Genomic DNA, 56,890 nt, shown 5'->3' on the forward strand with positions numbered 1-56,890 from the left:
GCAGGGGGCGCCACCGCCGGGGGCAGCAGGCCGGGCCCGCCCTCGGACGCTGCTCCGGACGGGCCGGCGGGCGCGTTGCCGGACGCGGCGGCGGCCGAAGCGCCGGCCTGCCCGGCGGACGGCCGGTCGACGGCGGCCACGGGCGGCGGAGCCGGGTCGGCGGGAGAGCGGTGGGCCACGAGCCAGCCGACGGTGGCGGCAGTGGCCAGCACGATGGCGGCCGCGATGAGGCGGAGCACATTGCGGGAAAGCGCCGGCGCCGGCGGAAGGCCGGCGGTGGGCGCCCCGCCCCCGTCCCCATCTCCGACCCCGGCACCGACCCCGGCACCGACCCCGTCACCGACCGCAGCCCCGGCAGCGGCCCCGCCTCCGACCGCGGGCCCGGCAGCGACCCCGGCTCCGGCCCCAGCAGCGACCCAGGCCCCGGCACCGGCCCCGGCAACGGGCTCGGTCCCGGCAGGCGGGGCGAGGGGTGCCGCCAGGCCGGGCGCTTCCCGGAGGGCGTCCAGGCCGGCCGCGTGCGCGAGCACCCGGGCGGCCTCGCGGGCAGTGGGGCGGGCGGCCGGGTCCTTGCGCAGGCAGCGAGCGCACAGGTCGAGCACCGCGGCGGGCACGGGAGCGAGCGGCACCAGCGGCGGCGGCTCGGCGTGCACGTGGTTGGCGAGGACGCGCTGCGCCGGGGCGCCGGCCCAGGGGGCGTGGCCGGAGAGCAGCCGGTAGAGCAGGACCCCGAGCGCGTACACGTCGGAGGCGGGCAGCACCTCGTCGCCGGTCAACCGCTCGGGAGCCGTGTAGGTGGGCGTGCCGAAGACGGTGTCGCCCTCGGAGGCGGGGCCGCGGGTGGCGGCGATGCCGAAGTCGACGACCTTGGCGCCGGTCGGGGCGAGCATGATGTTGGCCGGCTTGATGTCGCGGTGGACCAGGCCGGCGGCGTGCGCGGCGGCCAGGGCCGCGGCCACCTCGGCGCCGACGCGCAGGGACTGCGGGGCCGGGAGGTCGCCGTCGCGCAGGCGGTCCAGCAGGGTGCCGCCGATGATCAGCTCCAGCACGACGTAGGGCACGAGCTCGCCGGCGACGACGGTCTCGCCGTAGTCGTGGACCTGGGCGATGTTGGGGTGGGAGAGCTGCGCGGCGATCCGCGCTTCGCGCCGGATCTGCGCGAGACGAGGGTCGCGCACGTGCGTGGCCAGGAGCTTCACCGCCACCGTACGGGTCAGCACGGTGTCCCAGGAACGCCAGACCACCGCCATCCCGCCGGCCCCGATCGGCTCCACCAGGCGGTAGCGGCCGCCCAGGCAGAGGCCGGGACGGGCGAGGCCGGCGAGATCGATGTCCATCTCCGCGAGTCTGCCGTTTCCGGCGCGCGTGCGCATCCGATGAGTGGACGATTGCTTGCCGTATCGAACAGATTCGACGGCGATCGATGCCATGCCCCGGAGTCGGGAATCATGTATCTCGAAACGGGAGGCGAGCCGTGCGTGGCCCGCCTCCCGCAACCCGACGCCGCGGGAATCCGCGATGCCTATTGGACGCCGAGCAGGTCGACGACGAAGATCAGCGTCTCGTTCGGCTTGATGACGCCGGCGGCGCCCCGCGCGCCGTAACCCAGGTGCGGCGGAATCGTGAGCTTGCGGCGGCCGCCGACCCGCATTCCCTGGACGCCCTGGTCCCAGCCGGCGATGACCTGGCCGCCGCCGAGCGCGAAAGCGAATGGCTCGCCCCGGTCCCAGGAGGCGTCGAACTGTGCCCCGTTCGAGTGCGAGACGCCGACATAGTGCACGGTCGCGAACTGTCCGGCACGCGCCTCGTCGCCCTCACCGACGGTGATGTCCTCGATCACCAGGTCGGCGGGCGGGTCGCCCTGGATCGGGCCGATCTCGGGCTTGTCCATTTTTGTCCTCCGGTTCGGGTGGTGACCCCGCCATGCAATCACACCCGCCGGAAAGGTGAACGGCTGACCGTACTTCTCCGTATCTCTTGCCGGCACCCACTGCTCGAGACACCTGGGGAGACTGTCATGATCCGCCGACTGGCCGCCGCTGCCGCTGTCGCGGGGACGTTACCGCTGCTGACGGCCGCGCCGGCGTTCGCGCACGGGGCCACGACCACCCCGATCAGCCGGACCGCCGCCTGCGCCGCGGGCGGCGGGACGGCCACCGGCACGGCGGCGTGCAAGGCGGCCCGCGCCGCCAACGGGGGCCCGTTCGGCACCTTCGACAACTTGCGGGTGCCCAACGTCAACGGCAACGACAAGAAGCTCGTGCCGGACGGAAAGTTGTGCAGCGGCGGGCTGCCCGCGTTCAAGGGCCTCGACCTCGCCCGCGACGACTTCCCGTCGACCTCGGTCACCGGGGGCCGTTCGCTGGCGATCAAGTACCGGTCGACGAAGCCGCACGCGGGCAGTTTCCGGATCTATCTGACCAAGCAGGGCTTCGACCCCGCCGCGAAGCTGACGTGGGGCGACCTGACGAGCAAGCCGCTCGCCGAGGTCAAGGACCCACCGCTGCGCGACGGCGCGTACCGGATGAGCGTGAAGTTGCCGTCGGACCGGACCGGGCGGCACATCCTCTACATCGTGTGGCAGACGTCCAGCACGCCCGACACCTACTACTCGTGCTCGGATCTGGTCTTCCGGAAAGTTTCCGGGCAAGCCTCCGCCGCGCCGGTCGCCACCAAGAAGAAGCCGGCCGCGTCGAAGCCGGCGTCGCCCTCGCCGTCCGCGTCGCCGGCCGCCACGGCGGAGCCCGCCGCTCCCCCGGCCGCCGTGGCGACCACCGAGCCGCCGGCGACCGCCCAGGCCATCACTCCGGTCGGTGACCAAAGCCAGGTGACGCTGGGTCACGGCATCATCGCCGGCGCGCTCGTGGTGGGTGCGAGCTTTCTCGCGTACGCGCTGATCGGCGGCTTTCTCCGGAAGCGGCGCGAAAACCGTTGAACCGCAACGGTTCGGCCTTCGTACTGATGGGCGTCGACATCGGAAAAGCCCCGTCCCAGTCCTTCGGAAAGAATGACGAAAGGCCGAGCATGAGTCGTGTTCGTTACGGCAGCCGAGCGGTCAACCGCCTGTCCCGCCGCCGAGTTCTCGCCATTGCCGCCACCGCGGGTGTCGGGGTTTCCGTCGCCGGTGTCACCGGACTGAGCCTGGCCGGCGAGACCACCGCGAAGGACGACGGCCAGCCGCTGGTCATCTCGCTGCGGGACGCCTCGAAGGGCACGTTCGACATCTTCTCGGGCGGGTCCAAAACCACGCTGACCGACAAGAAGCTCGCCGCCAAGCTGCTCAAGGCGGTGAAGCGCTGATGTCGTCACATCGCGAAGCTCCGGAAATCAGCAAGGACCCGGTGGCCGACTCATCCGACCTGTACGCGTTCGTCAGCCCCGACGATCCGGACACCGTGACAATCATCGCGAACTACGTCCCGTTGCAGCTTCCGGCGAGCGGGCCCAATTTCTTCGAGTTCGGCGACGACGTTCTCTACGAAATTCACATCGACTCGAACGGCGACGCGCGTCCCGACCTCACCTACCAGTTCCGGTTCCGCACGGAACTGCGCAATGACAAGACGTTCCTGTACAACACCGGCCAGATCAAGTCGCTGGACGACGAGAACTGGAACCGCCGGCAGTTCTACTCGGTCACCAAGGTCGACGCGCACGGCAAGCGGACGGTGCTCGCGCAGAAACTGCCGTGCCCGCCGTGCAACGTCGGCAAGCTGTCCATCCCGGACTACGACAAGCTCGCCGCCGACGCGGTCAAGAAGCTCAAGACCGGGGAGAAAGTTTTCGCCGGGCAGCGCGCGGACGCGTTCTTCGTCGACCTCGGCTCGATCTTCGACCTGGGCACGCTGCGGCCGTTCCAGGACAAGCACCTCGTCGGGCAGGCGCTGTTCAACTACGCCGGCAAGGCCGTCAACGCGACCGACAAGCTCAACGTGCACTCGATCGCGATCCAGGTGCCGCTGCACATGGTGCGCCGCGACGGCAAGAAGAAGGTGCGCGGCCGCGACCCGGGCGCGGTGATCGGCGTCTGGACCTCGGCGTCGCGCCGGCAGGTGCAGGTGCGCCAGGGCGACCGGAAGAACGCCGACGTCGAGGTGGGCCCGCAGGTGCAGGTCTCGCGGCTGGGCAACCCGCTGTTCAACGAGGTCATCGTGCCGATGGCGCAGAAGGACACGTGGAACTCGCTGCCCCCGTCGGAGGACAAGCGGTTCGCCCAGTTCGTCGAGAAGCCGGAACTGGCCGGGCTGCTGCCGGTGCTCTACCCGGGCCTGTTCGACAACCTGGACAAGCTGAACAAGGCCGGCACCGCCCGCGCCGACCTGGTGGCGATCCTGCTCACCGGCATCCCGGACGGCCTGATCGACAACTTCCAGAACGCCACCGGCGACACCAAGTCCGACATGCTGCGCCTGAACACCGCGGTGCCGCCGGCCGAGGAGCCGAAGGCGTTCGGCGTGCTGGCCGGCGACCTGGCCGGCTTCCCCAACGGCCGGCGGATCGAGGACGACGTCGTCTCCATCTCGATCCGCGCCATCGCGGGCGTCACCTTCGCCCTGGTCGACGAGACCTTCGAGCCCGACGCGGCGGCCGGCCTGGTCGAGCAGGGGCTGTCGATCAAGAACGTCAGCTCCGGCCTGCTCGAGAAGTTCCCGTTCCTGGGTACTCCGTTCGATGGATTCGACAACCCATGAGCCATGATCATCAGCACAGCCTGGCACCCTCCGGTCAGGGCACGGTCGTCCTCAACATCGGCGCGGGCATCGGGGCCATGGTCATCCACACCCCCGGCCGGCTGCACGGGCACGAGATCGAGGTCAGTCCGGTCACCGATCCGGCGCGGCGCACGCACGCCGCGGTCCGGGCCCGGTACGTGCGCAGCGGCGTCTCCTTCGCCGTCGTCATCGACAGCCTGCCCGCCGGCCGGTACACCGTCTGGCGTGACCCGGTGACGCCGCTCGCCGAGGTCGAGGTCCCCGACGGCGGCGTGGCCGAGTACGACTGGCCCGCCGCCGCGACGGCCGCCGCCTGAGCCGCCCGGTCGTTCACCGTGACGTAACGCCGGACGTATGAGTAGTTTCCGATGAGCGGTGGGTGACGGTTCCGGTCTAGGGTGGACCGCATGGCTGTCCACCCTGGGGACTCCCCGGTCCACGTCGCCCTGCGGACCAGCGACGTGGACGAGGCCAGGGCGTTCTGCCGCAAGATGTTCTACGGTCCGCTGCAGGTGAATCCCGTCGGCGACCCGGCGGGCTTCGCCTTCGCCGGCGACGTGGTCACGCTCGGTTCGATCACGGTCGGTGAGATCAGCTACGGCGCTGACGTGCGGGTGAACATCGCCGACCTGGAAACGGCCTATCACGTGCTGGCGCCGCTGAACGGTTCGCTGTGGTCCCGGCATCGCGGCACGGTGGTGATCGCCGATCCCACCCGGGCCGCGGTCTACCGCCCGGTGGGCGACATCGACCTGGAGTGGCCGGGCGACACCCGCCTGCTGAGCGTCAAGGTCGAGCGGGCCGCGCTCGAGCGCGAGCTGGACGCGGCCCTCGACCAGCAGATCGTGTCGCCGCTGCTGCTCGGCGAGAGCTTCGACCTCGCCGAGGGCCGGGGGCGCACGTGGTCGGCGCTGGTGCGCCTGCTGCACACCGAGCTGTGCGCCGAGGAGGGCCTGGCGTCGTCACCGCGGATGGCGGCCCGCTGGCGCGACATGGTGGTCAGCGGGCTGGCCCTGACGGTCGAGCACCCCTACGGCGACGAGCCGGCCGGACTGCAGGGCCCGCGCCGCCCGCGCACGGTGAAGCGAACCCTGGACGCGATGCACGCGGAGCCGTGGCGCCAGTTCACGGCGGCCGACCTGGCCGCGGTCGCGGGGGTCGGCGTGCGGGTGCTGCAGGAAGCTTTCCGGCAACATGTGGGGGTGTCGCCGCTGGCCTATCTGCGGCGGTTGCGGCTGGACGGGGTGCACGCCGAGCTGTCGAGGTCGGATCCGTGGCAGGTCAACGTGTCCGAAGTGGCCTATCGCTGGGGCTTCACCCATCTGGGCAGGTTTGCCGGCGCTTATCGGGCCCGCTTCGGGGTTTCGCCGTCGCAGACCCTGCGCGAGCGCCGCTGAGGCGCCGGCCGCGGCGCTCGCGGAGGTCAGCGGTTGGTGGCGATGTCGTCCGGTGCGGGCGACGGGACTGGGGTGGGCGACGGGACTGGGGTGGGCGGGAACGGCTCCCCGATCGGCGTCATTTCGCCCCCTTGAGCGCGAGGCAGCCGGTCTCCTCCGGCAGCAGCGGCCGGAACGTCACGGACCACTTGCCGCCGCCGCTGGTCCACGGCGTGATCTGGGTGGCCGACTCGGCGGCCTTCCACACCGCGTCCTTCTCGGCGCCGGAGACGGCGACGCAGCCGATGCCGAGGTTCTCGTTCAGCGTCTCGCCGGGCAGCGCCGGACCGGGCCAGGCCTTCGCGGGGCCGGCCAGACTGGCGTCCTGCGGCGCGACGTATTTCCGGGCCAGCGCGGCGAGCGTCTCGGGCTGGTAGCGCACCGGCTTCGCCACGCCCTCGGCCGACGACAACGACTGCAATTGCTTCACGTACGCCGAAAGCTTGGTCCTCGCGTCGCGCTGGGCCTGGGTGAGCCGCGGATCGTTGGCCTGGGCCTCGCCGAGGGCCATCACGTTGACCGACTGGTCGCCGACGGTCACCCGGGTGTAGGGGGCGTCGGCGATGTTGGGGCTGCCGAAGTCGGCGCCGTTGCGCACGCCCGCCTCGGCGCCCCGGCGTACCAGATCCTGCACCACCTCGGGAGTGAGCAGCTGCTCCTGGATGTTGGGCAGCGCCTCGCCCGGATAGATCAAGGTCGTCGGGCCCTGGGTGATCAGCCGGCCGTCGGCGTAGACGCTGACGGTGGGGATCCGGCCGATGTTCTGCTCGGCGGGCACGAACCCGCCGAACGACTCGACGCGCAGGACCAGGTCGTCGGAGCCCGAGGCGGCGGCGCTCTCGCTGGCGGCCGGCTCCGACGCGCCCGCGGCATGGTTGCCGGCCGTCTGGGCGCACGCGGTGATCAGCAAGAGGGGGAAGGCGGCGGCGATGAGGGTGCCGCGGAGACCGGTCATGACCTCTAGGACGAACCGGACCCATGATCGGTTCCGGGTCGCCCGGGAAATTCGGTGGAAAGGTGGCCGGCCCCGGGGCGGCGGGGCCGGTCACTCTTCTCCGGGGGCGGGCGGAAAGCTTTACTTCACCGGGCCGGGCTTCACTTCACCGAGCCGAGCGAAAGGCCCTGCACGAGCTTGTCCTGGGCGGCGAACCCGGCGACCAGGACCGGCAGCGAGACGACGAACGCGGCCGCGCACAGCTGGGCGAGGAACAGGCCCTGGCTGGTGACGAACCCGGTCAGGAAGACCGGCGCCGTCTCGGCCACGGTCGCGGTCAGCACCCGGGCGAACAGCAGCTCGTTCCAGCTGAAGATGAAGCAGATCAGCGCGGTGGCGGCGATCCCCGGCATGACGACCGGCGCGATGACCGAGCGCAGCGTCCGGGACAGGGTCGCGCCGTCGACCGAGGCCGCCTCGAGCATCTCGACCGGCACCTCGGACAGGAACGAGCGCATCATCCACACCGCGATCGGCAGGTTCATCGAGGTGTAGAAGACGATCAGCAGCCAGATGTTGTCGAGCAGCCCGGTCTGCTGGGCGAACAGGTAGAGCGGGAGAAGGCCGGCCACGACCGGCAACATCTTGGTGGACAGGAAGAAGAACAGCACGTCGGTCCATTTGCGCACGGGTTTGATGCTCAACGCGTACGCGGCGGGGAAGCACAGCAGGAGCACGAGGATCGTCGACACGACGCTGGCGGTCAGGCTGTTGAGCAGCGGCGGCCACGGCGAGGCGCCGCCGGAGAAGAACTCGCGGTACCCGTCCAGGGTGAGCGGCGCGAAGACGGCCGGCGGGTTGGTGGCCGCGTCCTCCTCGGAGTGGAACGAGGTGAGCACCATCCACAGCACGGGCAGCACGAACAGGATCCCGACCACCCAGGCGAGCAGCGACAGCCAGACGTTCGCGCCCTCCTTGCGCTTGCGCACCGGGCGGCCGCGCTCGTCGCGGGTCGCCGGAACCGGGGCGGTGTCGGTGATGCTCATCGGCCGGCCTCCTGCTTGAAGAGGGACGAGACGGTGCGCAGCGCGAACGTCGCGATGATGATCGTGCCGAGGACGACGATGACCGCCGCCGCGGAGGCCCGTCCGTAATCGTGGGCCTGATAGAAAATCTGATAAATGGTGTACGGCAGATTGGCCGTACCCAATCCGCCTGAAGTGATGGTGAAGACCGCGTCGAAGTTCTGGACGATGTAGATCGAGCCGAGCAGGGCCCCCAGCTCCAGGTACTGGCGCAGATGCGGGAGCGTCATGCTCCGGAAGATCTGCCAGCCGTTGGCGCCGTCGATGCGCGCCGCCTCCACCACGTCGAGCGGGCGGCCCTGCAGCCCGGCCAGCAGGATCAGCATCATGAACGGCGTCCACTGCCAGACCAGCGCGAAGATCACCGCCCACAGTGGCATGTTGCTGATCCAGTCGGGCTGCGGCGGATTGTCCGAGCCGAACAACCCCCACACCCAGGTGATCGCCCCGTTGAACAGGCCGTACTCGGGGTTGTAGAGAGCGTGCTTCCAGAGCAGCGCCGCCGCCACCGGCACCACCAGGAACGGCGCGATCATCAGGGTGCGGACCACGCCGCGCCCCCGGAACTTCCGGTCCAGCAGCAGCGCGATGCCCAACCCCAGGATCAAACTGATGAGTACGACGCCGGCGGTGAGCCAGATCGTGGTCAGCACCGCGTCGCGCATGTTGACGTCGGTGAAGACCCGCTTGAAGTTGTCGACGCCGGCGAAGCCGACCTCCTCGGGGTAGTACGCGTTCCAGTCCATGAACGAGATGACCAGCGTGGCCAGGAACGGCAGCTGGGTCACGACGATCATGAAGATCAGCGCGGGCATCAGCGGCGCGCGGCGGGCCCACCGGAGGCTTCGCTCCCGGGCGGACGGTTGCGGCCTGGTCTCGGGCTGCGCGGTGGTCTGCTCGGCGACGGAAGTCATCGGATCACCCCTCCTGCCGGGACTGGTAGCGCTCGGCCACGTCCTCGGCGAGCCGCTGGCCGCGTTCCAGCGCCTCGCCGACCGACATCTGGCCGGCGATCGCCGAGCTCACGTACTGCGAGACCTGCGTGCCCAGGTCGGTGAACTCGGGGATGTCGACGAACTGGATGCCGATCGCGGGCCGCGGCTGGACGCCGGGGTTGCGCGGGTCGGCGCTGGAGATGGCCTTCTCGGTGGGCTCGGCGAACGCGGCGGCCACCTGGAGGTACTGCTGGTTCCGGTACGTCGACGCGCGCTTGCCGGCCGGGACGCTGGACCAGCCGACCTGCTGGCCGACCAGTTCCTCGTACTGGCGGCTGGACGCCCAGGAGATGAACTTCCAGGCGTTGTCCTTGGAGTCGCTGGCCTGCTGGATGCTCCACGACCAGGCGTACAGCCAGCCGGAGCTCTTCGTCTTCTCGACCGGCGCGGCGACGTACCCGATCTTGCCCTTGACCGGCGAGGAGTCCGCCTCCAGCGAGCCGGCCGCGCTGGTGGCGTCGTACCACATCGCGACGTTGCCCTGGACCAGGTTGTTCAGGCACTCGGTGAAGCCGGCCTGCGGCGCGCCGTTCTCGCCGTGCGCGCGCACCAGGTTGACGTAGAAGTCGGTGGCCGCGGTGAACTCGGGCGCGTCCACCTTGGGGGTCCAGTCCTTCTCGAACCAGGTGCCGCCGAACGTGTTCACCACCGTGGTGAGCGGGGCGAAGACCTGGCCCCAGCCGGGCTGGCCGCGCAGGCAGATGCCGCGCATGCCGGGCTGCTTGTTGTCGACCTGGGCGGCGATGCCGGCGACCTGCTGCCACGTCGGGTTCTCCGGCATGGTGACGCCGGCCTGCTGCAGGACGTCCTTGCGGTACATCAGGAACGAGGACTCGCCGTAGAACGGCTCGCCGTAGACCTTCCCGTCGTCGGCGGTCAGCGACTGCGTCATCGGCGGCAGGATGTCGGCCTGGTCGAACTGGGTGTCGGCGGCGATGTAGTCGTCGAGCGGGGCGATCCACTTCGACTTCGCGTAGATCGGGATCTCGAAGTTGCTCAGCGACGCGACGTCGTACTGGCCCGCCTGGCTGGAGAACTCCTGACTGATCTTGTCGCGGACGTCGTTCTCGGGCAGCACGGTGAAGTTCACGTGGATGCCGGTGGCCTTGGTGAAGTTGTCCCCGGTGAGCCGCTGCAGGTCGATCATCTGCGGGTTGTTCACCATCAGGACGTTGATCGTGTTCGGGCCGCCGCCGCCCGGCCCGCCGCCCCAGCCCGCACACCCGGAAACCGTCATCGCGGCGATCGCGGTCACCGCCACGGCGAGCCTGAAACGCATGCGGGCCTCCCCATCGAGGCGTGTGACGCCGGTTACACAACGGACCTCAGTACATGCCTGAGATCACACAATGTCAACCGTTCGTCACGTTCCGCTGCCCAAATCTACGATGCCACCCTGGCGCTTCGGCCGAGCACCTCGACGACGTCGCCCGGGTGCAACTGCCGGCCGCGGCGGGTGTCGACCTCCCCGTTGACGGTCACGTCGCCCGAGGCGATCAGGACCTTGCCCTCTCCCCCGGTGTCGATGAGATCCGCCAGCTTGAGGAATTGTCCGAGTCTGATCATGTCGCCGCCGATCGCCACGTCCCGCATCCGGACATCATCGCCGACGACCTCGGAAAAGTTCTCGCGGGGCGTTGAACCATTCACGCGCGGCATACGAACTACCGGTCGTGAGGCACTTCCACCTGGCCCGCAGAGCGGGCGTACCCGCCCTGGCCGCGGCGATCGGCGCGCTGGTCGCCGGCCCGGCCCTCGCCGATGCCACGGTCTCCCCCACGACGGCCGTCCAGGGCAGCGGCGAGAACCTGACTTTCCACGTGACCAACACCGGAACCGCGCCGATCCACACGGTCACCCTGACCATTCCGCCCGACACTCCGGTGGCCGAGGTCTACCCGCTGTCGGTGGACGAGTGGGCGCCCAAGATCCAGATGCGGACGCTCGCGACCCCACTCGCGACCATCCACGGCGGCACTCCGGCGACCGAGGCCGCCGGCGCGATCACCTGGCTCGCGGTGCCGGGCCACGATCTCGCCCCCGGCGGATCCGCCGACCTGCGCGTGGCGATCGGCCCGCTGCCCACCCTGAGCAGCATGCAGTTCACCATCACCAGCACGTACGCGAACGGCTCGGCCGGACCCACGATGCCGCCCGTCTCGCTGGCGCTGTCGCCCGGCACGGGCCTGCCGGCCACCGGCCACGACCACGGCGGCACCGCGACCGACCCCAATGCGGCCGCGGACGGCTCGGCGGACGACGAGCTGTTCGCCCAGGCCATCGCCGACGCGACCCGCGGCCCGTCGATCTGGTCGATCGGCGGCTGGGTGGTGGCGGCGCTCGCGCTGCTGGCCGCCGCGTTCTACTTCGTGCGCGGCCGGCACCGCGCGCAGGAGGACGACGAGCCCGACGAGGAGCCGGAGACCACGGCGACCGCCGACGAGAAACAGGACGAGAAGGAGCCGGTCACGGCCGGCAAGTGGAGCCTGCGCTCCTGAGGAGAAGACTCCCGCGCAGGTGGACGCGGGAAAGTGTCGTGCTGATGCGCGTGGGGCGCGGAACACGACCAGCGGGTGGGGCCATTGGGCATGGCTCGCGACTCGCGCCCGATGGGGTGGGAGGGGTCCGACCCTCCCGCCCCATCGCACATCCACCCGTTGCGCTGCTCACCCGTGCGCGCCCCGCTCGGCACGCCAGTTGGGCCGGAGATCACCCGGCCTCGAGCCGCCCTGTGGAAGCCACCGATTTCTTGTCGTACCCGGCTGGTCTACTCGGCCCCGCCCAGCGCCGGGGTGGGGGATGGCCTGTGGGCGCCGCGGAGATCAATTTTGCAGGTAATCGGGGCCGCGGGCCCGAATTCGCCCCGGGCGGCGTGAATCTTGAAGAGTTCCCGCTCGCGGCGAACGGATACTCACCATCGCCGGGCGCCGTCGATCGACTGCCGCCGGATTTGGGATGATATTTCCCGGGGCGTCCCACGTGGTGGGCGGCTCATCCCGCCTGCCGCGACGCGTGGCCAGCAGGCGGGAACGCGTCCCCCGAGCTGGACTCGGTCGCCACATCGTGAGAACCCAGGCGGTCAACGCGACCGGCCGCGCCGCCGGGCCTACCCACGCCCACGCCGTGGCCATGGCAAGCCCAACTCATCCCAGGCGGGCCGCCGACATCGCAAGAGGGTGGCCCCCTCCGCGCCGGCGCACCAGCACATCGTGATCTTGCGAACTCCCGCCGCCGCCCACGGACCGCCCCCACCCGGTTTGGGTGGGGCCATTCAAGCAGCGGGGTACGACAACTTTTCGCGGTCGTCCACAACCGGGCTCAGCTGACCGAAACTGGTCGCGGGGATCGGAGGGCGTCGACGATCTCGCGCTGCACCCGGTCGGAGTCCTCGTGCGGGACCTGGCACGTGCCGGCCGCGACGTGGCCGCCGCCGCCGTAGCGGAGCATCACCTCGCCGACGTCGACCGGGGAGGTGCGGTCGAGGATCGATTTTCCGCAGGCGAAGACGGTGTTCAGCTTCTGCCGGCCCCAGATCACGTGCACGCTCACCCGCGACTCGGGGAACAGCGCGTACACCATGAAGCGGTTCCCGGCGTGGATCACCTCCTCGTCGCGCAGGTCCACCACGACGACGTCGCCGTCGAGGTGGCTGACCCGCTTGAGCTGCGCCACGAACAGGTCGTGCTGGGCGCGGTACAGCTCGGCGCGCTCGGCCACGTCCGGCAGCCGCAGGATCTCGCCGACGTCCTGGATCTCCAGGCACGCGTCGATGAGCTGCATCATCAGCTGATAGTTGGAGATCCGGAACTCGCGGAAGCGGCCCAGGCCGGTGCGGCTGTCCATCAGGAAGTTCAGCAGCGTCCATCCGCCGGGGCGCAGGATGTCGTCGAGCGAGTACTGCGCCGAGTCGGCCTGGTCGACCGCGCGCATCAGGTCGTCGGAGACCTTGGGGAAGCGGGATCGGCCGCCGAAGTGCTCGTAGATCACCCGGGCCGCCGACGGCGCGTCGGCGTCGATGACGTGATTCTCGAGGTTGCCCTCGTTGCGCAGGGTCTCCGAGTGGTGGTGGTCGAAGACCATGTGCGCGCCGGGGGCGTACGGGAGGTTGGTCAGGATGTCGTTCCCGGTGACCTCGACCTCCCCGTCCTGCACGTCCTTGGGGTGCACGAACTTGATCTCGTCGATCATGTCGAGGTGACGCAGCAGCACGGCGCAGACCAGCCCGTCGAAATCGCTCCGGGTCACGAGTCGGTACTTCATATCATCCAGTTTGCCACTTTTGTCGGTGAGGTCCTGCTCGCATCGAGGGATGGATCTGAACGCTGTGGCTCCGCGCTGCGTAGGGTTTGGCTGGATGGTCCCAACGGTCCCGGAGGACTCGCAGACGATGGACAACGTTCCCCAGCTCAGCCAGGAGCGCAGCGCCCCGCCAGCCACGCTGGTGATCTTCGGTGCCTCGGGTGACCTGACCCGCCGCAAGCTGCTGCCGGCGGTGGAGAGCCTCGCCCGGCACAACCGGCTCCCGAGCGAGTTCGCGCTGATCGGCGTGGCCCGCACCCCGATGGCCGACGCGGACTTCGCCGACAGCGCGCTGGGCGGCCGCGGCCTGGCCGACAAACCGCAGCTCCAGGGCGGAATCAGGTACGTTTCGGGCGGGTACGACGACCCGGAGACGTACAAGCGGCTCGGCGAGGTCCTCGACGAGCTGGACGCCCAGCGCGGCACGTCCGGCAACCGCCTGTTCTACCTCTCCACCCCGGCCGAGGCGTTCGAGCCGGTGATCAACGGGCTGGCCGGCGCCGGGCTCAACCACGCGCGCGAGGGCTCGTTCTCCCGGCTGGTCATCGAGAAGCCGTACGGCCGGGACCTGCCGAGCGCCCGCGAGCTCGACGGCATCGTGCACGCCGCGTTCGACGAGCCCAGCGTCTTCCGGATCGACCACTACCTGGGCAAGGACACCGTGCAGAACGTCCTGGCCCTGCGCTTCGCCAACTCGATCTTCCAGCCGATCTGGGACCGCTCGTGGGTCGACCACGTGCAGATCACCGTGGCCGAGACGCTGGGCGTCGGCACCCGCGGCGGCTTCTACGAGCACGCGGGCGCGATGCGCGACATCGTACAAAATCATGTTCTGCAGGTTTTGGCGCTCGCGCTGATGGAGCCGCCGGCGTCGTTCGACGCCGAAGGGCTGCGCAACGAGAAGGTCAAGCTGTTGCAGGCGATCCGGCTGCCCACCAACCGCGACATCGCCGACCTCGCGGTGCGCGGCCAGTACACCCGCGGCGGCACCCGCGAGGACCTGATGGCCGGCTACCGCGAGGAGGTCGGCGTCGACCCGCTGTCACGGACCGAGACGTACGCGGCGATGCGCCTCAACGTCGACAACTGGCGCTGGGCGGGCGTGCCGTTCTACGTGCGGACCGGCAAGCGCTTGCCGGCCCGCGTCACCGAGGTGGCGCTGCAGTTCCAGCGTCCGCCGCACCTGCCGATCCCGCAGGACCAGCTGACCGGCCTGGAGGCCGACGCCTTGATCCTGCGGATCCAGCCGAACGAGGGCATCTCGCTGCGCTTCGGCGCCAAGGTCCCGGGACACTCGTTCCGGGTGCGCACGGCCAGCATGGATTTCTCGTACGAGCAGACGTTCGCCGAGGAGTCCCCGGAGGCGTACGAGCGTCTCCTGCTCGACGCGCTGCTGGGCGACCCGACCCTGTTCATCCGCAGCGACGAGGTCGAGCAGTGCTGGCGCATCGTCGACCCGATCATCTCGCACTGGGCCGATGACCCGTCCCCGATCCCGACATACGAGGCCGCGTCCTGGGGCCCGACCGACGCCGACCGCCTGATCGGCCGCAGCGGCCGCCACTGGCGCAATTCTCTCTGACCCCCTTCTTCGCTTACGGGTGACGGTTTCGGGCGGGGGGGGCGACGGCGACGATGGTCTTTTGCGTCTTACGGCCGTGAGCGGCGAGGTGCGTCCGCCTGACCCACCGCCCAGCTCGGCCTGGGTGACCGACTCTGCTGGCCGGACCACGGCGCGGCAGCCAGACCACCCGGCTCGAGGTGAACGCCCAGCTCAGCCAGGCACCCAGCACTGAGCGACCGATTGCCTGGCGCAAGGGACTGCCATGCAAGATCCCGGGCGGGGGTGACCCAAGATCGGCATCAAGCCTGACCGGGCGATCTTGGGTCACCCCCGCCCGGGATCGTCCACCGCAAGCAAGCCCGCGGCGGCAAGCCCGCGGCGGCAAGTCGGCGGCGGCCAGTCGGCGGCGGCAAAGTCAGGGGCGGGAGGCCAGGGAAGCGGCGGCTATCTCCATCAAGGCGGAGACGTTCCCGGTGGGGGCGACCGGGAACGGCTCCGGGTCCTCGCAGCGGTCCAGCAACAACTCGACCAGGGCGGCCCGGTTGACGATGTCCGCGGACGTGATGGCGCCGGGGAGGATGCGGACCTCGAGCGTGTCGCGCAGCGGGCGGTCCTTGAGCAGCTGCGTCAGGTTCACGTCGAAGTACTTGGTCAGGCCGCCCGCGGCGGCGGCCCGGCGCAACTCGTCGGTGTCGGGCTTCTCGGCGCTCGCGGCGGCAACCAGCGGCTCGGGCAGCGCGGCCAGGCGACGGCACCTGGGGTTGGTCTGCAACAGCTCGCGCAGGCCCTCGCGGTAGTGCGCGAACAGCAGCACCACGTTCGCGAGCGTGCGCGGCTCGCGGAACGGCGCGCCGTCGAGGTGCAGGTGCACCGCGGCCTCGTTCGGCACGGTGAAGCCGAGCTCGCGGGCCGGCTCGAGCAACTCCTCGAGGGCCTCGGCGTGGCCGGCGGCGAGCGGCGGGGTGACGATCTCGCAGGGCCGTTCCCGTTCCGCGCCCTGCGGGGCGGCCAGCGCGATGGTGGCGCCGTCGCGGTCGTCCAGGCGGACCACGTCGCCGATCGGCTCGGGCTCGGTGCCCCACAGCTCGGCGACCGGGTCGAGCACCCGCTCGAGCGGGGCGCCGGGGTCGCACCGGGTGGCCAGCAGGCCGAGCAGGCGGGGGTCGTCGCTGAGGACGCGGTACCAGCCGGGCGGCGCGGGGGTGCGCGGCTGCAGCCCGTCGGTCAGGGTGATGTCGTCGACCAGGGTGCACAGCGGCGTGGCGTCGGCCCGCAGCACCTCGAACCCCTGGGTCAGGTGCAGGAACCGCCCCAGGCCCGGGACCAGGGACGGTTCGCTGTCGTGGTGCCATACCGGCCGGATGCGTCCGCCGATGCGCCCGGCCAGGTCGTACGCGAGGCTGCGCCGGCTGCGGCCCGGCGGGGCCATCAACTCGATCTCGAAGCCGATGCGCCGGCGCAGGCCCGGGGTCACGGCTGCAGCGGCAGGGTCTGACCGGCGAGGATGCGCTTGCCGCCCTCGACCTTGGCCTGGTACGCGGTCTTCAGATGCCAGATCTTGGACAACTGGATCGCGTCGTCGACGTCGTAGCCCTTCTTGAAGAAGGCCTCGACCTGCTTCGCCTCCTTGGCCGCTTTGATGTTGGCCGGCTTCGGCTTGACCGGGAGCGTCTCGTGGGCGAGCAGCTTCTTGCCCGCCTTGGTCTTGGCGTCCGACGGGTCCGCCAGGTGCCAGATCTTGGCGAGCTTCACCGCCTCGTCCCAGGTGTAGCCGGCGCCGAAGAACGCGGCGAGCTGCTCCTGCATCGCCTTGATCTCGGGATCGTCCGGGTCGGGGGCCGGCTCCTCGCTGTTCGGCGTGGCCGGGAACGGCAGCGCCTCGCCGGCCAGCAGCCGGCGGCCCGCCTCGGCCTTGACGTGGGCGACGTCGTCGGTGAGGTGCCACAGGTCGGCGAGCCGGACCGCGTCGTCGTAGTCGTAGCCCGCGTCGACGTAGGCGTTCAGGTACTCGTTGAGCTGGATCGCGCTGATCGGCGGGAGGCTCGACGGCGCGGCCGACGTGGGCACCGCGCCGGCCGGAAAGCTGACGCTGGAGGTATTGCGGGCGTTGCCGGGGAGCAGGTTGGGCAGGGTGACCACCCCGGCCACCGCGACTGCGGCGAGCGCGGCGCCACCGGCGGCCTGCAGGCCCCGGCGGCGGCGCCGGTATTTGGTCGACAGCTCCTGCACCCGGGCGTAGACCGCCGCCGGGTCGGGAGCCTGGTTCTCGTGGGTTTCGAAGGCCTCGCGCAGCTTGTCTGCGTGCTCGGTCACGACTTCTCCTCGGCATGAATGCGTTCCCGCTCCGTGAGGCGGAGCGTTTTGAGAGCCCTCGAGGCGTGGCTACGCACCGTCGCGGGCGCGCAGCCGAGGAGATCCGCGATCTGTCCGTCGTCCAGCTGCTCGTAATAGCGCAGGACGAGCACGGCGCGTTGCTTGCGGCCCAGTGTCGACAACCGGGCCCACAACGCGTCGGCCTCGACCACGCCGTCGGCATGATCGAGCACCCCGCCCCGGGCGTCGTCCAGGTCGGTCAGGCGCTCACCCACGGCGTGCACGTTCCGGAACTGCCAGCTGCGCCGCCAGGAGAGGTACTCGTTGAGCACCATGCGCCGGACGTACGCCTCCGGCGAATCGGATTGGCTGATCCGCCGCCACCGGGAATGTGCGCGCGCGAGCACTTCCTGGACGACATCCTGCGCCAGATCCCGGTCACCGGTGAGGACGACCGCGTAACGCAGAAGACTGGACAGCCGGGCCATCGCGAATTCCTCGAAGGTCACGCCCCCTAAGACGGTCGCGGCCGCCCGGTTGTGCAGTCTCATGCCGAGGATTTTTCCGCATTCCCGCAACGCTCAGCGGGCCCGCCGAGCGTCACTCCGGCAACCGCTTGCGGGCGACGAGCGTCTCGAGCGCCTTCGCCGCGTGCTCCTGCATGTTGGTCTCGGAGTGGATGACCTCGAGGATCGACCGGTCGGAGCCGATCACGAAGGTGATGCGCCTGGTGCTCAGCGGCCCGAGCGGGAGCTTGCGCTTGACCCCGAGCGCGGCGGCGACGGTGCTGTCCGGGTCGCTCAGCAGCGGGTAGTCGAAGCCGTTCAGCTCGGCCCACCTCTTCTGCTTCGCCGGCTGGTCGCGGCTGATCCCGACCCGCTGGGCGCCGGCCTCGCGGAACTCGGCGGCCAGGTCGCGGAAGGTGCACGCCTCGGCGGTGCAGCCGCTGCTCATCGCGGCCGGGTAGAAGAACAGCACGACCGGGCCACCGGCCAGGTAGTCGCTCAGCCGGCGCGGGACGCCGTCCTGGTCGGGCAGCTCGAAGTCGTCGATCACGTCGCCCTTGTTGGCCATGACAAGAAAGCTACCCGCTTGTACCCACCGGTAACAGCGGCCCCAGTCACCCCGCACGGATGATCCGGTCGCGGCCGCGGTCCAGAAGGCTGGCGAGAAGGGCCCGCCGCGGACCGGGCCGCCGGGTGTTCTTCCCCGCGGGATCCGATCATCTGTTCGTCGCGCTCGCCCCGGGCTGGATCTCGACCTGAGCTACCGAAGGACGGTGCAATGAACGGCCACGGCGTGTACTCCGAAGTCGGCACCCTGCGCAAGGTTCTGGTCTGCGCACCGGGCCTCGCCCACCGGCGCCTCACCCCCACCAACGCCGACGACCTGCTCTTCGACGACGTCATGTGGGTGGAGAACGCCCAGCGCGACCACCTCGACTTCGTGAACAAGCTGCGGCAGCGCGGCGTCGAGGTGGTGGAGCTGCACGACCTGCTCGAGCAGACCATGGCGATCCCGGACGCGAAGGCGTGGCTGCTCGATCGCAAGATCGTGCCGAACGAGGTGGGGCTCGGGCTGGTCGACGACACCCGCGGCTTCCTCGAGACGCTGACGCCGCGGCAGCTCGCCGAGTACCTGATCGGCGGGCTGGCCACCTCGGACCTGCCCGGCGACTTCCGCTCCGGCTACGTGGCCCTGGCCCGGGAGTCGACCGGCATCCGCGAGTACCTGATGCCGCCGCTGCCGAACACCCTCTACACCCGCGACACCACGTGCTGGCTCTACGGCGGGGTCACGCTGAACCCGCTGTACTGGCCGGCCCGGCACGACGAGACGCTGCTGATGAAGGCGATCTACGAGTTCCACCCGTCGTTCGTCGGCACCTCGGTGTGGTGGGGCGACCCGGAGAAGGACTGGGGCCAGGCCACGTTCGAGGGCGGCGACGTCATGCCGATCGGCAACGGCGTGGTGCTGATGGGCATGAGCGAGCGCACCTCCCGGCAGGCGATCACGCAGGTCGCGGCGGCGCTGTTCGCGAACGGGGCGGCCGAGCACGTGGTCGTGGCGGGCATGCCGAAGCTGCGCGCCGCGATGCACCTCGACACGGTGTTCACCTTCGCGGACTTCGACATCGTCACGCTGTATCGGGCGATCGTCGACGGCATCCACGCGTTCTCGCTGCGGCCGGGCGAGCGCGGCAACGTCGACGTGACGGATCACGGGACGACGCCGTTCGTGGACGTGGTCGCCGCCTCGCTCGGCCTGCCGTCGTTGCGCGTCATCGAGACAGGCGGTGACGTGTACGCCTCGGAGCGGCAGCAATGGGACAGCGGGAACAACGCGGTCGCCCTCTCCCCCGGGACGGTCTTCACCTACGACCGCAACACGAAGACCAACACCCTGCTGCGCAAGGCCGGCGTGGAGGTGATCACCATCGTGGGCGCGGAGCTCGGGCGTGGCCGCGGCGGCGGTCACTGCATGACGTGCCCGCTCAGCCGGGACGCCGTGAAGTTCTGAGTCGGGTCCCGGACCGGAAGGGGTTGACCATGACGTCCCCTGCGACGCCGGCGGCCTCGCCGCCCTCGGCCGCGGCACCCGGCCCGGCGGCGAGCCCGGCACCCCCGCGCCGGTCGCCGTCGCTCGGCCCGCTGATCGCCGTGGCAGCCGTGATCGCCCTGGTCGCGGGTCTCATCGGCGGATTCATCGGGCGCGCGTCCGGGGGCGCGGCGGAGACCAGCGCCGCCTGCGCCGCCACGACCATCGCCGACGACGTGCTGCCCGCGGTCGTGACCCTCGCGGTGTCGAGCGGCGCCGCCGCCGGCAACGGCAGCGGCGAGATGATCCGCGACGGCGGCTACATCCTCACCAACGACCACGTCATCTCCCCGGCCGGCGCGACCGGCTCGATCGAGGCGCTGTTCAGCGGCGGCCAGAGCCTGCCCGCCACGATCGTCGGCCGGGCGCCCCGGGTCGACCTGGCCGTCGTCAAGGTCGACCCGCCGCCGGGCCTGCCCATCATCGGCGTCGGCCGGTCGTCGACGCTGCGGGTCGGTCAGCCGGTGGTCGCGCTGGGCGCCCCGCTGGGCCTGTCCGGAACGGTCACCGCCGGCATCGTCAGCGCGCTCGGCCGGGACGTGCCGGTGCCGGCCGACAACGGGGTCACCGCGGTGCTGCCCGGCGCGGTGCAGACCGACGCCGCGATCAACCCCGGCAACTCCGGCGGCGCCCTGGTGAACTGCGCTGGCGACCTGGTCGGCGTCAACACCGCGATCGCGACCGTGCCGAACGCGTCGGGCGAGGCGGGCGGCGGCAGCGTGGGCATCGGCTTCGCCATCCCGGTCGACGTGGCGATGGTCGTCGCCGACCAGCTGATCGCGAGCGGCTCGTACGATCCGCCCTCGCTCGGCGTCGAGTCGGTCCCGGTGCCGCCGGCGGTGGCCGAGCAGTTCGGCGTCCCGGTCGGCATCTATCTGCGCGTGGTCACCCCGGGCGGCCCGGCCGATCAGGCGGGCCTGCGCACGAGCGACATCGTGACCGGCATCGACGGGCGGCCGATGAACGCGCCGGAAAGCCTGTTCCTGGCGACCGTCGGCAAGCGGCCGGGCGACCAGGTCAGGGTGCAGTACAGCCGCGACGGGAGCGCGGGACAGGCCACGGCTACGCTGGCCTGAAGATCCACCGGGGCGGGCGGCGGACGGGATCGATAGGCTGTTCGCCACCGTCCCCGCTCCCACCGAAAGCGACACCACCATGCAGGTCTCGGTCGCGCACCACCCGCCCAACACGGCCGTCCTGGTGCTGCGTGGATCCCTCGACATCGACACGGCGCCCGCCCTGAAGGCCAATCTCAACCGGCTTGTCGAACGGCCCGCCCCGCGGGTCGTGGTGGACGTGTCGGGGCTGGACTTCTGCGACTCGATGGGGGTCGGCGTGCTGGTCACCGCGAGCGGCCGGGCCACCGAGCGGGGCGGCTGGGTGCGGCTGGCCGCGCCGTCCGGGTTCCTGCGCCGGCTCTTCGACACGCTCGGGCTCACCGACTATCTCGCCCTGTTCCCGGATGTGGCGGCCGCCCTCAAGGAGTGACCGGCCGGCCGCGGCAAAGAAACGACGAGGCGGCCGCCCTCGCGGAACGAGGACGGCCGCTTCACCCGTACGTGTGCGGACGCTTTTGATCTTTTAGCTGGTCACCCCGAAGACGATGCGCCCGAGCGTGTCCTCGGTGCCGACGAAGCCCTCGGCCGGGAGGAACGCGCTGTCGCCGAAGTCGACGTCGACGTCGTCGGCGGTGCCACCGACGCCGTCCGGCCCGACCCCGAACAGGGTGGCGAAGCCGGTGCCGCCCGCGTCCATCAGGTTGGGCAGCGGGTCCTCGTTGTCGGTGTGGAAGTCGCCGAAGAAGTGGCCGGCCTCGTGCGAGATCACGTTGCTGAGCGCCTGGCCGAGGAAGGCGATCCGGTTGCTCGCGGGCGTCAGGTACGCGTTCAGCGACGCCTCCGAGTCATCGGCCGGGGCGCTGAGCACGTCCAGCAGCACCAGCGCGGTCTCCTCGGTCTCGAAGTTGCCCGGGTCGATGCTCTGCGCGATGCCGATCGTGTCCACCCCGGACTCGTCGATGGTGCCGCCCACCACGATCCGGCTGACGTTGGCCTTGCCCCACGGGTCCGGGTCGTCCTTGCTGTTCTTGATCTTCAGCTTGAAGTTGGCGTTGAGGCCGCTGGCCTTCAGGTCCTTCTTGATGTTCTCGGTGACGCCGGCGGTCACGGCGTCGATCAGCGCGTCCTCGTCGGCGCGGGTCAGGCCCCAGTTGCCGAGGAACGCGGCGAACGGGCTGAGGTCGCGCTGGCCGGCCCCGCCGAAGATGCCGGTGTTCACCCGGGCGCCGTCGAAGTCCAGGTACAGGGTCTGCACCGGGGTCGCGCCCTGCAGCGGCGGCCGGTACGCCTCGACGGTGATGTCGTACGCGCCGGAGCCCGAGGACACCCCGACGTAGTGCCAGCCGGCCTGGGTCGCGACGTAGTCGGTGACCGCGTTGCCGCCGCCGGGCAGCGGCGAGGCCACCGGGTAGATGAACGAGGCGTCCTGGTCGGAGCCGTGCACCTCGCGCGGCACGGTGTCGTAGACGGTCAGATAGGCGGGCGAGCCCTTCACCGAGGCGCCGAGGACGTCGCCGGGCCGCAGCTTGATCGCGAAGAAGTCCTTGTCCACCGAGACCGAGGTCATCGTCAGCGTGTACGGGCCCTCGGTGGGCGGGTTCGGGTCGCCGATGCCGTCGCCGGAGCCGGAGTCGAACGGGTCGGCGGGCAGTCCGCTGTACGCCGCGACGGCCAGGTAGAAGGTACCGGCGGCGGTCACGTTGTAGGTGATCTGGCTGTCCAGGCTGAGCCCGAAGTCGTCGTTGGCGGCGAGGAGCGTGCCGTCCGGCGCGAACAGCAGCAGGACGGTGTCGAGCGGGCCGGTCGGGGTGGCGGTCTTGAGCGTGAGCGTCTTCCCGGCCGGGGCGGACAGCTCGTAGAAGTCGAAGTCGTTGCTGCCATCGCCGGTCTGGCGGCCATGCGGGCCGTCGCCGATCTGCGCGTCGACGACCGCGCCGCTGCGGATCGAGCCGATCCCGGTGTCGCCGGCCAGCGGGATCGAGCCGTTGTCCTCGGCCGGGGCCGGCACGGCGGGCGTGCTGATCGCCTCGTTGTCGAGGCTGCCGAGGACGCGGATCTTCGAGAACTGGGCGGCACCGGTGCCGAAGCCGGTGACGCGCTGGGCGTTGGCCGGCGAGTCGTTGCCGCCGTAGGTGCCGTCGATCTCGTCCTCGTCGACGACGACCGCGGGCGTCGCGGCCTTCGCGCTGAGGCCCGATGCCTTCAGCCGGGCCGCGGCCTTGGCCTTGGCCTGGGCCCTCATGTAGTTGGCCCAGCCCGAGTAGTCCACCTTGGCGGCGTCGGCGACCTCGGCGAGGAACGGGTTGGGACCCTTGGGTTTCGCCCCGAGCGGCGCCTTGGGCACGACACCGATGCCCGCGGCCAGCGACGCCTTGTCGGCCGGGCTGAGCGGGGTGTCCTGAGTGGGTGTTCCGGTGGTCGGAGCGGCGTGGGCGGCGGCCGGCGTGATCAACGCCAGGCCCAGCACGGCCGCGGAGATGGTTGCGATGCTGCGTCGCATCAGCGTCCCCCTTCTGCCGATCCGAACCCCCCGGTCGCGGATGGCAGAGGCGACGTTACCGATCACCAACGTCAATATCTAGAGCTGTCAATACACCTTGACAACGGCGCATCGTACGGCCGGCGGCCGGCCCGGATGATCAGCCGAGGCGGCCGTCGGAGGTGAACGGGCCGACCTTGGTCGGCAGGACCAGGCCGGCGGCGGCCAGCGCGCGCAGCAGCGCGACCAGCTCGTCGCGGCGCAGGGCGCCCGGCCGCTCGGGCTCGCGGTGCGGGATGTCGAGGGCCCGGGCGGCCTCGGTGGCGCGCACCGCGATCGCCGCCTCCACCGCCCACAGCCGATGCGCTCGCATGGCGACGGCGGCCGAGGCGGTGAGCGAGCCGTGCAGCCGGAGCAGCCGGCGCAGGTCGGCGGCGAGCTGCTCGATGGGCGGGCCGATGGGCTGCGGGGGTTTCGGCCGGCGCGCCTCCCAGGAGTCGTGGGCCGCGGTCCACCAGCGCGGCACCCAGACGAGCGCCGCGCCGACCAGCGTGGGCGTGGCCACGATCAGAACGAGTTTTCCCACATCCCAGACGTTCACGAGAATGCTCCTCGCGGCCGGACCTCTCCCGGCCGTCCCTTCCGACCTTCCGCCCGCGCGGCGAACCGCGTCAAGCGGATTGGGCCGCGCATCGCGCCAACCGGAGGACCCGCCGATCCGGCGCTTGATCCGCCCCGCGGCGGGGTACAAAAGTCAGCGGACGCGGCCGCGCGGCACCAGGCGGGTGATCGGCATCGGCGGGGCGGCCAGCGGTGGCCCGTCGTAGCCGTGCACCTCGCCGAAGCGCGGGGTCCGCGACTCCCAGTCCAGGCGCATCTGGACGATCTCGTCGTGATCGCGGGCCACGAAGTTCCACCACATGACCAGGCGCTCCGCGAAAGGCTCGCCGCCCAGCAGCAGCACCCGCGACTCGGATGCCGTGCTCAGGCGCAGCTCGGTGCGGCCGGCGCCGAGGTAGAGCAGCGGGCCGGGCTTGAGGGTGGCGTCGTCCACGGTGGGCGCGCCGTCCAGCGCCAGTACGGCGTACTCGAAATCGGGCCGCACCGGCACCGCGGCCGACGCCCCGGCAGCCAGCGCGAGCTCGGCGCCCACCAGGGGGGTGTGGGTCCGCGCGGGCGAGGTGGCGCCGCCCAGCGTGCCCATCAGGACGGTCGCGGTGATGTCGCCGAAGGCGACGAGCGGAAGATCCGCGTGGTGGGCGAAGGACGGGGGCATGTCGCGCGCGGCGTGCGGCAGGGCCACCCACAGTTGTACGCCCTGGAGCACCGCGGAATGGTCGGCCGGCGTCTCCTCGGAGTGCGAGATGCCGTGGCCGGCGGTCATCAGGTTGAGCCGGCCGGGCCGGATCTCCTGCCGGTTGCCGAGGCTGTCGCGGTGCAGCACCTCGCCGGCGACCAGCCAGGTCACGGTCTGCAGGCCGGTGTGCGGGTGCGGGCCGACCCGCATGCCCGCGGAGTCGCCCAGGTCGTGCGGCCCGTACGCGTCGAGGAAGCACCACGCGCCCACCATCCGCCGCTGCCGGTTGGGCAGCGTGCGGGTGACGGCGAAGCCGCGCGGGCCGCCCAGCGCGACCGGCGCGCCCTCCAACAACTCCATCGTGACCGGAAGCTCCGGCCCGACCACGGGATCCGCCTCGAAGCTGCTCACGACCTCGACGCTACTGCGGGAACGCGCCCCGGTCACGCGGGTTGGGCCGCTCACACCGGCTCGGCCGGCAGCACGCCCTGGCGCACCGCGGCCTTCAGCGCCGCATGGTCGGCCTCCACCTGGTCGGCGTAGGTGCGCGCGAACCGGCTCAGCGAGTCGGCGACCTTGTCGCCGCTGCCGATGTAGCCGGCGATCATGGACGCGCCGCTGGTCCGGGCGTGCGACTTGGCCAGCAGGTAGCCGCAGATGCCGGCGTAGTCGCTCAGCGCGGGCGCGTCGATGCCCTCGACGACGATGGCGCCCTTCATGTCACGGAACTGCCGCACGTAGAACTGCACGTCCCCGACCGTGGTCCAGCCCAGCAGCGGGTCGCTGACGGTCTGCAGCGCCTGCTGGTACTCCACGACCCGCTGGCCCTGGTGCCGGTGCCAGGCCGACTCGCCGTGCTGGTGCTTCGCGACCACCGAGCGGCGGGCCTGCTTGAGCTGGAGAAACACCACGTCGTCGGGGCTGCTGCCCTCGCACAGGGCGACGTAGGCGCGCAGCCCGACCGACCCCACGCCGACCACCTTGTGCGCGATGTCGACGATCCGGTACCCGGCCAGGATGCGCGCCCAGTGCGGCGGGAGCGTGTTGAGGTATCCGTCGAGCGCCTCGGCCAGCGCGTCCCATTCCTGTTCGGACGGCCGGGTGATCAGCGGCGGCTCCTGGACCAGCCGGCCGGTGCCGTCGCTGCGGTCGGTGAACCGGGGCAGCGCGCGGTCGCTGGTGCGCCGGCGGGCGCGGCGGGCGGCCCGCTCGATCTCGTCCCGGAAGCTGGCCTTGGAGGCGGCCGAGCGCAGCTGATCGACGTCGAGCCGATCGAACGACCGGGCGAGCAGCGGCCGCTCGGCGAGGTGGGCCAACTGCTCGCGGTACTCCTCGACGCAGTGGTGCACCGCCTCCGCGCAGGCGGCCTCGCGGAAGCCGTTCTGCCGGCCGGCCACGTGCACGCTGACCGCGAGCCGGCGCAGATCCCACTCCCACGCGCCCGGGTGGGCCTCGTCGAAGTCGTTGAGGTCGAAGACCAGCTCGCGCTCGGGCGAGGCGTAGAAGCCGAAGTTGCCCAGGTGGGCGTCGCCGCAGATGACCGGCGTGATGCCGGTGGCCGGCAGGGCGGCGAAGTCGTCGGCCATGATGTTCGCCGAGCCGCGCAGGAACGCGTACGGCGAGGAGATCATGCGGCCGACCCGGATCGGGACGAGCCAGGGCCGGCGGCCCCGGTTCTGCTCGATCACCTGCTGCACCGGGTCGGCGCGGCCGTCCGGCGGCGACCAGTACGCCATGTCGGCGCGATGGGCACGCTCGCGCAACGACCGGCCGAGGCCGTACCGCTCGGCGCGCGGCCGGGCCGGCCGGCGCAGCGACCTGAATCCGTCGTCCTGACCGGTGTCGAGCACGACGTGCCCGTTCGCTGGTTCCATGGTGCTGCCAGCCTAAACGCCGATCAGGAACGCGCCGCGGCCAGCCCGAACGAGGACGGCCGCACGCCGGGGAACACCGCGTCGAGGGCGCCGAAGCCGCACCTGCTCCGCAGGATCTCGCCGATCACCGAGCGGTAGTCGGTGGTGACCGCGAGGTCCCCGCCGACCAGCGCGCCCGGCGACAGGCCGGGCCAGTTCGCGTACACCTTGCCGCCGCGCACTCCGCCGCCCAGCAGCAGCATCGCGTTGCCGTGGCCGTGGTCGGCGCCCCGGGACGCGTTCTCCGCCACCCGGCGGCCGAATTCGCTGATGGTGAGCAGGGTGACGCCGGCCATCCCGCCGGGGCCGAGATCGGCGGCGAAGGCGGCGAGCGCGGTGGCCACGTCGGTGAGGTTGTCGTACATCCGCTGGCCCTTGACCGCGGTGCCGAGCGCGTCGTGCATGTCCCAGTCGCCGCAGTCGACGGCCGCCGCGACCAGGCCGGAGCCGGCCTTGATCAGGCGGGCCACGTCGCGCAGGGCGGCGCCCAGCTCGGTGGCGGGGTAGGCGGCCGTGGACTTCGGCACCGCGCCGAGCGCGGTCAGCGCCCGGTCGGCGGCGAGCGCGGGGCCGTCGCCGTACATCTGGCGCAGCGCCGCCGCGATCGGCCGCTTGGCGGAATCGCCGGCCAGGGTGAACTTGTCGATCGACGACGTCGACACCGCCGGCGCGGGCCCGGCGAAGAGGCGGGCCGGCATGGCGTGGCCCATCGAGACGCCGGCGAGCGGGCCGGTGGCGCCGGTGGCGCCCAGCATCCGGTCGAGCCAGCCGGTGCGGATCGGGGTGCCCGGGGCGGCGCTCTCCATGGCCTCCATGGCGGCGAAGTGCGAGCGGGTCGGGTTGCCCTGGCCGACCGCGTGCACGGCGGCGAGCTGGCCGGCCTGCCACGCGGGCAGCAGCGGCGCCAGCGCCGGGTGCAGGCCGAACGTGCCGTCGCCCGCGATGACCTGGCTCTTCGGCAGGCCGATCGTGGGGCGGGCCCGGTAGTAGTCGGGGTCGCCGATCGGGGCGATCGCCGACAACCCGTCGAAGCCGCCGCGCAGCGACAGCACGACCAGGGTGTCGCCGCGGTAGCCGGGCTCGGCGGCGAAGGCCAGGCTGGTCGACAGCCCGGCGCCGGCCAGGCCGGTCAGGGCGGCGGCGCCCAGCAGACCGCGGCGGGTCAGGCTGATGTTCTCGGCACATCCGGCGAAATTCATGGTCACCTCAGCTGGAAGGTCGGCGAGTTCAGGACGAGCGCGATCAGGTACGGCGCGTGGCCGGCGAGGGACTTGTCGGTGGCGGTCAGCGGACTTGTCGGCAGCTTCCCGGCGACGCTGAGCACGGCGGCGGTGTGCGCGGCCGGCAGCTTCACCCCGGTCAGCCGGACGGCGAGCGCGTCGACCAGCGCCCCGTACGTGGCCGGCAGCGCCGGAACCAGCGACTTGAGCAGGTCAGCGGGGCGGGTGAGCTGGCTCGGGTACCACCCGGTGGCCAGGTTGAGATGCAGGTTGCACCGGAGCAGGAACGAGGACGGCGACGCCCAGACCGAGGCGGCGTCGGGATAGCCGTTCGGCGGGCTCCACCGGAACGGCGCGTTCCCGGCGTCGACCATGGCGTTGTAGAGCGCGTCGAGCGCCTTGATGCCGCTGGTCTCGGGGCCGAGGCCGAGCGCGCGGATGGTGGCGATCATGTCCTCGAACGGCGTCCGGGCCTTCCGGCCGGCCGCGGCGGCGAACTCGGCCGACGTGAACAGCGCGCGCAGCACCGGCACGATCGCGGTGTCGTTGGCGAGATAGACCTTGGCCAGCTTGGTCACCAGCGACGCGGGCGCCTCGTCGGCGACGAACCGGACGCACAGCTTGGTGGCGATCCGCTCAGCGGTCGCCGGGTGCCGGGCCAGGTAGCCGGCCAGCGCGTGCGGGCCGGCCTCGGTCGCGGCGTTCGGGTCGGTGAAGCCGAGGACCCGGACGGCGCCGCCGGCGTGCCGGGCCGCGTCGTACTGGTAGACGCCGTCCTTGGCCACGGTCATGCCGGTGAGCAGCCGCGCGGCCTGGGCCACGTCCTGCTCGGTGTAGATCAGCCCGACCGTGTGCAGCTCCATCAGCTCGCGGGCGTAGTTCTCGTTGGGGTGCGCCTTGGTCGACGTGCGATTGTCCAGATAGGTGAGCATCGCCGGGTGCTTCATCGACGCCTTGAGCATGTCGGCGAACTTCCCGAACGTGAACTTGCGGATCACCTGGGCCTCGTAGTCGCTGCGGCTGTCCCACACCCCGCTGGACGGGGCGGCGACGTGCAGGTGGTTGCCCCAGAACTGGGCGATCACCTCGAACAGCTGCCGGTTGCTCCACGCGGCGCGGGCCACCGCCGCCCGGCCGAGCTGCCCGAACGCCTCGTACGAGTGCAGCTTGATCTTGGATCGGACGGCCGGAATGCTCGCGCCGGCCAGCGGCAGCCGGGTGAGCAGGGAGTCGACCTGCGGGTCGGCGATCGTCGCCGGGCTGAGCTGGCGATCGAGCCATCCGGCGACGCCGAGCCCGGCGGCCTCGGCCAGCGATGCGGGCGTCGGTCCGAAGGTGGCGCGGCGCAGCAGATGGGCGATCGCGTCGGGCTTCTCCGCGGCCGGCGCCGCGCCGGCCGTTCCGGGCTTTGCCGCGGCCCGGGCCGCGCCGGGCAGGCCGAGAACTGTCGCGGCGGTGGCGGCTCCGGCGGCGGCGATCAGCGTACGGCGGGTCGTCATGTCCAGACCTTCGACGCGTACGGCGTCCCGCGTCGCCGCTGCAACCGTGACTTACCGAGCCGCAATCCGGGTGCACCCGTTTCCCGGGGGCGGAAACGGACGTACGCTCACGCTTGTGGATCAGGCAGAACCGGTACGGACGCCCGCCTCCTGGGTCGTCGTCGGCCTCGACAACGGCGGGACCTGCAACAACGCCACCGTCCTGGACGCGACGGGCCAGTTCCTCGTCGATCACCTGGTGGAAAACCCGAGCCTCGTGCACGAGGGGCCCGAGTCCGCGGTGGAGGCGCTCGCCGAGGCGTTCCTGAACATCCTCGAGCTGACCAGCACCCCGCGCACCCTGGTGCGCGCGGTCGGCCTCGACACCCCCGGCCCGGCCAGCGCCACCGGCGTGATCTCGTCGAAGGGCTCGACCAACTTCAACCAGGTCTCCTGGCACGGGTACGACATCCGCGGCGCCCTCGAGGCCCGCATCGGGCTGCCGGTGATCTACAACAACGACGCGAACGCGGCCGCGCTCTACGCCCACCACCGGCACTTCGGGGCGGACGCGATGAACCGCTCCTCGGTCGCGGCGATCGTCGGCACCGGCCTCGGCGGCGGCGTGGTCGAGAAGGGCCGGGTCGTCAGCGGGGCGGCGGGCATGGCGGGCGAGCTCGGGCACGTGCAGATCCCGCTGCACGACGTGCTGGAGAGCGACCAGCCGGTGCCGGCCTGCAACTGCGGCTTCGAGGGCGACGTGGAGAGCATCGCCTCGCTGACCGGGATCAAGAACAACCTGCTGCCGTACTGGCTGGCCAGGTTCCCCGACCATCCGCTCGCGGCCGAGCCGATCGGCAAAGCGGCCAAGCTGCTGCGCGGGTACGGCGAGAAGGAGGACCCGCTGGCCCTGGCGGTCTTCGGGCAGCAGGCGAAGGCGATCGGCAAGCTGTTCACCATCGCGGCGAACTTCACCGACCCCGACGCCTATCTGCTGGGCGGCGGAGTGGTCGAGGCGGCGCCGAAGTTCCGGCAGTGGTTCCTCAACTCGGTGCGCGAGGCCACCCAGCTGCGGCAGGAGCAGCAGGCGGCGGCTTCGTTCGCGCTGGTCGCCGACCTGGACATGGCGGGCGCCCGCGGCGCGGCCGTGGCCGCGCTGGAGCAGGTCTCCTGAGCTTCGCGCCGGAGTGCGCCCGGGCCCGTTGCTCGTTCGGTGCGAAACGGCGGCGGTGTGCACCCCGCCGCCGTTCCTCTCCCGGTTCGCGCCGCCTTGGACTCGCACACGCATGGGGGGCAAGCGGTGCGAGCGTCCGTTGGGTGTGGCGCGGAGTGGCCGCTAAGTACGGGGGCGGCGGCCACCGGCCGGGGGATTGCGGGTCTCCAGAGTCATCGTCCTTTGGTCCGGAGCCCTGGGACCTCGGTGTCCCGGGCGCTCCCCAACCGTGACATCCCTTAGCACCTTGATCCGCATGAAGCGAGAGTGTCCTTCGCCACCCTCCGCCAAGCGGCCCGGCATCGGCACGGTACCGATCTTCGTCCCATCAGGGTCGTCCGGAAATCCGTGGGGATCCTCAAAACGAGTTTAAGAATTCTTTAAGTGGACTTTCCGGCGCACGGTGACGTGGCGTCAATTCGCGCCGACCATACGTACCCGGCCGAGTTGTGTTTGAACTGTTCGGCGGGGCCAGACGTACTCTCCGGCGAGGAACAGCACGCGGCCCGCGCGACCGCCGCGCCAACTCTCGGTCACCACGCGGCCACGGGCCCCGGTGACGCGCTCACGAGGGTGCTGGCGCACGTCGCAAAAGCGTGGTTAACCTTCCACATCCACCGGATGGGAGGGGTCATCATCCGGGCCGGAAGGGGAGGACGACGGTGGCGAGACCGGGGGGCATCATGCGGCACAGGGGCGGACGACGGACCCCCGACCGCCGCCTGCCCGCCCGCGGGGCCGCCGCATGAGCTTCGAGGACGACGAATACTGGGAGGACGAATACTCCGAGTATTCCATCATGCCGAATACGGCGGTCGTTCAAGAGCGCCAATACGCGAAGCGGTCCGCCCCCGATCCGGTGATTCCCACCCGGCGTCCCGGAAATCCGTCCTCGGACCAGGACGACCCGGTCGACGAGCTGGCCGCCCGCCGGCAGCGGCGCGCCGCGGGTAACAGCGCCGGGCCGGCCGCGCCGCCGTCCGCCGGGCCGCGCAAGCCGCCGGGAGCGTTCGACTCGCAGCGCCCGAGCTGGCTGGACGATCCCGATTTCTCCCCGGTGGACACGTCTGTCCCCAACCTGGCGGGCGCCGGCTTCGAGGACGTCGACTTCAACCGGCCCGAGCTCGGCGTCGACTTCGACGCCCCCGACTACCCGATCAGCAGCACCGGCGACCCCGGCCGCCGCGACGACCGGTTCGGCGACTTCCCCGACGACATCGACGAGCCCTTCGACCACCGCGACCTCGAGGCGTACGGGCACGGGCCGCAGACCGAGACGCGGGTGGCGCCGGCCGAGGAGACGCCGCCGAAGCCGGCCCGCCGGGGTTGGCTGCGCCGCAAGCAGGCCCAGGAGGACGAGGAGCGCAAGCGCGGCAAGAAGGGCCGCGGCGCGCGCGAGCGCGAAGTTGACACAGATCAGCGTGAGCCCGTTGCCGACCCGCGCTCGCGTGGCGCCGATCCGCGTTCGCGTGACGCCGACCCGCGCTCGCGTGGCGCCGATCCGCGTTCGCGTGACGCCGACCCGCGCCGGGGTGAGCCCGAGGCGGAACCCCGTGGGCGCGGCGCCGGGCGCGGACCCCGGGTGGCCGCGATGGTTCCGGACGAGCCGGGCAACGGCCGGCCGGGACGCGCGAACGAGCCACGCGACGGGCGGCCGGGGGCGGCGTCGGAGCCACGGGACGGACGGCCGGGACGTGGAGGTCCGGCCGACCAGCCCGGACGGCGTGACGCGGAGCCCGCCGCCAGCGGGCGCGCGCGGGTGCCGGACGATCCGATGGATCTGTACCGGCGTCCCGACGGCCGCGACGAGCGGTGGGCGCCCGAAGGCGAGCAGCGCCGGACCGCCGGCGACGGCCGCCGCCGGACCGCCGGCCGCGACCAGCGCCGGCCGGCCCCAGGAGACCCACGGCGCCCCGCCCCGGGCGACCAGCGCCGGTCGGCCGACAGCGACCCGCGCCGAGCCGCCGACAGTGACCTGCGCCGAGCCGCCGACAGTGACCCACGGTGGGCCCCGGATGGCGACACGCGGTGGGACTCCGACGGCGATCAGCGGTGGGACGACCAGGACCGGCGCCGGGACGCCGACGAGCGGTTCCGCCGGGACGGTCGCGGCCCCGCCCGCGGCCGCCGCCCGATCGACACCGAGCTGGACATCACCGACACCCGGATGCGGCGCGAGGGCCCCGACCCGCGCGCCCGGCGTTCCCGCGACGAGCTGGAAGCCACCGACCCGCGCGCCCGCCGGCCGGTCGGCGACCCGCGCACCCGCCGCGGCGAGCCCGCGGCCTGGGCGGACACCCCCGACCAGCGCCGCCGCCCGCGCACCGCGTTCTGGGACCCGGAGTCCCCCGACGACCTGGTCACGCGGCGCCCCTACCGCGACGACCAGGACCAGCGTCCCGCCCACGACCAGCGCCCCACCAAGCGTCTCGACGCCGACCAGCGCCCCGGCTCCGACCCCCGCCACGGCCGCCCCGCCGACGACTACGGCCGCGGCCGCCCGCCGGTCACCGCCGGCCCCGACTACGACCAGGGCTACGACCCGGTCGGCGGCACCGGCTGGACCGAGGACGACCCACGCGGCCGCCGCGACGCCCGGAGCACCGAGATCGCCTGGGCGGACAACTCCGGCTGGAACGACGAGCGCGAGCGGGTCACGTCCTGGGACATCGAGGGCGAGGCCACCTGGAACGACGACCCGGCCACCGCGCGGCAGGACGCCCCCCAGCAGGCTGCCCCCCAGCGCACCGCGGCCCACCAGGCCGCCGCCCAGCAGGACGCCCCCCAGCGCACCGCGGCCCACCAGGCCGCGCGGCAGGACGCCCCCCAGCAGGCTGCGCCAGAGCGGACCCCCGCCCAGCAAGCCCCCGCCCAGCAGCCCGCCGCCCAGCAGGACGCCCCGGAGCAGGACGCGCGGCCGAGCGACCCCGACACCGAGCCGGCGGACCGCGACGACGACGGCAACGGCCCGCGGGTCATCAGTAAGGCCCCGCCCCCCACCCCGGCCCGCGTCATCAGCCGCGAGGAGCCCCCGCCGACCCCGCGCGTCGTCAAGAAGGCCGAGCCCACCGCCACGCCCCGCGTGGTCGGCACCACCCCGGTCACCCCCGCGGCCCGCGTGGTCACGCCGCCTCCGGCTCCGATCACCCCGGTCACCCCGGCCGCTTCCGGCCCGCAGCCCGCGCCGGCCCAGCGCCCCGACCGCCTCGACCCCGCCGCGCTCCAGGGTCAGCCCGGCTCGCCTTCCGACACCGGAACCCGCCTGGGCACGCCTCAGCAAGGCACCCACCCCGCCGACACGGGCAGCCGCCTGGGCACGCCTCAGCAAGGCACCCACCCCGCCGACACGGGCAGCCGCCTGGGCACCCCGCAGCAGGGCACCTCCCCCGCCGACACCGGCAGCCGCCTCGGCGCGCCCTCGCACGGCGGCTCCCCCGCCGACACGGGCAGCCGCCTGGGTGCGCGCCGGAGCCCCCGCACGGCCCACGTCATGCTCACCGAGGGCGACGGCCCATGGTCGATGGTTCCGGACGACGCGCCGCCCGCCGCCGAGCCGGTCACCGGCCTGTCGCGGCCGATGTCCCCCAACCTCCCACGCCCCGGCCTCGACCCGAACCGCCCGGTCACCCCCACCGCCGCCCCCGCCGGCCAGCCGCACCCCGGCCAGCCGCACCCCGGCCAGCCGCACCCCAGTCAGCCGCCCGCTGTTCAACCTCATGCCGGTCAGCCGCACGCCGGACCGGTGGAGGTCCGGCCTCCGGTCCCCGGCTCCATGTCACCCGGCGCGGTTCAGCCTGGCGCGGTCCCGCCCGGCGCCGCTCAGCCTGGCGCGGTCCCGCCCGGCGCCGCTCAGCCTGGCGCGGTCCCGCCCGGCGCCGCTGCGGCACACAATGCGGCGACTCCCCCGCCGGCCGCTTCCGCGGGGCCGGGAGCCGCTGCTGGCCAGGCTCCCGGAGCGTGGACGGCGCCGCCGCAGGTTCCCGGCGCAGGACAAGCTCCGCCGCAGGTTCCCGGCGCAGGACAGGCTCCGCCGCAGGCTCCAGGCGCGTGGCAGGCGCCGCCGCAGGCTCCTGGGCCCTGGCCGGCGCCGCCCGCGCAACGCACGGATGAGCAGGTGCCGCCGTCGGCAGCTCGACCGACCACATTGGCATCGGCTCCGGTCAGCGCTCGACCGGCGGTTCCGCCTCGGCAGGAGTGGCCGCCGGCACCCGCTCAGCCGCCCGTGGCCGCTCAAGCGCCCGCGGCCGTGCAAACGCCCGCTCACGCTCAACCGCCCGCGGCCGCTCAAGCGCCCGCTCACGCTCAACCGCCCGCGCAGCCCCCTGCGCCCGCGCAACCGCCCACTTACGCACAGCCGCCCGCGCCCGCGCAACCGCCCACTTACGCACAGCCGCCCGCGCCCGCGCAACCGCCCGCTCACGCTCAGCGGCCCGCGCCCGCGCCGACGGCTCAGCCGGTCCCGCCGGCTCAGCTGGACCCGCGGGTCCAGCCCGTCAGTCCGGCGGCGCAGCGAGGTGGGCCCGTCGACCCGGGTATGCCCGTTGCGGGGCGCGGCCCGGGAGCGGGCGGCGATGGGCGGGTCGCCGGGGTTCCGTCGCCGCGGCCTTCCTCCGAGGGGCAGTCGGCGGCGCACGCTGGTCCGCAATTCCAGCAAACCGGGCCAGCGGGTCAGAACGGGCAACCGCCGCCCGCGGAATGGCCTGTGCAGAACGGACATCCGACGCCGCCGGCGGAATGGCCTACGCAGCACGGACAGCCGACGCTGCCAGCGCAGACCGCTGCACCGAAGGCTGCGCCGACGCCGCCGGGGCAAACCCCTGCGCAGAGCGGGCCGCCAACGCCGTCGTCGCAGCCTTCGGTGCACAGCCGGCCGCCGACGCACGTGGCTCAATTGGCGGCGCGCGCTGGGCAGTCGGGACCGGCCGAGCAGGGAGTGGCCGGACCGCCGGCCCCGGCAGGCCAGACTGCCGCGCAGCCGGAGACGCAAGCCGGCGCCGGCGCCGCTCCCAGTGCGAGCGCGGGTGCCGCCGCGAACGTGGGTGCCGGTGCGAGCGCGGGTGCGAGCCCAGGTGCCGGTGCAAGCGCCGGTGCAAGCGCGGGTGCGAGGGCGAGCGCCGGCGCCGGCGCCGGCGTGAGTGCTGGCGCGAGCGCGGGTGGCGGCGCCGGGGTGGAGCAGCGGCGGCAAGGGGCGCATGCGGCGCCCTACATGGACCCGGACGGCACGCTGCACAACCTCAAGCCGATCGCCCGCCTCACCGTGACCGGGCCCGATCCGGAGCCTCGGCGGCCGGCGGACACCGAGTTCGGCGGCATGTGGTTCGTCGCGCCCAAGAAAGAGGAAGACGCGGACGCCGGGAACACGACCGCCGCTGACGCCGGGAGCGCGACCGGCCCGGCAGGCGGCCCGGCAGGCGGCGCGGGGAACGGCCCGCGGGAAGACGGCGTGGTTCTCGACCTCGACCTCTCGGGGCTGCTGAACGGGGTCGCGCTCGAAACCGGACCCGACGGCGACGAGGCGGCAGAAAGCGCGGCCGGCGGTGGCGCGCAGGCGGGGAACGGGCGGGACGGCCGTACGGGAAAGGGTGCAGAAAGCGGCGAACGGCCGCAAGCCGGTCATGGGGACGGCGGGGCGCCGGACCCGGCCTCGGTGCGCGCGGAGATGGCCGAGCGGATGGCGGCGGCGACGCGGGCTCCCGAAGCGGAGGCGGGCCGGGACGACGCAGCGGTCAAGCCACCGGCGGTGCTGGCGGCGGCGGATCTCGACGCCATCCGGTGGCGGCTCGACGGCGGGACGCTGCGGGAAGTGGTCGACGACCGGGAAGCGCTTCGTGAGCTGGGCGAACGGCTGGACGGGCCGCTCGCCGACGAAGTGGACAACGTGGCGAAGGCGGGGCTGCTCAGCGTCCGGGCCGAGGTCTACCGGCTGCTCGGCGAGCTGGGGATGGCGGCCGCGGCCAGCCGGCTCGCGCTGGCGCACGCGGAGTCGGCGCGGGACGTGCAGTCGATGGTGATCGCGCAGGCGGAGCTGGCGCACATCCTGCGGTTGCGCGGGGACTTCGTGGAGGCGGACCGGCTGTTCGCCAAGGCGGCCTCGGCACGGGTGCCGGACGCGCTGCGCAGCGTGGTGTACGAGAACGCCGGGCGCTGCTGCTTCGACCAGGGGCGGCACATGGAGGCGCTCGACCACTTCGCCAAGGCGGTGCGGCTCGGGCGGCCCGACGACCAGGAGCTGGCCGAGCGGATCGGGGTCTGCCTCGAGGCGGTCTACATCCACGTGCTGCGGGACGGCTGGGGGCCCTACCCCCGGGAGCTGCCCGCGGAGCCGGCGCCGCCGGCGGCGAAGCAGAACGACGCGTTCGACGAGGACACGGCGGAGCAGCGGGTCGTCAGACCCCGGTGACCGTGGCCGCCGGGACCTGGTCGACGTTGTGCCGCGGGGGCGGCGGGTGGGCGATGGCGGTCCGGCCCCGGCCGCCCTCCTTGGCCTCGTAGAGCGCCGCGTCGGACGCCGCGCCGAGCTCGACCGCGGTGCCGGCGTGGTCGGGCAGCAGCGCGATGCCGATGCTCAGGCCGGGCGGGCCGCCGGGGAGCGTGCCGATCGCGGCGACCGCGGCCCGCACCTCGTCGGCGGCGCGGCGGGCGCCCCACCGGTCGGTGCGCATGAGCACCACGAACTCGTCGCCGCCGAGGCGGCCGACCACGTCGTCGCGGCCGTCCGCGACCCGGCGCAGGGCGTCGGCCACCAGCTGAAGGGCCTGGTCGCCGACGCCGTGGCCCCAGGTGTCGTTGATCTTCTTGAAGTGGTCGATGTCGAGGGTCATCAGGGCGATCGGCTCGCCGGTCCGGCGCGCCGACTCGACGGCCCGGGCGAGCTCGCCGTCGAAGCTGCGGCGGTTGGCCACGCCGGTGAGCGGATCGGCGTACGCCTGGGTCTCCAGCACCTCCCGCAGGCGCTCGTTGCGGCGCCGCAGCGCGGAGACGACCACCGTGGTCAGCATCATCGCGACGGTGAGCGACGCCCAGTCGGAGACGCCCACGTTGACGCCGAGGATCGGGAACACCACCGCGGCGTTGCCGGCCGAGACCATCGCGATGGTCAGGTAGTTGACCGTACGGCCGAGGAAGTTCGCCGCGTACAGGACCGGCCAGAGGTAGAACAGCTGCGCGCCGGTGCTGGCGTCCCGGGTCGCCACGTTGAGCCCGGTGATCATGGCGATGCCGAAGAACGGCGCGATCAGCCAGGCCAGGTGCGGCACCCGCTCGGGGCGCCGGCGGCAGAGCAACCCGGCGCCGCACAGCAGCAGGGTGAGCAGCAGGAAGGTGGCGACGCTGCCGGGCGTCCGGCGGTCGGGCAGGATCACGCCGGTGACCAGCACGAACGGGCCCGCGGCCAGCAACAGGTACGCGAGCGAGCGGGACGCGCCCGTCTCGTCGCGTAGCTGATACCGCACCGCTGCCGCCTCCTCGTGTCGGCTGCCTTTTCGGTTGCGGCGGCAAGTATCTGAGCTTTTCAGACGTGCTCGGCGACCGCCTCCGCCGGCCGCGGCGCGGCCAGGGTCACGCCCGCGCTGGCCGCCATGACCAGCACCAGGGCCAGCATCTCGAGACCGGTCAGGCGCTGGCCGAGCAGGAGCAGGCCGGCGATCGCGGCGGCGGCCGGCTCGAGGCTCATCAGGATGCCGAAGACGCGGGTCGGGATGCGGCGCAGCGCGTTGATCTCGAGACCGTACGAGACAACCGAGGAGAGCAGGGCCACGGCGGTGGCGCCGATCAGCAGGGCGGGGTCGTGCGCCACCGCCGAGGCGCCCCCGGCGCCGAACGGGAGCACCAGCACGGCGGCGACCGCGAGCGAGATGGTGAGGCCGCCGGTGCCGGGGACGAGGCCACCCAGCTTGGCGCTGAACACGATGTATCCGGCCCAGCAGAGGCCGGCGACGAACGCGAGGATCAGGCCGCCGATCGGGGCGGCGCCGCCGTTGGCCGAGCCGAGCAGGACCACGCCCGCCGCGGCGAGCAGCGCCCAGAACAGGTCGAGCACGCGGCGCGTCTGCACCAGGGTGAGCAGCAGCGGGCCGAGGAACTCGACGGTGACCGCGATGCCGAGCGGAACCGTGCGCAGGGCCAGATAGAAGACCAGATTCATCCCGGCCATCACGACGCCGAGCAGGGCGGCCGACCGCCAGGCGGCGGCCGACCAGCCCCGCAGGCGCGGCCGGGTGGCGACCGCGATCACCAGGGCGGCGATCGCGAGCCGCAGCAGGGTCACCCCGGCCGCGCCCAGGTCGTCGAAGAGCGTGCGCGCGATGGCGCTGCCGAACTGCACCGAGGTGATCGAGAGCAGCACCAGCAGTGGCGCGGGCACGTCAGGCCGTTTCATGTCCCCGAGTTTTCTGGTCGGTCCCCGGATGGCTTCCAGGGACCTTCCTACTCGTGGAGTCCGACACTTTGGGAAGGCGACCGGATCGATCCCAGCCGCTGCCGGACCGGCTCAGGAGCGGAACCAGTCCGGCGCCTCGACGATCTCCCCGGCCAGCGGCTCGGGCGCGGCGTGCCGTCCCGCGGCCGGGTCGGGGGCGCTCCGCGGTCCGGTCCCGCCCGGACGGCGGCTCAGGGCCGCCGCGGCCCGGTACGACCGGGCATCCGGTTGCCGCATCGTCACCGTCACCGGCTCACGCTCCGCAAGCACCTCCTCGGGCTGCAGCGCCCGCGGCCCCGACGGCCACCACCGCGGCGCGCGCCGGGCCGCCAGGTCCTCCGCCCAGCCGAGGAACAGCATCGCCAGCAGCGTCAGCAGCAGGGCCGTGCCGAGGTCGACCACGCCCCCGGCGTCGCCGGCCAGGTCGTCGAGCGCCACCACGGCGAGCACCGGCCAGACCGCCGCGATCGCGATGTTGTGCCACAGGTACACCGTCACGGCGCGCGCGTTGAGCACCGTGACCAGGCTGTCCAGCGGCCGGATCCGGCCCAGCCAGTCCATCGGGGGCTGCCAGCGCAGCACCAGCAGGACGAACGCGAGCGACCACAGCGCCTGCGACTCGGACACGTCGTTGAGGTCCCAGGCGTCCTCGCCCTGGTGCCCGGCGAGCCAGTAGAGCGCGGCCGCGCCCATCGCCACCGCGACCGGGATCACGACCCACGGCTTGACCCGGTGCAGCCGGCCGTCGCGGTGGGCGAAGCCGGCGATCCAGCACGCGCCGTAGGTGACGAAGTCCCACAGCGCCGCGTCGGCCGTATCGGGCAGGGAGAAGCCGGTCCGGTCGAGCATGGCCATCAGCGCGAGCGGTGCGGCGACGGCCACCCAGCCGACCCGCTTGTACAGGGCGTACAGGACCGGCGAGAGCAGGATGAACCAGAGGTACGCCCGGATGTACCAGAGCGGCTCCCACGCGTCGATCCCGGCGTCGCTGCCGGGCGGGTCGCCGATCGGCAGGATCCAGAACGCGAGCCGCGGGACGCTGAACGGGTGCTCACCGCCGACCTCGCGGGGCCAGCCGGCGACCAGCATGACCGGCACCACGACCAGGCCCAGCAGCCACAGTGGGGGCAGCAACCGCCGCAGGCGGGACGCGACCACCCGGCCGGCCGCCCGCTTCTCCAGCGACGCGGCGGTCAGCGAGCCGGCCAGGGCGAACATCACGCCCATCGCGGGCAGCAGGATGGACAGCCAGGGCCAGCCGAAGAGGTGGTAGACGATCACCCGCACGATCGCCGCGGCACGGAGCAGGTCCAGGTAGCGGTTGCGCACCGGGGAAAGGTAGCGGCGTGATCGGCGGGGCGGGACCGTCCGGGCGGTCGGCAAAGACGCCTCGCAGGCTTACCCCGTAGGGATGAACTGTCCGGTTTGTCGGTGCGGGTGTGCGACGTCTGTGCTCCGCGCCGGTGACCTTGGCCGGTTTGTGACGTTGACCCCTGGCATAGCGGCGCGCCGGAGCGGCCGGCCGCCCAGGATCGACAGGGATGATTCGGTATGCGGAGGAAACGTCTGGCGGTGGTCGGGGTCGCGGCGTCGGCGCTGCTGCTCACCGGCGGCATCGCGGCCACGAGCGCCGGCGCCGAGGAGACGCCGGACGCGCCGGTCTGGCCGGGGTTCACGATGCCGGACTTCTTCGCGTGGCCGGGCTTCGGCGCGAGCGGCGACGACAACAGCCGGCCGGACGATGACGGCAGCTGGTCGGACGACGACGGCTGGTCGGACGATGAGGACCCGGCGTCCGGCGACGCCGATGACAGTGCCGGCCAACCGGCCGGAAACAACAACGACAATCCATCGCGTACGCATGAAGCGCCGGCCGCCGGAGTGCGGGCCGCACCCCAGCAAGCACGACCGAAGCCCGCGGCCGTGGCGCAGAAGCCGGCGCCGGTCCGCGCGCCCGCCCACGCCGAGGCCCCGCACGCGGCCGGCGGCAACCTGATCGCCGCCGCCCGGCGCGGCGTCACCGCGGCCGACATCTCGAACAGCCCGCACGCGCCGGTGCAGCAGCAGATCCTCGCGCTGATCAACCGGAACCGCGAGCGCGGCGGCTGCGGCGGCCTCACCCTCGACCGGCGGCTGATCGACGCGGCCAACGAGCACGCCGCCGACATGGCCCGCCGCCGCTACTTCGCGCACGAGTCGCCGAACGGCGACGGCGCGGGCGACCGGGTGCGCGAGTCCGGCTACCGGTGGAAGCGGTACGGCGAGAACATCGCCCGCGGCGTCGACAGCCCGTACGAGGTGGTCGACGGCTGGATGCACAGCCCCGCGCACCGGGAGAACATCCTGGACTGCCGGCTGCACCAGATGGGCATCGGCCTGGCCATCGCGCGCGACGACACCGCGTACTGGGTGCAGGACTTCGCGACGCCCGCGACCTGATTCATCCCGAAGACCTGTCTCAACTCGGCCCGGCGCGAGCCGATTCTCCCTACCGGAATCGCGCCACGGTCCTTCCCTGAGCACCGCGGCGAGCACGGTTGTGCTTCGATGTGCGCACACATGTCCTGGGGAGGACCAAGTTGCGAGTGAGACGGGTTCCCGTCCGCCTTGCCGGGGCCGCTTTGGCGACCCTGGTCGGCGGCGGTCTCGGCGCCATGGCGCTGTCGCCTTCGGGCGCCGGCGCCGCGGTGCGCACCGCTCCGGCGGCCAAGGTCGTGAGCACCACGGTGGTCACGAAGGCGGCGGCCGCGGGCTGTGCGACCGGTAAATACCAGAAGCAGGTCGAGGGTTACCTCAAGAAGATCGGCGGCTACGGCGCCGTCAAGGTCGACGGCAAGCAGTCCGCCGCCGACTGCGCGGCGATCAAGAAGTTCCAGGCCCGGTTCGGCATCAAGCCGGCCAAGGGCCTGGCCGGCCCGACGACGTACGACGTGGCCAAGCGGCTCGCGTCGACGAAGACGGCGGCCTGCAAGGCGCCCAAGTCGGGTCTCACCTTCTGCATCGACCTCACCCACCAGACCACATGGGTGATGAAGAACGGCAAGGTGCACCTGAAGCCGACGGTCACCCGCACCGGGATGAAGGGCTACCGCACGCCGGCCGGCACCTTCAAGATCAACAAGCGGACCAAGAAGGAGTGGTCGGACCCGTACAAGGTCTGGCTGCCGTACTGGCAGCGGTTCATCGGTGGGCGCGGTTTCCACCAGACCACCACGTACATCCACGACAAGTGGCGCGGTTCGCACGGCTGTGTCAACTTGCTGCCGCAGGACGCCAAGGCGTACTACGGCCTCGGGAAGATCGGCTCACGGGTGAAGGTGATCGGGCGCCGTCCCGGCACCTGATCCGGCCCCTTGTCCGAGCAACGCCCGGGTCGCTCAGGCCCGGGCGTTGCTCTGTGCCTGGGTGGTCAGCACCTCGTGGCGCGGAAAGTGGCGCTCGCTGCCGTCGCCGGTGATCAGGCGTAGCCCGTCCCGGCCGAGCGTGTAGATCACGTCCCGGAACCGGCTCACCGTGTCGTCGTGGTGCACCACGGTCAGCTCGTCGGCTCGTTGCATCGCCATCCCGTCCTTCACGGTTCACTTGCCGGTAGGAGTACGTGGGGGCCGCGGGGACGGTTCACTCAGCGTGTGCCGGGCCGTCAAGGTACATATCCGGATTTGTCGGTCTTGCCCCGGCCAGGTGTCAGGGGAACGACCCGATCCATCGAGGCATAGAGTGGCGTGCGTGCTTCGCGAACCTCCGCGCACCACCGTCCGGCCCGCCCGCGCCCGGCCCCGGCCGGGCGTTCTCGCGCTCGGGATCGTTCTGCTGGTCTCGCTCACCGCGGCCTCCTGCGACGGCGACGACAAGCACATCACCGTAGGCGCCGCGAGCCGCGGCACGGTCGACGAGATCGTCGAGGCGCCGGGGTCGGTGACCGCCCGGGCCGCCGCCACCCTCAGCGCCCCGGCGGCCGGCACCCTGACCTCCCTGCGCGTCGCGTCCGGCGACAAGGTCACCAAGGGTGACGTCGTCGCGATCATCGACTCGCCGGAGCTGGAGTCGCGGCGCGCGTCGGCCGAGAAGGCGCTGGATCAAGCGTCCGCGGGCGGCGGCCGGCCCGCGCTGAGCCTCGGTACGTACTCCTCGGTCCGCAAGAGCACCGACAAGAAGGCCAGGGACGCGTTCGACGACGCCCGCGACGCCGCCGCCAAGCTGACCGACCCGGCGACCCGGGCGGTGCTGCTGAAGCAGGTCGACGCGGCCGAGAAGCAGTACGAGGCGGCCTCCACCGCCGCCGCGGCGGCGCTGCGCTCGGTCCAGCGCGGGGTGGCGTCGCTCGGCGAGGCGGTCGCGTCGCTCTCCACCGCCCAGCGGCTGCAGGCCCAGCAGGCGTACGATCTGGCCGACGCCGCGGTGGACGCACTCACCTTGCGGGCGCCGATCAGCGGAACCGTGCAGTTGGGCGGGCCCGCCGCAGGCGGAGACACACCCTCCCTCAGCGATCTGCTCGCGTCCGGGAGCGCACCGGCCGCCGCCGGCGGCTCCGCGCTGCCCGGCGTCGACGAGGCCCTCCCGCAGGGCGCCTACGTCGCGGCCGGCACCCCGATCGTCACCATCGTCGACGTGGGCCGGCTCGGCCTGGTCGCCGAGGTCGACGAGACCGACGTGCTGCTGGTGCGGGCCGGGGTCGCCGCCACCGCCGAGCTCGACGCCGCGACCGGCGTCACCTACGACGCCACCGTGCGGGCGGTCGATCTGCTGCCCACCACCTCGGCCCGCGGCGGGGTCTCCTACCGGGTGCGGCTCGACCTCGCCGGCGGCTCCCCCACGCCGCGCCCCGGCATGAGCGCCGTCGTCCGCCTGCAGGTCCGCCGGGCGGTGGACGCGGTCACGGTGCCGGCGTCCGCGATCGTCAACGCCGACGGGCGGGACACGGTCTGGGCGGTGCGCGGCGGCCGCTACGAGCAGGTGCCGGTCGAGCTGGGCGTGCAGGGCGAGGACGTCGTCCAGGTGACCTCCGGCGTCGAGCCCGGGCAGCAGATCGTGGTCGGCGGCGCCGACCAGGTGCGCGCCGGCGACAAGGCGTCATGACCTCGCCCGACGCGATCGTCGCCGACGAGGTGACCCGCACCTACGAGCTCGACGGCGTCTCGGTGCCGGCCCTGCGCGGCGTCTCGCTGACCGTCGAGGCCGGCGACTACCTGGCCATCGTCGGCGCCTCCGGGTCCGGCAAGTCGACGCTGATGCACCTGATGGGCGCCCTCGACCGGCCGACCAGCGGCCGGCTGCTCATCGGCGGCCGGGACGTGGCCACGCTGAGCCCGGCCGAGATGGCGCACCTGCGCAACACCACGATCGGCTTCGTGTTCCAGTCGTTCCACCTGCTGCCGCGCACCACCGCCCGGGACAACGTGGCGCTGCCGCTGGTCTATCGCGGGGTGGGCCGCCGGGAGCGGCGCGCCCGGGCCACCGCGATGCTGTCCCGGGTCGGCCTCGGGCACCGCCTCGACCACCGCCCCAACCAGATGTCCGGCGGCGAGCAGCAGCGGGTCGCCATCGCGCGGGCGCTCGTCACCGGCCCCAGCGTGCTGCTCGCCGACGAGCCCACCGGCAACCTCGACTCGGCCACCGGCGAGTCGGTGCTCACCCTGCTCGAGTCCCTGGACGGCGTCGCGGTGGTGCTGGTGACGCACGATCGGGACGTGGCGGCCCGGGCCCGCCGCCAGATCACCATGCGGGACGGGCTGATCGTCTCTTGAGAATCGCGGAAGCCTGGCGGGTCGCCGTCGACGCGCTGCGCGCCAACCGGCTGCGCAGCACCCTCACCATGCTCGGAGTGGTGATCGGCGTCGGCGCGGTCGTCGCCCTGGTCTCCATCGGCACCGGCACCAAACACCAGATCGAGCAGCAGGTCGAGGGCCTCGGCTCGAACCTGCTGATCGTCGTGCCCGGCCGCCTCGACCCCGGCGCCGCCCCCACCGCCTCCACGCTGACCATGGACGACGTGGACGCCGTCACCCGGGTGGTCGGCGACCGCTCCCGGGTCGCGGTCACCATCAGCTCCGGCGAGACCGTCCGCTCCGGATCGCGCTCGGCCTACGCCAGCATGCAGGGCGTGCTCGAGACCACCCCGACGGTCTTCGTCCGCCGCCTCGACCGCGGCCAGTACCTGACCCGCACCGACGTCACCACCGGCCGCCGGGTGGCGGTCCTCGGCGCCGGCATCGCCACCCAGCTCTTCGGCGACCGCGACCCGATCGGCCGCCAGATCACCATCGGCGGCGTCCGCTTCCGGGTGATCGGCACCTTCGAGCGGCTCGGCCAGAGCCTGGGCGTCGACCGGGACAGCGAGGTGCACGTCCCGGTCACCGCCGCCCAGCGCCTGCTCGGCACCGACCGCATCGACGGCCTGGCGATCCGGGCGCCGGACCGGGACACCATCGACGCGCTGGGCGCCGCGGTCGTGGCGGCGCTGGTGAAACGCCATCCCGACACCGACTTCAGCGCCGTGACCCAGGAGCAGATCCTGGGCGTGCTGGGCGACATCCTCGGCGTGCTGACCGGGGTGCTGGCCGCGATCGCCGGCATCAGCCTGCTGGTCGGCGGCGTCGGCGTCTCCAACATCATGCTGGTGTCGGTCCGCGAGCGGACCAGGGAGATCGGCCTGCGCAAGGCGGTCGGCGCCCGCCCGCGCGACATCGGCATCCAGTTCCTGCTGGAGGCGGTGCTGCTCACCACGATCGGCGGCGTGCTGGGCATGGCGCTGGGCGTCACCGCGGCGCTGCTCGTCGATCGCCTCACCCCGGTGCCGGCCGCGATCACCTGGTGGTCGCTGACGCTGGCCTTCGGCGTCTCCGCCGCCGTCGGCATCATCTTCGGCGTGATTCCCGCGCAACGCGCGGGCCGCCTCGATCCGGTGGTCGCGCTCCGAACAGAATGAGATTCATATCGTACGGCCCGGCGGGGCCGGAAAGTGGGAACTCGGGGCCGGGCCGCGGACATGGACAGGGTATGGAGCCGGCGATGGACGAGAGCCTGCGAGACGTCGACCTTCTCGCGCTCGCCGTGGAGGGGCGCGGGGACGCGTTCGGGCAACTCTTCCGCCGGCACGCGACCGTGGTCTACAACCACTGCTTTCGCCGGCTGGGGTCGTGGAGCGCGGCCGAGGACGCCACCTCGCTGGTGTTCCTGGAGATGTGGCGGCAGCGGGACCGGGCGGTCCACTTCGAGGGGTCACTGGTGCCGTGGCTCCTCGGGGTGGCCAACAACGTGGTGCGCAACCTGCACCGCGCGCGGCGTCGCTACGACGCGGCGCTGTTCCGGATCCCGCCGCCGTCCGCCGAGCCCGATCCGGCCGACGACGTCGCGCAGCGGCTGGACGACGAGAGCCGGATGCGCGCGGTCCTGCGCGAGCTGTCCCGGCTCAACCGCGGCGAGCAGGACGTCGTGGCCATGGTGCTGATGTCCGGGCTGTCGTACGCGGAGGCGGCGACGGCCCTGGACATCCCGATCGGCACCGTCCGGTCCCGGCTGGCCCGCGCCCGCAAGCGGCTCGAGAGCGCCTTCCCCGCGGGGCGGGCGCCGGTGCGGCTCTCCCCCTGCGACGAAGGAGCGACCCGATGATCGATCTGGCCGAGCTCCCGCCGGAACGGAAGATGCCGGCCGCGCACGCGCAGCTGCGCCGCGAGGCTCTCGAGCGGCACGCGGCGGCGTCCCTCGCGCCCCGGTCGCGGCGGGTGACGTACCGGCTGGTGGTGGTGGCGGCGGGCGCTTCCGTGCTGATGTTCGGCGGGGCGGCGGCGGCCTATGTGGCGCTCAAGCCGGCCACGGTCCCGGTGGCCGACCAGACCCGCTGCTACACCAGGGCGTCGCTGAAAGGCGGCGACCACGACTTCTACGGCACCACCGTGGGGCAGGCGGTGCCGGCCGCCGGGCAGCGCAAGGCCGAGGCCGCGGTCGAGATCTGCGCGGCGCTGTGGCGCCAGGGCCTGCTGACCGCGGGCTCCAAGGAGGTGGGCCTGCCGGCCGGCAAGAGCGCCGACCACCCGGTGCCCGCGCTGGTCGCCTGCACCCTGGACAACGGGGTCGCCGCGGTGCTGCCGGGCGACGAGCGGACGTGCGCCCGGCTGGGACTCCCCCGCCTCCAGGAATGACCGGCGCGGCTCGGCGGGTCAGCGCCAGTCGATGAAGGTGGCGTGGTCGTTCATCGCGCCGCCGGACCAGTCGGCCGCGACCGAGGCGCCCGAGCCGTACGTGCCGTGCCCGTTGTCCCAGTACGTGGCGTCGCACAGGCCGTACTCGCGGCCGGAGCCCGCCTTGTCGTTCCAGTCCGCCGGGAACTGGAAGTAGTAGTCGATGTCGCTGCTGGTGTCGCACCCGCCGGAGCCGATGTGGGTGTAGCTGGAGCCGCTGTAGCCGGTGTTCCAGTACGACACGCCGAGCACAGTCGTGGCCAGGGCCGCCGACTTGAGCTGGCTGGTGGTCAGCGCGGTGGCGCCGGCCGGCAGCTTGACCGCGCCGTGGGTGGCGAACGAGATCGCCTCGGGGAAGGTGGCGAAGCAGGTCGGCGCGCCGGGCGCCGTGGTGGGCGTGCCGGCCTCGGCGACGCAATGCCGCCCGGTGGCCGGCGCTGCCGGAGCGGCCTGGGCCGGGGCGGAGCCGAGGAAGGCCGCGGCGAGAACAAGAGCGGACGAGAGCGCGCAGATCTTGCGGAGCGATGACATCGTTCCCCCCGATTCTGATTCACGTAGATCGATGCGCTGTCCACTGTGTCCCATGTACGCCCTGTAGTCAACCCATAACAGAAATGTCAGATCCCGAGCGGGAACCGCCCGGCCGTGCCGTATGGGCGGTTTCCGGCGGGCCTGGAAAGCGAGAGAACCTTGCCTTAGCCGGATGGAAGCCTCGAAGTCTGGCTAATCTGGTCTAGTGCGGCAATACGGACAGGCGCCGGCGGTCGAGGCCACCATCACGGCGCTCGTGTTTCGTGCCGGGCCACTGTTGTGCGCGCTGCGGCTGGACGAGGTCATCGAGACCATGCGGCCGATGGAGACGCTGCCGCTGGCCGGCACCCCGCCCTTCGTGCTGGGCATCAGCGTGCTGCGCGGGGTACCCACGCCGGTGATCGACCTGTGCCGCCTGCTCGGCGGCGGGCGCTGCGAGGACCCGCAGCGCTATGTCACCGTTCGCACCGAGCGGGGCGCGGTCGCCATGGCCACCGGCCCGGTGCTCGGCATCCGCGCCGTCGACGCCGACGAGGCGGGCGGCCACCCGGCGCTGCTCGGCGGCGCGGCCGGCCGCCTGGTGGCCGGGGTGGGCACGATCGGGGCGGAGCCGCTGCTGCTGGTGCAGAGCATGCGGGCGGTGCCCGACGAGGTGTGGGAAGCGGCGGCCGCCGCGGGCGTGCCGTGACCGCCGCCGGCGCGGAGATCACCCGGTTCCGGGAGCTGCTCGGCCGGCTGTTCGGCTGGACGTTCACCGACCGCGACGCGGGGCAGCTGGCGCCGCTGCTCGACGAGCGGGCCCGGGCCCGCCGGATGGGCCGCGGCGACTACCTCAACCGGCTGGCCGCCCGCCCGTGGGCCGACGAGCTCACCGAGCTGGTCGAGCGGCTGAGCATCACCGAGACCTACTTCTTCCGGCACGGCGAGCAGTTCCAGGCGCTGCGCGAGGAGGCGCTGCCGGACCGGATCGCGGCCCGGGCGGGCCAGCGCGCCCTGCGGCTGCTGTCGGTGGGCTGCTCGTCGGGCGAGGAGGCGTACAGCCTCGCGATCACCGCCCGCACGGCGGCGCCCGGCGGGGACTGGCTGCCGAGCGTCATCGGGGTGGACGTCAATCCGGTGATGCTGGAGCTGGCGGCGGCGAACCGCTATTCCGCGTGGTCGCTGCGGGAAACCCCGGACGACGTACGCGCCCGCTGGTTCCACCAGGACGGGGCCGGCTACCGGGTGGCCGGCGAGGCCGCCCGGATCACGCAGTTCCGCCGCTACAACGTCGCCGACCCGGACGAGGAGCTGTGGCGGCCCGGCCAGTACGACGTGATCTTCTGCCGCAACCTGCTCATGTACCTCGCCCCCGAGGTCGCGGCCGCGCTGATCGACCGGATGTCGGCGGCGCTCGCCCCGGGCGGCTACCTGTTCCTCGGCCACACCGACTCGCTCGGCTCCGGCCCGGACGGGCTGGAGCTGCGGCACACCCACAACGCGTTCTACTACCGCCGGCCCGCCGGCGCGCCGGCCGGGGCGCCCCCGGCCCAGCGGCCCGCGACCGCCCGGCGGGAGCCCGCCCCGGCGCCCGACCAGACCTACCACAGGGCGGTCTTCCTGCTCGGCGAGGAGCGGTTCAATGACGCCCTCGCGCTGCTCGACCAGCGGCCGCCCGAGCCGGAACGGCCCCGCGACCGGCTGCTGCGCGGCGTGCTGCTCGCCCTGTCCGGACGGCTCGACGAGGCCCTGCACACGGCCCGGCGGCTCACCGAGGACGACAGCCTCAACGCGGACGCGCGCCAGCTGCACGGACTCTGCCTGGAGGGGTCGGGCGAGGTCGAGAAGGCACTCCGGCAGTACCGCCTGGCGGCGTACCTGGACCCGGTTTTCGCCCTGCCCCGGCTGCGACTCGGGCAACTGGCGCGCAGCCGGGGCGACGAACGGATCGCGGCCGGCGAGCTGGAGCGCGCGCGGGCCCTGCTGGCCGGCGAGGACGACCTGCGCATCCTGCTGTTCGGCGGCGGGTTCGGGCGGATGGCGCTGGCCGTGCTCTGCCGCGCCGAGCTGGACGCCTGCGGGGTGCCGCGATGACGACCTCCCAGGACCGAGCCCGGGCGATGACGACCAGCCTGGACCGCACCGCGGTGACCACCGACGCCGACGTGGTGACCCGGATGGCACGGCTGCGGCACGAGTTCGACCACTCGTTCGCCGAGCCGGTGCGCCGGCACGACGAGGAGCACGTCGAGCTGCTGGCGATCCGGGCCGGCGGCCACCCGTACGCGCTGCGCCTCGCCCAGACCCAGGGCCTGCACCCGGACCGGCCGGTCACCCCACTGCCCGGCTCGGTGCCGTCGCTGCTGGGCCTGGCCGGCTTCGCCGGCACCGTCGTCCCGGTCTACGACCTCGCCGCGCTGCTCGGCCATCCGGTCGCCGGCCGCCCGCGCTGGCTGGTGCTCCCGCTCGGCACGCCGCCGCTGGGCCTGGCCTTCCACGAGCTGGACGGGCACGTGCGGGTGGCGGCCGACGCGATCGTCGCCGAGGACGCGGCCGCCGGCCGGCGCGGCTGCCTGCGCGGCATGGTCGGCCTGGACGGCCTCGCCCGGCCGCTCGTCGACGTGCCGGCGACCCGGGCCGTGGTGCACGCGCTGGCCGGGCACACCATCGAGGCCGGGCACACCACCGAGGAGGTCGCACGATGATGGCAGGACGTACCTTCGGCGCCAAGCTCGCGGCCGGGTTCGGCCTCACCCTGGCGCTGACTTTGATCATGACCGCCACCTCGGTCCTCGCGCTGCGATACGTGCTGGTCACCAAGGACAAGGTGATCCGGATCGCCTCGACCAGCCTGGTCGAGGCGCAGACGCTGAACGCGCTGATGGAGCGGCGGATCGCCGACTACCGCTCCTACCTGCTGTCCGGCAGCCCGGAGGCGCGCACCAACGTGGATCGGGACCGGGCCAACTTCCTGCAGCAGATCAACCGGGTGCGCGCCGCGCTCGAGGATCCCGCCGCGATCAAGCTGCTGGACGCGGTCACCGCCGCCGAGGCCACGCACGCCAAGGTGATCGACGACGTGATGGCCCAGCGCGCGAAGCTGCCCCGGACGATCGACGTGCGCGACCTGAACACCGAGGGAGTCCGGCAGTCCCGCGAGACGATCCAGAACGCGATCGTCAACCTGGTCACCCGGCTCAAGAAGGTCGTCGACGACACCCGCGAGGAGTCGTCGACCCGGGCCATGTGGTCGATCATCCTGATCATCGGGATCGGCGCGCTGCTGATCGCCGGCTCGGCCGGGGTGGCCTGGCGGCTCAGCCGCGACCTGCGCCGCGAGGTGGGCGCCGCGGTCGGGCACATCCAGAGCTCGTCGGCGGAGCTCGAGGCGGCCGCGGCCCAGCAGGCCTCCGGTGGGCGCGACCAGTCCAGCGCGATGAACGAGATCACTACCACGATCAGCGAGCTGCTGATCACGTCGCGGCAGATCGCGGAAAGCGCCCAGCGGGTCTCCAAGGTCGCCGAGGACACCGCCGAGGCGGCCCGCAACGGCGACGCCACCATCGACGAGACCCGGGCCTCGATCAACGCGATCCGGGCCCAGGTCGACCAGATCGTGCAGCACATGCTGGCGCTCGGCGAGAAGTCGCAGCAGATCGGGGTGGTCGTCGACCTGGTGTCGGAGCTGGCCGAGCAGACCAACATCCTGGCGATCAACGCGACCATCGAGGCGAGCGGGGCCGGCGAGTGGGGACGGCGCTTCGCGGTGGTGGCCGAGGAGATCCGCAAGCTCGCCGACCGGACCGCCGGGTCGGCCAAGGAGATCCGGGCGTTGATCGAGGACGTGCGCGGGGCGGTGAACACCACCGTGATGGCGACCGAGATCGGCGCCAAGGCGGTGGACACCGGCTCGCGGCAGTTCGACGACGCGACCAGCTCGTTCCGGCGCATCGCGCAGCTCGTGGCGACCACCAGCGACGCCACCCGGGAGATCGAGCTGTCCACCAAACAGCAGACCACGGCGGTGGAACAGGTCAGCTCGGCGGCCTCGGACACGGCCCGCGCGAGCCGGGAGACCGAGGCCAGCGCGGTGCAGACCAAGCAGACCGCGGCCCACCTGAGCACGCTCTCCGGTGACCTGCTCGACCTGGTCGGCACCGGGCGGCACTGAGATGGCCGAGGCCCAGGATCCGCTGCGCTACTTCCGGATCGAGGCGCGCGAGCTGGTCGACCAGATCAGCGCGGCGGTGCTCGACCTGGACCAGCAGAGCGGGCCGGACCTGGTCGCGCGGCTGCTGCGGTTCGCGCACACGCTCAAGGGCGCGGCGCGGGTGGTGAAGCAGACCGAGATCGCCGACCGGGCGCACGAGTTCGAGGAGGTCCTCGTCCCGCACCGCGGCGACGCGGGCCCGATCGCCGCCGCGGAGGTGCGCGAGCTGCTGCGGCTCAACGACGAGATCGCCCGCTTCGTCACCGAGCTGGAGCAGCCCGCGCCGCAGCCCCCGCCGCGAGCCGCCGGGCTGGACCCGGCGCCGGGGCCGGGGCCGGCACCCGGGTCGGCCGAGCCGGTCGGCGCCGAGGGGCCGGCCCGGGCGCACGAGGACGACGCGCCCACCCCGCGAGCGGTCACCGCCGACCTGGACGAGTTGCTCGACGCGATCGGCGAGGCCAACGCCCGCATCGCCCCGCTGCGCGACGGCCGCGACACCCTGGGCCGGCTCCACCGCGGCGTCGAGGCCCTCGGCGAACGGCTGCGCGCGGGCCGCGACCCGGCCGAGGCCCGCGCCACCGCCCAGCGCCTCGCCTCCGAGCTGGGCGTGCTCGGCCGCCGCTGGACCGACGCGGTCGATCAGGTGGAGCGCCAGTTCGACGAGGTGCGCGGCCGCGCCGAGGGGCTGCGCCTGGTGGCGGCCGGCACGATCTTCACGGCCCTGCACCGCGCGGTGCACGACGCCGCCGAGGCCGAGGGCAAGCGGGTGCGCTTCGTCGCGCACGGCGCCGACACCCGGATGGGCCCGCACCTGCTCAACCAGGTCAGCGGCGCGTTCCTGCACGTGGTCCGCAACGCGGTGGTGCACGGCATCGAGCTCGAGGAGGACCGGCGGGCGGCCGGAAAACCGGCCGAGGGCTCGGTCACCGTCGAGGTGCGCCGGCGCGGCCGGTGGGCGCATTTCCGGTGTACGGACGACGGCCGCGGCTTCGATCTGACGGCGCTGCGCCGCGTCGCCGAGGCCCGCGGCCTGCTCCCGCCCGGCGCCGAGCCGGAGCCGCAGGAGCTGGTGGACCTGGTGCTGCACGGCGGGATCAGCACCTCCGGCACGGTGACCGAGGTGGCCGGCCGCGGCATCGGCATGGACGTGGCCCGGGACGTGGCCGCCCAGCTCCACGGGACGGTGTCGATCGTCAACCAGTCGGGCCGGGGCGCGACCGTCGAGATCGTGGTGCCGCTGACCCTGCTGAGCATGAACGGGCTGGTCGTCGAGGCCGGCGGCACCATCGCGACGATGCCGATGGACGCCGTGCGGCGCTGCGTGCGACTGCCCCGCGACGAGGCCGCCACCGCGGTCGCCAGCGGGCGGATCGCGCACGAGGGCCAGGTCGTGCCGTTCCTGCCGCTCGCCCGCACGCTCGCCGGCGCGGGCGCCGACCAGGCCGGAGCCGGGGCCGGAGCCGGAGCCGGATCGGGCGTGGCGGTGGTCCTCTCCGCCGACAAGCAGACCGTCGCGGTCGGCGTGGACCGGCTGGCCGGCACCGCCACGCTGGTCGCCCGGCCGCTGCCGGACCTCGCCCCGGCCACGCCGGTGATCGGCAGCGTCTGCATCGACCTGGACGGCAACCCGCGGCTGGTGCTGGATCCGCACGGCCTGGTCGCGGCGGCCCGCGACGACCCCGGCATCGGCGGCCGGCCGGCCGAGGAGGTCACGCCGCGGCGGCCGATCCTGGTGGTCGACGACTCGCTGACCACCCGGATGCTCGAGCGCAGCATCCTCGAGTCGGCCGGCTACGAGGTCGAGCTGGCCGCCTCGGCCGAGGAGGGCCTCGAGATGGCGCACAGCCGCGAGTACGGGCTGTTCCTCACCGACATCGACATGCCGGGCATGAACGGGTTCGAGTTCGTCGAGCGGGCCCGGGCCGATCCGGAGCTGGCCGCGGTGCCCGCGATCCTGGTCAGCTCCCGGTCCTCGGCCGACGACCGGCGGCGCGGCGAGGAGGCGGGCGCGGCCGCGTACGTGGTGAAGGGCGAGTTCAACCAGGAGGACCTGCTCGCGCACATCCGGAGGCTGATCCTCTGATGATCCGCGTCCTGCTGGTCGAGGACTCCGCCACGATGCGCCACCACCTGCGCGAATCCCTGGCCGCCGACCCCGTGCTGCAGATCGTCGGCGAGGCCACCGACGGTGGCCAGGCGGTCGAGATGGTGCGCCGGTTGCGGCCGGACGTCGTGACCATGGACATGATGCTGCCGACCGTGAGCGGGCTGGTCGCCACCGAGCACATCATGGCCGAGCACCCGACGCCGATCCTGGTCGTCTCCTCGGCCGACCGGCAGGAGCTGTTCAGCACGTACAACGCGCTCGCCGCCGGGGCGGTCGACGTGCTGGAGAAGCCCCGGGGGGACGCGAGCGACGCCGACTGGGGGCGGCGGCTCTGCGCCGCCGTACGCCTGGTGTCCCGGATCCGGGTGATCACCCATCCGCGCGCCCGGCTGGACGGCCGGCGCGCCGCGCCGGAGCCCTTCCCCGCCCCGGCCGCCGGCGTCCCGCGTGTGGTGACGGTCGGCGCCTCCACCGGCGGGCCGCGCGCGCTCACCGAGCTGTTGCGCACATTGCCCCTCGGCTTCCGCCCGCCGGTGCTGTGCGTGCAGCACATCGCGGCGAGCGAGCCGTTCGCGGTGGCGTTCTCCGACTGGCTGGCCGGGCAGACCGGGCGCGACGTCAGCTACGCCCGGGACTGGACGCCGATCGAGGCGGTCGCCGGCCGGGTGGTGCTCGCGCCGCCCGACCGGCACCTGCTGGTCCGCGACGGCCTGCTGCGGCTGAGCGATCTGCCGCCCCGGCACTCCTGCCGGCCCTCGGTGGACGTGCTGTTCGAGTCGGTGGCCGCCGAGCTCGGGCCGGCCGCGGCCGGCTGCCTGCTCACCGGGATGGGCCGGGACGGCGCCGACGGGCTGCTGGCGATGCGCATGCGCGGCGCGGTCACGTTCGCCCAGGACGAGGCGACCTGCGTGGTGTACGGCATGCCCCGCGAGGCGGCGCTGCTGGGCGCCGCCTCGTACGTGCTGCCCCCGGCCCGGATCGCCACCAGGCTGGCCGAGCTCCAGCCGGTCGGGAGCCGCCGATGAGCCATCACGTGCTGATCGTCGACGACAGCCTGACCGTGCGGATGAACCTGCACGACGCGTTCACCGCGGCCGGCTTCGCCACGATCCTGTGCGCCACCGGCGGGGAGGCGCGGGTGGCGTTCGCCGGCGGCGGCTTCGACGTGGCGGTGCTCGACGTGCTGCTGCCCGACACGGACGGGCTGGAGCTGCTGACCGAGCTGCGCCGCATGCCGGACCGGGCCGGCGTGGTCACCGTGCTGCTGTCCACCGAGGACGAGGTGGCGTCGCGGCTGGCCGGGCTGCGCGTCGGCGCCGACGAGTACGTAGGCAAGCCGTACGACGCCGGGTACGTGGTGGCCCGGGTCCAGCAGCTGCTCGGCGAGGCGCCCACCGTCGCCGAGGACCGGATCACCGTGCTGGTGATCGACGACAGCATGACCTTCCGCGAGCAGCTGCGCGACCTGCTCGAGCCGGAGGGCTACTCGGTGCTGACCGCGCCCTCGGGCGAGGAGGGGCTGCGCATCGCCGCCGACCGCCGCCCGCAGGCCATCGTGGTGGACGGGGTGATGCCCGGCATCGACGGCGCCACGGTGATCCGCCGGGTGCGGCTCGACCCGGCGCTGCGCGACATCCCGTGCATCCTGATGACGGCGGCCGACGACTACGCCACCGAGCTGCAGATGCTCGACGCCGGCGCGGACGCGTTCGTGCGCAAGCAGCAGAACCTGGCGATCGTGCCGGCCAAGCTCAACGCGGTGCTGCGGCAGAGCGCCGACCAGCTGCCGATCGAGGTGACCGGCAGCCTGCACGGGCCGAGCAAGGTGCTGGCGCTGACCCCGGACCGGGAGGGGCTGGCCGCGCTGGCCGAGTCGCTGCGGGCCGAGGGCTACGACGTGGTGCCGGTGACGCGCATCGAGGACGCGCTCGACCTGCTCGCCGCGCAGCCGGTCGACTGCATCGTGCTCGGGCTCGGGCTCGGCGGCGACCGGGGGCGGGACACGTGCCGCCGGATCAAGGAAGTGCCGGTGATCGGCGAGACGCCCGTCGTGATGACCGGCGCGAACGACGACGACATGCTCGCCTGCCTGGCGGCGGGCGCCGACGACTACGTCCGCTCCGGGTCGGGGCCGGAGGCGTTGCGGGCGCACGTCCGCACGCAGATCCGGCGCAAGCAGTCCCAGGACGAAAGCCGCCGCATCCGCGAGGAGCTGATGCGCCGCGAGCTGGACGCGGCGGAGGAGCGCGCGGCCCGGCAGCTGGCCGAGACCCGGGCCGCGCTGGTCGAGGAGCTGGAGTGGCGCAACCGCGAGCTGGAGGCGTTCTCCGGCTCGGTCTCGCACGACCTGCGCGGGCCGCTGCAGGTGATCAGCAGCTTCGCCGAGCACATGCTCGAGGACGAGGACGACCCGCTCAGCCCCGAGGCGCGCCGCCGGCTCGGCCGGATCCAGGCGGCGGCCGAGCGGATGGCCGACCTGGTGGAGTCGCTGCTGATCCTGGCCCGGGCCAGCCGCGGGCAGCTGCGGCGCGAGTCGTTCGACCTGACGTCGATCGCCTGGCAGGTGATCGGCGAGATCCAGGCGCGCGACTCCGGGCGCAAGGTGGCGTTCCACGTGCAGCCGGGGATGACCGCGGACGCCGACGAGGGCCTGGTCCGGGTGATCCTGGAGAACCTGGTCAACAACGCGGTCAAGTTCACCGGCAAGGTCGAGGCGCCGGTCGTCGAGATCGGGGCGTCGGGCGACCGGTTCTACGTGCGGGACAACGGCGCCGGCTTCCCGGCCGGGAAGGCGGGCGAGCTGTTCCGGCCGTTCGCGCGGCTGCACAGCGCCGACGAGTTCCCGGGCACGGGGATCGGGCTGACCACGGTGCACC

48 protein-coding genes and 1 pseudogene (1 of these 49 cut by a window edge) are annotated in these 56,890 nt (G+C 72.9%); 26 read left to right on the forward strand and 23 right to left on the reverse strand.

Annotated elements, in window-relative coordinates; all coding sequences use genetic code 11:
* Together ACFQS1_RS24415 and ACFQS1_RS24420 are read right to left on the reverse strand one after the other, a co-directional pair.
* A partial coding sequence (locus ACFQS1_RS24415) for a serine/threonine-protein kinase (protein WP_378972369.1) occupies positions 1-1,337 on the reverse strand: 1,337 nt, incomplete at its 3' end.
* Between the two features lie 185 nt (positions 1,338-1,522).
* Positions 1,523-1,891, reverse strand: a complete 369-nt coding sequence (locus ACFQS1_RS24420) for an FKBP-type peptidyl-prolyl cis-trans isomerase (RefSeq protein ID WP_378972371.1) — start codon at positions 1,889-1,891, stop codon at positions 1,523-1,525.
* A gap of 126 nt (positions 1,892-2,017) precedes the next feature.
* Here ACFQS1_RS24420 and ACFQS1_RS24425 point away from each other — a divergent pair, with 126 nt between their 5' ends.
* The 5 genes from ACFQS1_RS24425 (at position 2,018) to ACFQS1_RS24445 (ending at position 6,109) form a co-directional block, all read left to right on the forward strand.
* A complete protein-coding gene (locus ACFQS1_RS24425; RefSeq protein ID WP_378972374.1) occupies positions 2,018-2,935 on the forward strand; it encodes a lytic polysaccharide monooxygenase in 918 nt (305 codons plus the stop codon).
* Between the two features lie 89 nt (positions 2,936-3,024).
* On the forward strand, positions 3,025-3,300 hold the full coding sequence (locus tag ACFQS1_RS24430) for a hypothetical protein (protein ID WP_378972376.1): 276 nt from the start codon (positions 3,025-3,027) through the stop codon (positions 3,298-3,300).
* Positions 3,300-4,691 carry a DUF4331 domain-containing protein gene (locus ACFQS1_RS24435; protein WP_378972378.1) on the forward strand — a complete coding sequence of 464 codons (1,392 nt, stop codon included), beginning with the start codon at positions 3,300-3,302 and terminating at the stop codon, positions 4,689-4,691. The genes ACFQS1_RS24430 and ACFQS1_RS24435 overlap by 1 nt, the downstream gene beginning before the upstream one ends.
* Positions 4,688-5,029, forward strand: a complete 342-nt coding sequence (locus ACFQS1_RS24440) for a phospholipase (RefSeq protein WP_378972380.1) — start codon at positions 4,688-4,690, stop codon at positions 5,027-5,029. Before ACFQS1_RS24435 ends, ACFQS1_RS24440 begins: the two co-directional genes overlap by 4 nt.
* Before the next feature lie 90 nt (positions 5,030-5,119).
* On the forward strand, positions 5,120-6,109 hold the full coding sequence (locus ACFQS1_RS24445; RefSeq protein ID WP_378972382.1) for an AraC family transcriptional regulator: 990 nt from the start codon (positions 5,120-5,122) through the stop codon (positions 6,107-6,109).
* A gap of 118 nt (positions 6,110-6,227) precedes the next feature.
* Here ACFQS1_RS24445 and ACFQS1_RS24450 read toward each other — a convergent pair whose 3' ends face one another.
* The 5 genes from ACFQS1_RS24450 to ACFQS1_RS24470 all read right to left on the reverse strand — a co-directional run bounded on the left by ACFQS1_RS24450 (position 6,228) and on the right by ACFQS1_RS24470 (position 10,755).
* Complete coding sequence (locus tag ACFQS1_RS24450; RefSeq protein WP_378972385.1) at positions 6,228-7,103, reverse strand: hypothetical protein; 876 nt, start codon at positions 7,101-7,103, stop codon at positions 6,228-6,230.
* 140 nt (positions 7,104-7,243) lie between these two features.
* Positions 7,244-8,128, reverse strand: coding sequence for a carbohydrate ABC transporter permease (locus ACFQS1_RS24455; protein WP_378972387.1), 885 nt, complete (start codon positions 8,126-8,128; stop codon positions 7,244-7,246).
* On the reverse strand, positions 8,125-9,081 hold the full coding sequence (locus ACFQS1_RS24460; RefSeq protein WP_378972390.1) for a carbohydrate ABC transporter permease: 957 nt from the start codon (positions 9,079-9,081) through the stop codon (positions 8,125-8,127). Before ACFQS1_RS24460 ends, ACFQS1_RS24455 begins: the two co-directional genes overlap by 4 nt.
* A 4-nt stretch (positions 9,082-9,085) precedes the next feature.
* Positions 9,086-10,441, reverse strand: coding sequence for an ABC transporter substrate-binding protein (locus ACFQS1_RS24465; protein WP_378972392.1), 1,356 nt, complete (start codon positions 10,439-10,441; stop codon positions 9,086-9,088).
* Between the two features lie 104 nt (positions 10,442-10,545).
* Complete coding sequence (locus ACFQS1_RS24470; RefSeq protein ID WP_378972394.1) at positions 10,546-10,755, reverse strand: RNA-binding S4 domain-containing protein; 210 nt, start codon at positions 10,753-10,755, stop codon at positions 10,546-10,548.
* An 80-nt stretch (positions 10,756-10,835) separates the two neighbouring features.
* On the opposite strand from ACFQS1_RS24470, the gene ACFQS1_RS24475 reads away from it, so the two are divergent.
* Entirely contained in the window at positions 10,836-11,660 is an 825-nt protein-coding gene (locus ACFQS1_RS24475) for a DUF1775 domain-containing protein (protein WP_378972397.1), read from the forward strand.
* A gap of 820 nt (positions 11,661-12,480) precedes the next feature.
* On the opposite strand, the gene ACFQS1_RS24480 is transcribed toward ACFQS1_RS24475, so the two are convergent.
* Positions 12,481-13,422 carry an exopolyphosphatase gene (locus ACFQS1_RS24480; RefSeq protein ID WP_378972399.1) on the reverse strand — a complete coding sequence of 314 codons (942 nt, stop codon included), beginning with the start codon at positions 13,420-13,422 and terminating at the stop codon, positions 12,481-12,483.
* A gap of 127 nt (positions 13,423-13,549) precedes the next feature.
* On the opposite strand from ACFQS1_RS24480, the gene zwf reads away from it, so the two are divergent.
* The gene (gene zwf, locus ACFQS1_RS24485; protein WP_378972603.1) at positions 13,550-15,043 is read left to right on the forward strand and encodes a glucose-6-phosphate dehydrogenase; all 1,494 of its coding nucleotides are present in this window, start codon (positions 13,550-13,552) and stop codon (positions 15,041-15,043) included.
* A gap of 397 nt (positions 15,044-15,440) precedes the next feature.
* Here the strand turns inward: zwf and ACFQS1_RS24490 are convergent, their stop codons facing one another.
* The 4 genes from ACFQS1_RS24490 to ACFQS1_RS24505 are packed head-to-tail and all read right to left on the reverse strand — an operon-like array spanning position 15,441 to position 18,412.
* A complete protein-coding gene (locus ACFQS1_RS24490) occupies positions 15,441-16,499 on the reverse strand; it encodes an amidoligase family protein (RefSeq protein WP_378972401.1) in 1,059 nt (352 codons plus the stop codon).
* The gene (locus ACFQS1_RS24495; RefSeq protein WP_378972403.1) at positions 16,496-17,338 is read right to left on the reverse strand and encodes a hypothetical protein; all 843 of its coding nucleotides are present in this window, start codon (positions 17,336-17,338) and stop codon (positions 16,496-16,498) included. The genes ACFQS1_RS24490 and ACFQS1_RS24495 overlap by 4 nt, the downstream gene beginning before the upstream one ends.
* The gene (locus ACFQS1_RS24500; RefSeq protein WP_378972405.1) at positions 17,335-17,889 is read right to left on the reverse strand and encodes a SigE family RNA polymerase sigma factor; all 555 of its coding nucleotides are present in this window, start codon (positions 17,887-17,889) and stop codon (positions 17,335-17,337) included. Before ACFQS1_RS24500 ends, ACFQS1_RS24495 begins: the two co-directional genes overlap by 4 nt.
* A gap of 49 nt (positions 17,890-17,938) precedes the next feature.
* A complete protein-coding gene (locus tag ACFQS1_RS24505) occupies positions 17,939-18,412 on the reverse strand; it encodes a peroxiredoxin (RefSeq protein WP_378972407.1) in 474 nt (157 codons plus the stop codon).
* Positions 18,413-18,622: 210 nt separating this feature from the next.
* Between ACFQS1_RS24505 and ACFQS1_RS24510 the strand changes: the two genes are divergently transcribed.
* The 3 genes from ACFQS1_RS24510 (at position 18,623) to ACFQS1_RS24520 (ending at position 21,424) form a co-directional block, all read left to right on the forward strand.
* Positions 18,623-19,858, forward strand: coding sequence for an arginine deiminase (locus tag ACFQS1_RS24510; protein ID WP_378972409.1), 1,236 nt, complete (start codon positions 18,623-18,625; stop codon positions 19,856-19,858).
* Positions 19,859-19,887: 29 nt separating this feature from the next.
* On the forward strand, positions 19,888-21,012 hold the full coding sequence (locus ACFQS1_RS24515) for a S1C family serine protease (protein WP_378972412.1): 1,125 nt from the start codon (positions 19,888-19,890) through the stop codon (positions 21,010-21,012).
* A gap of 79 nt (positions 21,013-21,091) precedes the next feature.
* Complete coding sequence (locus tag ACFQS1_RS24520; protein ID WP_378972414.1) at positions 21,092-21,424, forward strand: STAS domain-containing protein; 333 nt, start codon at positions 21,092-21,094, stop codon at positions 21,422-21,424.
* A 93-nt stretch (positions 21,425-21,517) separates the two neighbouring features.
* On the opposite strand, the gene ACFQS1_RS24525 is transcribed toward ACFQS1_RS24520, so the two are convergent.
* The 6 genes from ACFQS1_RS24525 to ACFQS1_RS24550 all read right to left on the reverse strand — a co-directional run bounded on the left by ACFQS1_RS24525 (position 21,518) and on the right by ACFQS1_RS24550 (position 29,402).
* Positions 21,518-23,494: a PPC domain-containing protein gene (locus tag ACFQS1_RS24525; RefSeq protein WP_378972416.1), complete on the reverse strand. Its 1,977-nt coding sequence runs from the start codon at positions 23,492-23,494 to the stop codon at positions 21,518-21,520.
* A gap of 139 nt (positions 23,495-23,633) precedes the next feature.
* Complete coding sequence (locus ACFQS1_RS24530) at positions 23,634-24,074, reverse strand: hypothetical protein (protein WP_378972418.1); 441 nt, start codon at positions 24,072-24,074, stop codon at positions 23,634-23,636.
* A 153-nt stretch (positions 24,075-24,227) separates the two neighbouring features.
* Positions 24,228-25,181: a pirin family protein gene (locus tag ACFQS1_RS24535; RefSeq protein WP_378972420.1), complete on the reverse strand. Its 954-nt coding sequence runs from the start codon at positions 25,179-25,181 to the stop codon at positions 24,228-24,230.
* A gap of 50 nt (positions 25,182-25,231) precedes the next feature.
* Positions 25,232-26,644: a DUF2252 domain-containing protein gene (locus ACFQS1_RS24540; protein ID WP_378972422.1), complete on the reverse strand. Its 1,413-nt coding sequence runs from the start codon at positions 26,642-26,644 to the stop codon at positions 25,232-25,234.
* 23 nt (positions 26,645-26,667) lie between these two features.
* Entirely contained in the window at positions 26,668-27,882 is a 1,215-nt protein-coding gene (locus ACFQS1_RS24545) for a DUF1501 domain-containing protein (RefSeq protein WP_378972424.1), read from the reverse strand.
* A gap of 2 nt (positions 27,883-27,884) precedes the next feature.
* Complete coding sequence (locus ACFQS1_RS24550; RefSeq protein WP_378972426.1) at positions 27,885-29,402, reverse strand: DUF1800 domain-containing protein; 1,518 nt, start codon at positions 29,400-29,402, stop codon at positions 27,885-27,887.
* Positions 29,403-29,517: 115 nt separating this feature from the next.
* Between ACFQS1_RS24550 and ACFQS1_RS24555 the strand changes: the two genes are divergently transcribed.
* Together ACFQS1_RS24555 and ACFQS1_RS24560 are read left to right on the forward strand one after the other, a co-directional pair.
* Complete coding sequence (locus tag ACFQS1_RS24555; RefSeq protein WP_378972428.1) at positions 29,518-30,555, forward strand: ROK family protein; 1,038 nt, start codon at positions 29,518-29,520, stop codon at positions 30,553-30,555.
* Between the two features lie 784 nt (positions 30,556-31,339).
* Positions 31,340-36,994 carry a tetratricopeptide repeat protein gene (locus ACFQS1_RS24560; protein ID WP_378972430.1) on the forward strand — a complete coding sequence of 1,885 codons (5,655 nt, stop codon included), beginning with the start codon at positions 31,340-31,342 and terminating at the stop codon, positions 36,992-36,994.
* Here ACFQS1_RS24560 and ACFQS1_RS24565 read toward each other — a convergent pair.
* The 3 genes from ACFQS1_RS24565 to ACFQS1_RS24575 form a co-directional block, all read right to left on the reverse strand.
* On the reverse strand, positions 36,981-38,045 hold the full coding sequence (locus ACFQS1_RS24565; RefSeq protein WP_378972432.1) for a GGDEF domain-containing protein: 1,065 nt from the start codon (positions 38,043-38,045) through the stop codon (positions 36,981-36,983). The two genes, ACFQS1_RS24560 and ACFQS1_RS24565, sit on opposite strands and share 14 nt — an antisense overlap.
* A gap of 59 nt (positions 38,046-38,104) precedes the next feature.
* Positions 38,105-38,971: an EamA family transporter gene (locus ACFQS1_RS24570; RefSeq protein WP_378972434.1), complete on the reverse strand. Its 867-nt coding sequence runs from the start codon at positions 38,969-38,971 to the stop codon at positions 38,105-38,107.
* A gap of 111 nt (positions 38,972-39,082) precedes the next feature.
* Entirely contained in the window at positions 39,083-40,339 is a 1,257-nt protein-coding gene (locus ACFQS1_RS24575) for an acyltransferase family protein (protein ID WP_378972436.1), read from the reverse strand.
* 222 nt (positions 40,340-40,561) lie between these two features.
* Between ACFQS1_RS24575 and ACFQS1_RS24580 the strand changes: the two genes are divergently transcribed.
* Positions 40,562-41,449, forward strand: a complete 888-nt coding sequence (locus tag ACFQS1_RS24580; protein WP_378972438.1) for a CAP domain-containing protein — start codon at positions 40,562-40,564, stop codon at positions 41,447-41,449.
* Positions 41,450-41,595: 146 nt separating this feature from the next.
* Positions 41,596-42,354, forward strand: coding sequence for a L,D-transpeptidase family protein (locus ACFQS1_RS24585; RefSeq protein WP_378972440.1), 759 nt, complete (start codon positions 41,596-41,598; stop codon positions 42,352-42,354).
* A 33-nt stretch (positions 42,355-42,387) separates the two neighbouring features.
* On the opposite strand, the gene ACFQS1_RS24590 is transcribed toward ACFQS1_RS24585, so the two are convergent.
* Positions 42,388-42,573: a hypothetical protein gene (locus ACFQS1_RS24590; RefSeq protein ID WP_378972442.1), complete on the reverse strand. Its 186-nt coding sequence runs from the start codon at positions 42,571-42,573 to the stop codon at positions 42,388-42,390.
* A gap of 163 nt (positions 42,574-42,736) precedes the next feature.
* On the opposite strand from ACFQS1_RS24590, the gene ACFQS1_RS24595 reads away from it, so the two are divergent.
* The 5 genes and pseudogenes from ACFQS1_RS24595 to ACFQS1_RS24615 all read left to right on the forward strand — a co-directional run bounded on the left by ACFQS1_RS24595 (position 42,737) and on the right by ACFQS1_RS24615 (position 47,148).
* The gene (locus tag ACFQS1_RS24595) at positions 42,737-44,086 is read left to right on the forward strand and encodes an efflux RND transporter periplasmic adaptor subunit (protein ID WP_378972444.1); all 1,350 of its coding nucleotides are present in this window, start codon (positions 42,737-42,739) and stop codon (positions 44,084-44,086) included.
* Positions 44,083-44,751, forward strand: a pseudogene (locus tag ACFQS1_RS24600) (ABC transporter ATP-binding protein); the annotation flags it as partial. The gene ACFQS1_RS24595 and the pseudogene ACFQS1_RS24600, both read left to right, overlap by 4 nt.
* Positions 44,751-45,935, forward strand: a complete 1,185-nt coding sequence (locus tag ACFQS1_RS24605; RefSeq protein WP_378972446.1) for an ABC transporter permease — start codon at positions 44,751-44,753, stop codon at positions 45,933-45,935. The pseudogene ACFQS1_RS24600 and the gene ACFQS1_RS24605, both read left to right, overlap by 1 nt.
* Before the next feature lie 83 nt (positions 45,936-46,018).
* Positions 46,019-46,618 carry an RNA polymerase sigma factor gene (locus tag ACFQS1_RS24610; RefSeq protein WP_378972448.1) on the forward strand — a complete coding sequence of 200 codons (600 nt, stop codon included), beginning with the start codon at positions 46,019-46,021 and terminating at the stop codon, positions 46,616-46,618.
* A complete protein-coding gene (locus ACFQS1_RS24615; protein WP_378972450.1) occupies positions 46,615-47,148 on the forward strand; it encodes a hypothetical protein in 534 nt (177 codons plus the stop codon). The genes ACFQS1_RS24610 and ACFQS1_RS24615 overlap by 4 nt, the downstream gene beginning before the upstream one ends.
* Positions 47,149-47,166: 18 nt before the next feature.
* On the opposite strand, the gene ACFQS1_RS24620 is transcribed toward ACFQS1_RS24615, so the two are convergent.
* The gene (locus tag ACFQS1_RS24620; protein WP_378972452.1) at positions 47,167-47,718 is read right to left on the reverse strand and encodes a hypothetical protein; all 552 of its coding nucleotides are present in this window, start codon (positions 47,716-47,718) and stop codon (positions 47,167-47,169) included.
* 205 nt (positions 47,719-47,923) lie between these two features.
* On the opposite strand from ACFQS1_RS24620, the gene ACFQS1_RS24625 reads away from it, so the two are divergent.
* The 7 genes in view from ACFQS1_RS24625 to ACFQS1_RS24655 are tightly spaced (at most 1 nt apart) and all read left to right on the forward strand, a layout consistent with a single transcriptional unit that may run on beyond the window.
* Entirely contained in the window at positions 47,924-48,406 is a 483-nt protein-coding gene (locus ACFQS1_RS24625; protein ID WP_378972454.1) for a chemotaxis protein CheW, read from the forward strand.
* A complete protein-coding gene (locus tag ACFQS1_RS24630; protein ID WP_378972456.1) occupies positions 48,403-49,791 on the forward strand; it encodes a CheR family methyltransferase in 1,389 nt (462 codons plus the stop codon). Before ACFQS1_RS24625 ends, ACFQS1_RS24630 begins: the two co-directional genes overlap by 4 nt.
* Entirely contained in the window at positions 49,788-50,402 is a 615-nt protein-coding gene (locus ACFQS1_RS24635; protein ID WP_378972458.1) for a chemotaxis protein CheW, read from the forward strand. Before ACFQS1_RS24630 ends, ACFQS1_RS24635 begins: the two co-directional genes overlap by 4 nt.
* Positions 50,399-51,868, forward strand: a complete 1,470-nt coding sequence (locus tag ACFQS1_RS24640; protein WP_378972460.1) for a methyl-accepting chemotaxis protein — start codon at positions 50,399-50,401, stop codon at positions 51,866-51,868. Before ACFQS1_RS24635 ends, ACFQS1_RS24640 begins: the two co-directional genes overlap by 4 nt.
* A gap of 1 nt (position 51,869) precedes the next feature.
* On the forward strand, positions 51,870-53,990 hold the full coding sequence (locus ACFQS1_RS24645) for a hybrid sensor histidine kinase/response regulator (protein WP_378972462.1): 2,121 nt from the start codon (positions 51,870-51,872) through the stop codon (positions 53,988-53,990).
* Positions 53,990-55,039, forward strand: coding sequence for a chemotaxis-specific protein-glutamate methyltransferase CheB (gene cheB, locus ACFQS1_RS24650; protein ID WP_378972464.1), 1,050 nt, complete (start codon positions 53,990-53,992; stop codon positions 55,037-55,039). The genes ACFQS1_RS24645 and cheB overlap by 1 nt, the downstream gene beginning before the upstream one ends.
* On the forward strand, positions 55,036-56,890 hold the 5' portion of the coding sequence (locus ACFQS1_RS24655) for a response regulator (RefSeq protein WP_378972466.1). Its footprint extends 146 nt past the window's final position; the window shows 1,855 of its 2,001 coding nt (coding positions 1-1,855); its start codon is at positions 55,036-55,038; its stop codon lies beyond the right edge, outside the window. The genes cheB and ACFQS1_RS24655 overlap by 4 nt, the downstream gene beginning before the upstream one ends.

Origin of the sequence: Paractinoplanes rhizophilus, from assembly GCF_042664765.1 — a bacterium.
Taxonomy (GTDB): Bacteria; Actinomycetota; Actinomycetes; order Mycobacteriales; family Micromonosporaceae; genus Actinoplanes; species Actinoplanes rhizophilus.

Bases quoted from the DNA above. Each gene is read 5' to 3' on its own strand.
- ACFQS1_RS24420 (WP_378972371.1), bottom strand. From the start codon at position 1,891: ATGGACAAGCCCGAGATCGGCCCGATCCAGGGCGACCCGCCCGCCGAC.
- ACFQS1_RS24425 (WP_378972374.1), top strand. From the start codon at position 2,018: ATGATCCGCCGACTGGCCGCCGCTGCCGCTGTCGCGGGGACGTTACCG.
- ACFQS1_RS24430 (WP_378972376.1), top strand. From the start codon at position 3,025: ATGAGTCGTGTTCGTTACGGCAGCCGAGCGGTCAACCGCCTGTCCCGC.
- ACFQS1_RS24435 (WP_378972378.1), top strand. From the start codon at position 3,300: ATGTCGTCACATCGCGAAGCTCCGGAAATCAGCAAGGACCCGGTGGCC.
- ACFQS1_RS24440 (WP_378972380.1), top strand. From the start codon at position 4,688: ATGAGCCATGATCATCAGCACAGCCTGGCACCCTCCGGTCAGGGCACG.
- ACFQS1_RS24445 (WP_378972382.1), top strand. From the start codon at position 5,120: ATGGCTGTCCACCCTGGGGACTCCCCGGTCCACGTCGCCCTGCGGACC.
- ACFQS1_RS24450 (WP_378972385.1), bottom strand. From the start codon at position 7,103: ATGACCGGTCTCCGCGGCACCCTCATCGCCGCCGCCTTCCCCCTCTTG.
- ACFQS1_RS24455 (WP_378972387.1), bottom strand. From the start codon at position 8,128: ATGAGCATCACCGACACCGCCCCGGTTCCGGCGACCCGCGACGAGCGC.
- ACFQS1_RS24460 (WP_378972390.1), bottom strand. From the start codon at position 9,081: ATGACTTCCGTCGCCGAGCAGACCACCGCGCAGCCCGAGACCAGGCCG.
- ACFQS1_RS24465 (WP_378972392.1), bottom strand. From the start codon at position 10,441: ATGCGTTTCAGGCTCGCCGTGGCGGTGACCGCGATCGCCGCGATGACG.
- ACFQS1_RS24470 (WP_378972394.1), bottom strand. From the start codon at position 10,755: ATGCGGGACGTGGCGATCGGCGGCGACATGATCAGACTCGGACAATTC.
- ACFQS1_RS24480 (WP_378972399.1), bottom strand. From the start codon at position 13,422: ATGAAGTACCGACTCGTGACCCGGAGCGATTTCGACGGGCTGGTCTGC.
- zwf (WP_378972603.1), top strand. From the start codon at position 13,550: ATGGACAACGTTCCCCAGCTCAGCCAGGAGCGCAGCGCCCCGCCAGCC.
- ACFQS1_RS24500 (WP_378972405.1), bottom strand. From the start codon at position 17,889: ATGAGACTGCACAACCGGGCGGCCGCGACCGTCTTAGGGGGCGTGACC.
- ACFQS1_RS24505 (WP_378972407.1), bottom strand. From the start codon at position 18,412: ATGGCCAACAAGGGCGACGTGATCGACGACTTCGAGCTGCCCGACCAG.
- ACFQS1_RS24510 (WP_378972409.1), top strand. From the start codon at position 18,623: ATGAACGGCCACGGCGTGTACTCCGAAGTCGGCACCCTGCGCAAGGTT.
- ACFQS1_RS24515 (WP_378972412.1), top strand. From the start codon at position 19,888: ATGACGTCCCCTGCGACGCCGGCGGCCTCGCCGCCCTCGGCCGCGGCA.
- ACFQS1_RS24520 (WP_378972414.1), top strand. From the start codon at position 21,092: ATGCAGGTCTCGGTCGCGCACCACCCGCCCAACACGGCCGTCCTGGTG.
- ACFQS1_RS24525 (WP_378972416.1), bottom strand. From the start codon at position 23,494: ATGCGACGCAGCATCGCAACCATCTCCGCGGCCGTGCTGGGCCTGGCG.
- ACFQS1_RS24540 (WP_378972422.1), bottom strand. From the start codon at position 26,644: ATGGAACCAGCGAACGGGCACGTCGTGCTCGACACCGGTCAGGACGAC.
- ACFQS1_RS24545 (WP_378972424.1), bottom strand. From the start codon at position 27,882: ATGAATTTCGCCGGATGTGCCGAGAACATCAGCCTGACCCGCCGCGGT.
- ACFQS1_RS24550 (WP_378972426.1), bottom strand. From the start codon at position 29,402: ATGACGACCCGCCGTACGCTGATCGCCGCCGCCGGAGCCGCCACCGCC.
- ACFQS1_RS24560 (WP_378972430.1), top strand. From the start codon at position 31,340: ATGAGCTTCGAGGACGACGAATACTGGGAGGACGAATACTCCGAGTAT.
- ACFQS1_RS24570 (WP_378972434.1), bottom strand. From the start codon at position 38,971: ATGAAACGGCCTGACGTGCCCGCGCCACTGCTGGTGCTGCTCTCGATC.
- ACFQS1_RS24580 (WP_378972438.1), top strand. From the start codon at position 40,562: ATGCGGAGGAAACGTCTGGCGGTGGTCGGGGTCGCGGCGTCGGCGCTG.
- ACFQS1_RS24590 (WP_378972442.1), bottom strand. From the start codon at position 42,573: ATGGCGATGCAACGAGCCGACGAGCTGACCGTGGTGCACCACGACGAC.
- ACFQS1_RS24610 (WP_378972448.1), top strand. From the start codon at position 46,019: ATGGACGAGAGCCTGCGAGACGTCGACCTTCTCGCGCTCGCCGTGGAG.
- ACFQS1_RS24615 (WP_378972450.1), top strand. From the start codon at position 46,615: ATGATCGATCTGGCCGAGCTCCCGCCGGAACGGAAGATGCCGGCCGCG.
- ACFQS1_RS24620 (WP_378972452.1), bottom strand. From the start codon at position 47,718: ATGTCATCGCTCCGCAAGATCTGCGCGCTCTCGTCCGCTCTTGTTCTC.
- ACFQS1_RS24635 (WP_378972458.1), top strand. From the start codon at position 49,788: ATGACGACCTCCCAGGACCGAGCCCGGGCGATGACGACCAGCCTGGAC.
- ACFQS1_RS24640 (WP_378972460.1), top strand. From the start codon at position 50,399: ATGATGGCAGGACGTACCTTCGGCGCCAAGCTCGCGGCCGGGTTCGGC.
- ACFQS1_RS24645 (WP_378972462.1), top strand. From the start codon at position 51,870: ATGGCCGAGGCCCAGGATCCGCTGCGCTACTTCCGGATCGAGGCGCGC.
- cheB (WP_378972464.1), top strand. From the start codon at position 53,990: ATGATCCGCGTCCTGCTGGTCGAGGACTCCGCCACGATGCGCCACCAC.